The sequence below is a fragment of the Kitasatospora sp. NPDC052868 genome, from assembly GCF_044547105.1.
Lineage (GTDB): Bacteria > Actinomycetota > Actinomycetes > Streptomycetales > Streptomycetaceae > Kitasatospora.
Genome location: NZ_JBITZW010000033.1, coordinates 447 through 54734, shown reverse-complemented (window position 1 = coordinate 54734; position 54288 = coordinate 447). Strand labels below are relative to the sequence as shown.

At 73.1% G+C, this 54288-nt stretch carries 57 protein-coding genes (1 of these 57 cut by a window edge); 26 read left to right on the top strand and 31 right to left on the bottom strand.

Features of this window, described 5'->3' with window-relative positions; all coding sequences use genetic code 11:
• The 3 genes from sph to ACIGZJ_RS33890 all read right to left on the bottom strand — a co-directional run.
• On the bottom strand, positions 1-320 hold the 5' portion of the coding sequence (gene sph, locus ACIGZJ_RS33900; protein WP_396460886.1) for a sphingomyelin phosphodiesterase. Its footprint begins 730 nt before the window's first position; only the first 320 of its 1050 coding nucleotides appear in the window; its start codon is at positions 318-320; its stop codon lies beyond the left edge, outside the window.
• Between the two features lie 72 nt (positions 321-392).
• Positions 393-2489 (bottom strand): MMPL family transporter, encoded by a 2097-nt coding sequence (locus ACIGZJ_RS33895; protein ID WP_396460885.1) that lies wholly within the window; start codon positions 2487-2489, stop codon positions 393-395.
• A gap of 129 nt (positions 2490-2618) precedes the next feature.
• Complete coding sequence (locus ACIGZJ_RS33890) at positions 2619-3596, bottom strand: deoxyribonuclease IV (RefSeq protein ID WP_396460884.1); 978 nt, start codon at positions 3594-3596, stop codon at positions 2619-2621.
• 165 nt (positions 3597-3761) lie between these two features.
• On the opposite strand from ACIGZJ_RS33890, the gene ACIGZJ_RS33885 reads away from it, so the two are divergent.
• The 3 genes from ACIGZJ_RS33885 to ACIGZJ_RS33875 all read left to right on the top strand — a co-directional run bounded on the left by ACIGZJ_RS33885 (position 3762) and on the right by ACIGZJ_RS33875 (position 6824).
• A complete protein-coding gene (locus tag ACIGZJ_RS33885; protein WP_396460883.1) occupies positions 3762-4064 on the top strand; it encodes a hypothetical protein in 303 nt (100 codons plus the stop codon).
• A gap of 492 nt (positions 4065-4556) precedes the next feature.
• Positions 4557-5639, top strand: coding sequence for a nitrous oxide reductase family maturation protein NosD (locus ACIGZJ_RS33880; protein WP_396460882.1), 1083 nt, complete (start codon positions 4557-4559; stop codon positions 5637-5639).
• A gap of 153 nt (positions 5640-5792) precedes the next feature.
• Positions 5793-6824 carry a methyltransferase gene (locus tag ACIGZJ_RS33875; RefSeq protein ID WP_396460881.1) on the top strand — a complete coding sequence of 344 codons (1032 nt, stop codon included), beginning with the start codon at positions 5793-5795 and terminating at the stop codon, positions 6822-6824.
• A gap of 83 nt (positions 6825-6907) precedes the next feature.
• Here the strand turns inward: ACIGZJ_RS33875 and ACIGZJ_RS33870 are convergent, their stop codons facing one another.
• The 4 genes from ACIGZJ_RS33870 to ACIGZJ_RS33855 all read right to left on the bottom strand — a co-directional run bounded on the left by ACIGZJ_RS33870 (position 6908) and on the right by ACIGZJ_RS33855 (position 10313).
• Positions 6908-7606 carry a class F sortase gene (locus ACIGZJ_RS33870; RefSeq protein WP_396460880.1) on the bottom strand — a complete coding sequence of 233 codons (699 nt, stop codon included), beginning with the start codon at positions 7604-7606 and terminating at the stop codon, positions 6908-6910.
• A gap of 105 nt (positions 7607-7711) precedes the next feature.
• Entirely contained in the window at positions 7712-8146 is a 435-nt protein-coding gene (locus ACIGZJ_RS33865) for a hypothetical protein (protein ID WP_396460879.1), read from the bottom strand.
• Positions 8147-8464: 318 nt separating this feature from the next.
• Positions 8465-8968 (bottom strand): hypothetical protein, encoded by a 504-nt coding sequence (locus ACIGZJ_RS33860; protein ID WP_396460878.1) that lies wholly within the window; start codon positions 8966-8968, stop codon positions 8465-8467.
• Position 8969: 1 nt separating this feature from the next.
• Positions 8970-10313 (bottom strand): tyrosinase family protein, encoded by a 1344-nt coding sequence (locus ACIGZJ_RS33855; protein ID WP_396460877.1) that lies wholly within the window; start codon positions 10311-10313, stop codon positions 8970-8972.
• Positions 10314-10586: 273 nt separating this feature from the next.
• Here ACIGZJ_RS33855 and ACIGZJ_RS33850 point away from each other — a divergent pair, with 273 nt between their 5' ends.
• The gene (locus ACIGZJ_RS33850) at positions 10587-11234 is read left to right on the top strand and encodes a DUF4360 domain-containing protein (RefSeq protein ID WP_396460899.1); all 648 of its coding nucleotides are present in this window, start codon (positions 10587-10589) and stop codon (positions 11232-11234) included.
• A gap of 68 nt (positions 11235-11302) precedes the next feature.
• Here ACIGZJ_RS33850 and ACIGZJ_RS33845 read toward each other — a convergent pair whose 3' ends face one another.
• The 7 genes from ACIGZJ_RS33845 to ACIGZJ_RS33815 form a co-directional block, all read right to left on the bottom strand.
• Positions 11303-11638 (bottom strand): TcmI family type II polyketide cyclase, encoded by a 336-nt coding sequence (locus ACIGZJ_RS33845; protein WP_396460876.1) that lies wholly within the window; start codon positions 11636-11638, stop codon positions 11303-11305.
• A 5-nt stretch (positions 11639-11643) separates the two neighbouring features.
• Positions 11644-12099, bottom strand: a complete 456-nt coding sequence (locus tag ACIGZJ_RS33840; protein WP_392940197.1) for an SRPBCC family protein — start codon at positions 12097-12099, stop codon at positions 11644-11646.
• A 1-nt stretch (position 12100) separates the two neighbouring features.
• Positions 12101-12361: an acyl carrier protein gene (locus tag ACIGZJ_RS33835; protein ID WP_392940195.1), complete on the bottom strand. Its 261-nt coding sequence runs from the start codon at positions 12359-12361 to the stop codon at positions 12101-12103.
• 67 nt (positions 12362-12428) lie between these two features.
• A complete protein-coding gene (locus ACIGZJ_RS33830; protein WP_396460875.1) occupies positions 12429-13670 on the bottom strand; it encodes a beta-ketoacyl synthase N-terminal-like domain-containing protein in 1242 nt (413 codons plus the stop codon).
• Between the two features lie 5 nt (positions 13671-13675).
• Positions 13676-14932 carry a beta-ketoacyl-[acyl-carrier-protein] synthase family protein gene (locus ACIGZJ_RS33825; RefSeq protein ID WP_396460874.1) on the bottom strand — a complete coding sequence of 419 codons (1257 nt, stop codon included), beginning with the start codon at positions 14930-14932 and terminating at the stop codon, positions 13676-13678.
• A complete protein-coding gene (locus tag ACIGZJ_RS33820) occupies positions 14929-15354 on the bottom strand; it encodes a cupin domain-containing protein (protein WP_392940190.1) in 426 nt (141 codons plus the stop codon). Before ACIGZJ_RS33820 ends, ACIGZJ_RS33825 begins: the two co-directional genes overlap by 4 nt.
• A 46-nt stretch (positions 15355-15400) precedes the next feature.
• Positions 15401-16564, bottom strand: coding sequence for a SchA/CurD-like domain-containing protein (locus ACIGZJ_RS33815; RefSeq protein ID WP_392940188.1), 1164 nt, complete (start codon positions 16562-16564; stop codon positions 15401-15403).
• 304 nt (positions 16565-16868) lie between these two features.
• Here ACIGZJ_RS33815 and ACIGZJ_RS33810 point away from each other — a divergent pair, with 304 nt between their 5' ends.
• Positions 16869-18494: an FAD-dependent oxidoreductase gene (locus tag ACIGZJ_RS33810; protein ID WP_396460873.1), complete on the top strand. Its 1626-nt coding sequence runs from the start codon at positions 16869-16871 to the stop codon at positions 18492-18494.
• Between the two features lie 84 nt (positions 18495-18578).
• Here the strand turns inward: ACIGZJ_RS33810 and ACIGZJ_RS33805 are convergent, their stop codons facing one another.
• Positions 18579-20240 (bottom strand): APC family permease, encoded by a 1662-nt coding sequence (locus ACIGZJ_RS33805; protein WP_396460872.1) that lies wholly within the window; start codon positions 20238-20240, stop codon positions 18579-18581.
• Positions 20241-20626: 386 nt separating this feature from the next.
• On the opposite strand from ACIGZJ_RS33805, the gene ACIGZJ_RS33800 reads away from it, so the two are divergent.
• The 6 genes from ACIGZJ_RS33800 to ACIGZJ_RS33775 are packed head-to-tail and all read left to right on the top strand — an operon-like array spanning position 20627 to position 25082.
• The gene (locus tag ACIGZJ_RS33800; protein WP_396460871.1) at positions 20627-20929 is read left to right on the top strand and encodes an urease subunit gamma; all 303 of its coding nucleotides are present in this window, start codon (positions 20627-20629) and stop codon (positions 20927-20929) included.
• A 14-nt stretch (positions 20930-20943) separates the two neighbouring features.
• The gene (locus ACIGZJ_RS33795) at positions 20944-21255 is read left to right on the top strand and encodes an urease subunit beta (protein ID WP_396460898.1); all 312 of its coding nucleotides are present in this window, start codon (positions 20944-20946) and stop codon (positions 21253-21255) included.
• Positions 21248-22984 (top strand): urease subunit alpha, encoded by a 1737-nt coding sequence (locus ACIGZJ_RS33790; protein WP_396460870.1) that lies wholly within the window; start codon positions 21248-21250, stop codon positions 22982-22984. Before ACIGZJ_RS33795 ends, ACIGZJ_RS33790 begins: the two co-directional genes overlap by 8 nt.
• 13 nt (positions 22985-22997) lie before the next feature.
• Entirely contained in the window at positions 22998-23666 is a 669-nt protein-coding gene (locus ACIGZJ_RS33785; protein ID WP_396460869.1) for an urease accessory protein UreF, read from the top strand.
• Positions 23656-24336, top strand: coding sequence for an urease accessory protein UreG (gene ureG, locus ACIGZJ_RS33780; protein ID WP_396460868.1), 681 nt, complete (start codon positions 23656-23658; stop codon positions 24334-24336). The genes ACIGZJ_RS33785 and ureG overlap by 11 nt, the downstream gene beginning before the upstream one ends.
• Entirely contained in the window at positions 24333-25082 is a 750-nt protein-coding gene (locus ACIGZJ_RS33775; protein ID WP_396460867.1) for an urease accessory protein UreD, read from the top strand. The genes ureG and ACIGZJ_RS33775 overlap by 4 nt, the downstream gene beginning before the upstream one ends.
• A 20-nt stretch (positions 25083-25102) precedes the next feature.
• Here ACIGZJ_RS33775 and ACIGZJ_RS33770 read toward each other — a convergent pair whose 3' ends face one another.
• Together ACIGZJ_RS33770 and ACIGZJ_RS33765 are read right to left on the bottom strand one after the other, a co-directional pair.
• Positions 25103-26182, bottom strand: coding sequence for a CopD family protein (locus tag ACIGZJ_RS33770; protein WP_396460866.1), 1080 nt, complete (start codon positions 26180-26182; stop codon positions 25103-25105).
• 190 nt (positions 26183-26372) lie between these two features.
• Positions 26373-26870, bottom strand: coding sequence for a MarR family winged helix-turn-helix transcriptional regulator (locus ACIGZJ_RS33765; RefSeq protein ID WP_396460865.1), 498 nt, complete (start codon positions 26868-26870; stop codon positions 26373-26375).
• Positions 26871-27212: 342 nt separating this feature from the next.
• Here ACIGZJ_RS33765 and ACIGZJ_RS33760 point away from each other — a divergent pair, with 342 nt between their 5' ends.
• On the top strand, positions 27213-27938 hold the full coding sequence (locus ACIGZJ_RS33760) for a phosphatase PAP2 family protein (protein ID WP_396460864.1): 726 nt from the start codon (positions 27213-27215) through the stop codon (positions 27936-27938).
• A 19-nt stretch (positions 27939-27957) separates the two neighbouring features.
• Here ACIGZJ_RS33760 and ACIGZJ_RS33755 read toward each other — a convergent pair whose 3' ends face one another.
• Both ACIGZJ_RS33755 and ACIGZJ_RS33750 read right to left on the bottom strand, forming a co-directional pair.
• Positions 27958-28911, bottom strand: a complete 954-nt coding sequence (locus ACIGZJ_RS33755) for a M48 family metalloprotease (protein ID WP_396460863.1) — start codon at positions 28909-28911, stop codon at positions 27958-27960.
• A complete protein-coding gene (locus tag ACIGZJ_RS33750) occupies positions 28908-29288 on the bottom strand; it encodes a BlaI/MecI/CopY family transcriptional regulator (RefSeq protein WP_396460862.1) in 381 nt (126 codons plus the stop codon). The genes ACIGZJ_RS33755 and ACIGZJ_RS33750 overlap by 4 nt, the downstream gene beginning before the upstream one ends.
• A 178-nt stretch (positions 29289-29466) precedes the next feature.
• Between ACIGZJ_RS33750 and efeO the strand changes: the two genes are divergently transcribed.
• The 5 genes from efeO to ACIGZJ_RS33725 all read left to right on the top strand — a co-directional run bounded on the left by efeO (position 29467) and on the right by ACIGZJ_RS33725 (position 34632).
• On the top strand, positions 29467-30609 hold the full coding sequence (gene efeO / locus ACIGZJ_RS33745) for an iron uptake system protein EfeO (RefSeq protein ID WP_396460861.1): 1143 nt from the start codon (positions 29467-29469) through the stop codon (positions 30607-30609).
• A gap of 93 nt (positions 30610-30702) precedes the next feature.
• Positions 30703-32016 (top strand): iron uptake transporter deferrochelatase/peroxidase subunit, encoded by a 1314-nt coding sequence (gene efeB, locus ACIGZJ_RS33740; protein ID WP_396460860.1) that lies wholly within the window; start codon positions 30703-30705, stop codon positions 32014-32016.
• 61 nt (positions 32017-32077) lie between these two features.
• The gene (gene efeU, locus ACIGZJ_RS33735) at positions 32078-32935 is read left to right on the top strand and encodes an iron uptake transporter permease EfeU (protein ID WP_396460859.1); all 858 of its coding nucleotides are present in this window, start codon (positions 32078-32080) and stop codon (positions 32933-32935) included.
• Between the two features lie 105 nt (positions 32936-33040).
• Positions 33041-33271 (top strand): MerR family transcriptional regulator, encoded by a 231-nt coding sequence (locus ACIGZJ_RS33730; RefSeq protein WP_396460858.1) that lies wholly within the window; start codon positions 33041-33043, stop codon positions 33269-33271.
• A gap of 38 nt (positions 33272-33309) precedes the next feature.
• Positions 33310-34632: a DUF2254 domain-containing protein gene (locus tag ACIGZJ_RS33725; RefSeq protein ID WP_396460857.1), complete on the top strand. Its 1323-nt coding sequence runs from the start codon at positions 33310-33312 to the stop codon at positions 34630-34632.
• Positions 34633-34640: 8 nt separating this feature from the next.
• Here ACIGZJ_RS33725 and ACIGZJ_RS33720 read toward each other — a convergent pair whose 3' ends face one another.
• Positions 34641-35615 carry a serine/threonine dehydratase gene (locus tag ACIGZJ_RS33720; protein ID WP_396460856.1) on the bottom strand — a complete coding sequence of 325 codons (975 nt, stop codon included), beginning with the start codon at positions 35613-35615 and terminating at the stop codon, positions 34641-34643.
• A gap of 71 nt (positions 35616-35686) precedes the next feature.
• Here ACIGZJ_RS33720 and ACIGZJ_RS33715 point away from each other — a divergent pair, with 71 nt between their 5' ends.
• Positions 35687-35938, top strand: a complete 252-nt coding sequence (locus tag ACIGZJ_RS33715; protein WP_392942096.1) for a hypothetical protein — start codon at positions 35687-35689, stop codon at positions 35936-35938.
• Positions 35939-36068: 130 nt separating this feature from the next.
• Here ACIGZJ_RS33715 and ACIGZJ_RS33710 read toward each other — a convergent pair whose 3' ends face one another.
• A complete protein-coding gene (locus ACIGZJ_RS33710) occupies positions 36069-36383 on the bottom strand; it encodes a hypothetical protein (protein WP_396460855.1) in 315 nt (104 codons plus the stop codon).
• The gene (locus tag ACIGZJ_RS33705) at positions 36380-36679 is read right to left on the bottom strand and encodes an SAV_915 family protein (protein ID WP_396460854.1); all 300 of its coding nucleotides are present in this window, start codon (positions 36677-36679) and stop codon (positions 36380-36382) included. Before ACIGZJ_RS33705 ends, ACIGZJ_RS33710 begins: the two co-directional genes overlap by 4 nt.
• Before the next feature lie 236 nt (positions 36680-36915).
• Between ACIGZJ_RS33705 and ACIGZJ_RS33700 the strand changes: the two genes are divergently transcribed.
• From ACIGZJ_RS33700 to ACIGZJ_RS33690, 3 genes are all read left to right on the top strand, one after another.
• Positions 36916-37350 (top strand): helix-turn-helix domain-containing protein, encoded by a 435-nt coding sequence (locus tag ACIGZJ_RS33700; RefSeq protein WP_392942104.1) that lies wholly within the window; start codon positions 36916-36918, stop codon positions 37348-37350.
• The gene (locus ACIGZJ_RS33695; RefSeq protein ID WP_396460853.1) at positions 37343-37711 is read left to right on the top strand and encodes a DUF4180 domain-containing protein; all 369 of its coding nucleotides are present in this window, start codon (positions 37343-37345) and stop codon (positions 37709-37711) included. Before ACIGZJ_RS33700 ends, ACIGZJ_RS33695 begins: the two co-directional genes overlap by 8 nt.
• Positions 37712-37886: 175 nt before the next feature.
• A complete protein-coding gene (locus tag ACIGZJ_RS33690; RefSeq protein ID WP_396460852.1) occupies positions 37887-40106 on the top strand; it encodes an NADP-dependent isocitrate dehydrogenase in 2220 nt (739 codons plus the stop codon).
• Positions 40107-40246: 140 nt separating this feature from the next.
• On the opposite strand, the gene ACIGZJ_RS33685 is transcribed toward ACIGZJ_RS33690, so the two are convergent.
• Together ACIGZJ_RS33685 and ACIGZJ_RS33680 are read right to left on the bottom strand one after the other, a co-directional pair.
• A complete protein-coding gene (locus ACIGZJ_RS33685) occupies positions 40247-41245 on the bottom strand; it encodes a YdcF family protein (RefSeq protein ID WP_396460851.1) in 999 nt (332 codons plus the stop codon).
• A gap of 120 nt (positions 41246-41365) precedes the next feature.
• Positions 41366-42886, bottom strand: a complete 1521-nt coding sequence (locus ACIGZJ_RS33680) for an MFS transporter (RefSeq protein ID WP_396460850.1) — start codon at positions 42884-42886, stop codon at positions 41366-41368.
• 141 nt (positions 42887-43027) lie between these two features.
• Here ACIGZJ_RS33680 and ACIGZJ_RS33675 point away from each other — a divergent pair, with 141 nt between their 5' ends.
• Positions 43028-43729, top strand: a complete 702-nt coding sequence (locus tag ACIGZJ_RS33675; protein ID WP_396460849.1) for a TetR/AcrR family transcriptional regulator — start codon at positions 43028-43030, stop codon at positions 43727-43729.
• A 69-nt stretch (positions 43730-43798) separates the two neighbouring features.
• Here the strand turns inward: ACIGZJ_RS33675 and ACIGZJ_RS33670 are convergent, their stop codons facing one another.
• Positions 43799-44773 carry a cytochrome c oxidase assembly protein gene (locus tag ACIGZJ_RS33670; protein WP_396460897.1) on the bottom strand — a complete coding sequence of 325 codons (975 nt, stop codon included), beginning with the start codon at positions 44771-44773 and terminating at the stop codon, positions 43799-43801.
• A 105-nt stretch (positions 44774-44878) separates the two neighbouring features.
• Positions 44879-45886: a ScbA/BarX family gamma-butyrolactone biosynthesis protein gene (locus ACIGZJ_RS33665; protein WP_396460848.1), complete on the bottom strand. Its 1008-nt coding sequence runs from the start codon at positions 45884-45886 to the stop codon at positions 44879-44881.
• A 129-nt stretch (positions 45887-46015) separates the two neighbouring features.
• Between ACIGZJ_RS33665 and ACIGZJ_RS33660 the strand changes: the two genes are divergently transcribed.
• Both ACIGZJ_RS33660 and ACIGZJ_RS33655 read left to right on the top strand, forming a co-directional pair.
• Positions 46016-46648 (top strand): ScbR family autoregulator-binding transcription factor, encoded by a 633-nt coding sequence (locus ACIGZJ_RS33660; RefSeq protein ID WP_396460847.1) that lies wholly within the window; start codon positions 46016-46018, stop codon positions 46646-46648.
• The gene (locus ACIGZJ_RS33655) at positions 46645-47577 is read left to right on the top strand and encodes an NAD-dependent epimerase/dehydratase family protein (RefSeq protein ID WP_396460846.1); all 933 of its coding nucleotides are present in this window, start codon (positions 46645-46647) and stop codon (positions 47575-47577) included. Before ACIGZJ_RS33660 ends, ACIGZJ_RS33655 begins: the two co-directional genes overlap by 4 nt.
• Before the next feature lie 75 nt (positions 47578-47652).
• Here ACIGZJ_RS33655 and ACIGZJ_RS33650 read toward each other — a convergent pair whose 3' ends face one another.
• From ACIGZJ_RS33650 to ACIGZJ_RS33635, 4 genes are all read right to left on the bottom strand, one after another.
• Entirely contained in the window at positions 47653-48903 is a 1251-nt protein-coding gene (locus tag ACIGZJ_RS33650; RefSeq protein WP_396460845.1) for a GNAT family N-acetyltransferase, read from the bottom strand.
• 121 nt (positions 48904-49024) lie between these two features.
• Complete coding sequence (locus tag ACIGZJ_RS33645) at positions 49025-49465, bottom strand: VOC family protein (RefSeq protein ID WP_396460844.1); 441 nt, start codon at positions 49463-49465, stop codon at positions 49025-49027.
• Between the two features lie 414 nt (positions 49466-49879).
• On the bottom strand, positions 49880-50239 hold the full coding sequence (locus ACIGZJ_RS33640; RefSeq protein WP_396460843.1) for a DoxX family protein: 360 nt from the start codon (positions 50237-50239) through the stop codon (positions 49880-49882).
• A gap of 166 nt (positions 50240-50405) precedes the next feature.
• A complete protein-coding gene (locus ACIGZJ_RS33635; protein ID WP_396460842.1) occupies positions 50406-50900 on the bottom strand; it encodes a cupin domain-containing protein in 495 nt (164 codons plus the stop codon).
• A gap of 81 nt (positions 50901-50981) precedes the next feature.
• Here ACIGZJ_RS33635 and ACIGZJ_RS33630 point away from each other — a divergent pair, with 81 nt between their 5' ends.
• Positions 50982-51833 carry a LysR family transcriptional regulator gene (locus tag ACIGZJ_RS33630; protein ID WP_396460841.1) on the top strand — a complete coding sequence of 284 codons (852 nt, stop codon included), beginning with the start codon at positions 50982-50984 and terminating at the stop codon, positions 51831-51833.
• 234 nt (positions 51834-52067) lie between these two features.
• Here the strand turns inward: ACIGZJ_RS33630 and ACIGZJ_RS33625 are convergent, their stop codons facing one another.
• Positions 52068-53066: a winged helix-turn-helix domain-containing protein gene (locus tag ACIGZJ_RS33625; protein ID WP_396460840.1), complete on the bottom strand. Its 999-nt coding sequence runs from the start codon at positions 53064-53066 to the stop codon at positions 52068-52070.
• A 739-nt stretch (positions 53067-53805) separates the two neighbouring features.
• Between ACIGZJ_RS33625 and ACIGZJ_RS33620 the strand changes: the two genes are divergently transcribed.
• Complete coding sequence (locus tag ACIGZJ_RS33620; RefSeq protein WP_396460839.1) at positions 53806-54069, top strand: hypothetical protein; 264 nt, start codon at positions 53806-53808, stop codon at positions 54067-54069.
• Positions 54070-54288 lie beyond the last annotated feature (219 nt).

The following is a 54288-nucleotide window of genomic DNA, read 5'->3' as shown; positions in this document are numbered from 1 at the left end:
GCCTCCTGGAGCACGACCACGTCGTGGCCCTGGAAGACGTCGGCGGCGGCGATCGCCTTGGCCCGGTAGTCCTGGCCCCAGTTGGGGTACAGGTTCTTGCTCATCAGGAAGACGTTGTACGTCAGGACGTTGAGTGCCGGCACAGCGCCGAGAGCACCAGCGGCGGGCGTACCGGCACCAGCGGCGGGCGTACCGGCAGCGGACGCGACGGGAGCGGCCGAGGCGCCCGGTGCGGCGGCCAGCGGGGCGAGCAGGGCGGCGGCGGCCGCGCACGCGGCGGCGAGTCGCGGACCGCGACGGAGGGTGGCGGGAGTTGGCATGTGCGCAGTCAACGCGTCGTCGACCACGCCCGGCAAGACATCTGACGAGAACCGTGTGAACTCATCGGTAACTCAGAGATGTTTGGCCAACTCCCCTTCCTCTCGATCGACTTGCCTGGACAACTTGCCCGGCCACCACATGTGCCGGTCCAGGTCCATGGTCAGCGCCGTCACCAGTACCGAGCGCACCACCAGGGTGTCCAGCAGCACCCCGAGCGCCACCGCGAAGCCGATCTCGGCGAACCCCACCACCGGCAGCGTCCCCAGCACCGCGAAGGTGCTGGCCAGGATCAGCCCGGCCGAGGTGATCACCCCGCCGGTCGCGGCCAGCCCGGTCACCGCGCCCTTCCTGGTCCCGTGCTGGGCGGACTCCTCCCGCACCCGGGTCATCAGGAAGATGTTGTAGTCGATCCCGAGCGCGACCAGGAAGACGAAGACGAACAGCGGGAAGGCGTTGTCCTCGCCCTCGAAGTGGAAGACGTGCTCGAAGAAGAAGGCACTGATGCCGAGCGCCGCCGCGTAGCTCAGCACCACCGTCGCGATCAGCACCAGCGGTGCGGTGACCGCCCGCAGCAGCAGCGCCAGGATCACCAGCACCACGCCCAGGACCAGCGGGATGATCGCCCGGTTGTCGTTCGAGGCGGCCCGCCCGGCGTCCAGGATCACCGCCGTGCTGCCGCCCACCTTGGCGTCCGCGCCGGGGACGGCGTGCACGTTCGCCCGGACCCGGTCCACGGTGTCCTTGGCGGCCTGGCTGTCCGGCGGATCGGCCAGTGTCGCCTGGAACAGCGCCTGCCCCTCGTGCGTCACGGGCGCCGAGGTGCCCGCCACGCCCGGCGTCGCCTGCGCCACGGCCCGCACGGTGCCCGCGGTGTCCGCCGTGCCGATGATGGTCAGCGGGGCGCCCGTCCCGCCGGGGAAGTGCTGCTCCAGCACCTGCTGGCCGACCACCGAGTCCGGTGTGCCGGTGAAGGAGCCCGCCGTGCTCAGTCCGGTGGCGTTCAGCGACACCAGCCCGACGCAGCAGGCCGCCAGTGCCAGCGCGGTGCCCACCCACACCTTGCGCGGCCGGGCGCCGATCCACCCGCCGATGTGCGCCCAGCGGCCGGACCTGGTCGGCTCCGGCGTCCCGTAGCCGGGCTTGACCGGCCAGAACACCCAGCGGCCCAGGATCACCAGCAGGGCCGGCAGCAGCGTCGTCATGGCCGCGAGGGCCACCACGACACCGATCGCGCAGACCGGGCCGAGGCCGCGGGTCGAGTTCATCTCGGCGACCAGCAGACAGAGCATCGAGGCGATCACCGTCGCCGAGGAGGCCAGGATCGCCGGACCGGCCCGGTGCAGGGCGAAGGCCATCGCCTCGTGCCGGTCCTCGTGGCGTCTGAGCTCCTCGCGGTAGCGCGCGGTGAGCAGCAGCGCGTAGTCCGTCCCCGCGCCGAGGACCAGCACGATCAGGATGCCGGCGCTCTGCGCGTTGACGGTGAGCCCGCTGTGCTTGGCCAGCAGGTAGATGACGGCCTGCGCTACCACCAGCGCCCCGGCCGCGGAGACCAGCGGCAGGGTCCACAGCACCGGGCTGCGGTAGGTCAGCAGCAGCAGGACGATCACGACGCTGACGGTGGCGAACAGCAGGGTGCCGTCGATGCCCGCGAACGCCTCAGCCTGGTCGGCGCCCACCCCGGCGGGGCCGGTGACGTGGGTGGCCATGCCGTTGCCGTCGGTGTCGGCGGTCGCGCGCAGGCTGTCCACCGCCGGCCGCAGGTCCTGCCAGCCGCCGGTGCCGATGTCGATCGGCACGATGGTCTGCATCGCCTGGCCGTCCGTCGACACCACGGGGCCGATCACCGGGCCCACCACGTGCGGGGCGGTGGTGAAGGCCGCCGCGTCCCGGGCGGCCTCGGCCCGGTCGGCGATCGTGATCCCGCTGTCGCGCTGGTACACGACCACCGCCTGTGCGGTGTCCACCGGCTGGAAGGCGCGCTGCTCGTTGAGGACCTGGGTGGACTCGGCGTTGCCGGGCAGCCAGCTGGACGCCTGGTTGTCCTCCGCGTCGGTGAGTTTGCCGGCCAGCGGGCCCGCCACCACCAGCAGGACCAGCCACAGGGCCAGCACCACCCACTTGCTGCGCCGCCCGCACGGCAGTGCGGCCAGTCTCCGGATCGGGCTCATCGGGAAACCCCCAGGGCCTCGGGCATCACTCGTTCCAGACTCCCACCGCCCCGGCGACCCGGCAGCCCGGGGAGGCCGGCCCAGGGGTACGGCCGGGCCGACCTCCCGGCGTGATCCGAGGATGAGCGCCTAGACCAGGACGGCGGCCCGCTCGCGCAACTCCTTGAGCAGCGCGATGTCCAGCGCGTGGCCGGCGCCGTCGCCGCCGTGCTTGCGGTCCGGGGTCTCGACGATCAGCGGGACTCCGGCCGTCTCCGGGTGCTCGAACAGCTCCCGGAACGGCTCCGCGCCGATCCGCCCGGCACCGATGTTGGCGTGGCGGTCCTTGCGCGCACCGACCACGTCCTCCGAGTCGTTGGCGTGGATCAGCCGCAGCCGCCCCGGCCCGGCGGCCGCGACCAGCGCGTCCAGCGCCTCCCGGACGCCGCCGGGGGCGGCCAGGTCGTGGCCGGCCGCGAAGGCGTGGCAGGTGTCCAGGCAGACCCCGACCCTCGGATGGCCGTCGAGCGCGTCCACGTACCCGGCGAGGTCCTCCATCCGTGAGCAGAGCGAGCTGCCCTGGCCGGCCGTCGGCTCCAGCAGCAGCCAGGGGGCCGACTCGCCGAGCGCGTCCAGCTCCTCCAGCAGCGGGCGGACGTCCGCGCGGACCTGCGCCATCGCCTCCGCCCGCCGCGAGCCGCCGCCGGGCGCCGAGCCGACCGCCGAACCGGTGTGCACCACCACGCCCAGCGCGCCGATCGCATGCCCGCGCAGCAGCGAGTGCCGCAGCGAGGCGACCGAGTGCTCCCGGGTCGCCGTGCTGTCCGAGCCGAAGTTGATCAGGTACGGCGCGTGCACGTACGCGGGGATGCCCTGCTCGGCGCAGGCGGTCCGGAACTCCTCGTCCTGCGCCGGGTTGCCCGGGGGAGTGGCCCAGCCGCGCGGGTTCGCCACGAACACCTGGACCGACTCGGCCCCCACCCGCCGCGCGTACGCCAGCCCCGTCCCGGCCAGGCCCCGGGCCGCCACCGGCACATGGGCGCCGATCGGGTTGCGGACGGTCACCACGGACGGCGAGGCGGACGGCGGAGCGGTCGGCGGGGCGGCGGGCGGAGCGACGGCGTTCATGGCCCCGAGCATGCCACGCCGGCCGGACCCTGCCGGCACCGGGCGGCGGTGCCACCACCTGGGCCTCCTCTGTACCCGATCGAGTGAAACGGACCCCGACGTTAGGCCGGGAGGCCCCCGGGTAGTCACCAACCGTGACCGATCCATGACCTGAAGGAGCCATCCATGGCCACGGCCGAGCCCGTCGAGACGGTGAACCTGCGCGCCGCCCAGCTGGTGGAGGACCCGTTCGCCGCCTTCTCCCGGATCCGCGAGCGCGCCCCGCTCGCCCGCGGCACCATCCCCGGGGTCGAGCCGGTCTGGATCGCCACCCGCTACGAGGACGTCCGCGCCGTGCTCACCGACCCGCGCTTCGTCAATGACGCCGCCAACGTGCCCGGCACCGCGCCCACCCACCGCACCGCGCAGGTCTGGCGGGCCCGCGGCCTGCCGCCGGACCGGGGCTGGACGGTGCGCTGCGCGCGATGATCGAGGCCGCTCCGCCTGCGCCTGCTCCTCCCCGCTTCTGACCCTCCGCCATCTCCGCCACCGCCGTCGCCCCGCCCGACCCCCGCCCGACCCCCGCCCGACCGCTCCAGCGCCCGACCCCCCGCCCGACCGCCCCCGCGCCCGACCCCCGCCCGACCGCTCCAGCGCCCGACCCCCCGCCCGACCGCCCCCGCGGCCGGGCGCTTCGCCATGCCCGCCGCCGATGCCGCCCGCCGGGCCGCGTGCACCGCGCCACCGCCACGCCTGCCCCGTTCGGCCCCACACCCGCAGGCCCGTTTTCACCCGCTCGCCCGCCGGGCTACCACCACTGGCCGACGCCCCGTCAGTCCCGCAGCCCAGCCCTGGTGGCGGGCCCACCGGTGCACCCATAGCGTCGATTCGGCCGACAGTCCCACCGGCCGTCATCCTCCGCTCACATCGCGTCACCGCGCCGGCGTCCCCGCGAGCGCGTAAGAAAGCAGGTCACCACTCATGCCCACGCGACGGGTCCACCACCTCGCCGCGGCCACCGCCGCCGCCCTGACCACCGCCCTGACCACCTCGCTCGTCACCCTCGGCACCGCGCCCCCGGCCCACGCCGACGCCCTGCACCTCGTCCAGCCGGGCGAATCGATTCAGCAGGCCGTCGACGCGGCCCAGCCCGGCGACACCGTCCAGCTGCTGCCCGGCACCTACCGCGGCAGCGTCCGGATCACCACCGCGGGCCTCACCCTGCGCGGCGCGGGCGGGGGGAGCGTGATCACCCCGGGTGACACCGCCGACGGCAACGCCTGCGCCGCCGCCGGCCACGGCCTCTGTGTCGTCGGTACCGAGGGCCACCCCCTCGCCGACGTCCGGATCGAGGCGCTGGCCGTCACCGGCTTCCGCAAGAACGGCATCGACGCCAGCGGGACCACCGGTATGACCGTCCGCGCCGTCCAGGTGCACGACAACGGCCAGCAGGGCATCAGCCAGGAGCGGTCCACCCGGGGCGTGATCGTCGGCAACGAGTCGACCCGCAACGGCCAGTCCGGCGTCTTCCTCGCCAACAGCGTGGACAGTGAGGGCGGCGCCCTCAGCACGGACGGCACCGTGGTCAGCGGCAACCTGCTCGCCGACAACCGGATCGGCGTCACCGTCCGGCGCCTGCGCGACCTGAGCGTCGAGCAGAACGAGATCCACGGCAACTGCGGCGGCGTCTTCATCGTCGGCGACGAGGGCGTGCCGCGCGCGGGCGCGCTGACGGTCACCCGTAACCGGGTGGTCGCCAACAACAGGTACTGCCCGCCCAACCCCCGGCTGGACTACATCCAGGGCACCGGCATCCTGCTCACCGGCGCCGAGCAGACCACGGTGACGGACAACCAGGTCCGCGACAACGTCGGCGCCTCGCCGATGTCCGGCGGCATCGTGCTCTTCCGCAGCGTCGTCGGCGTGGCCAACGCCGACAACACCATCACCGGCAACCTCGTCCTCGGCAACGGCCCAGCGGACCTCGCCGACCGCGACACCGGGACCAGCAACTCCTTCGCGCGCAACCACTGCGTGGTCTCCGAGCCGGCCGGCCACTGCTGACCCGACCTCACCCGGACCCGCCCGGCCCGACCAGGCCCGACCAGGCCCGCCCGGCCCGACCAGGCCGGACCTCCCGCCCCGAGTCCACCGCCGAGTCGGCCACCGCACCCCGATACCCCCAGCCCTGCCCAGCCCCCAACCGAAAGACGGCACATGACCACCGCACCCGCCACCACCCCGCAGGCAGCGATGCGCCTGCGGGAGCTCGTCTTCGGCGCCGCCTGCGCCGCCGCCGTCCGCGCGGCCGCCCGGCTCGGCGTCGCCGACGAGCTCGGCGACACCCCGACCACCGTCACCGACCTCGCGGCCGCGCTCGACACCGAGCCCAAGCCGCTGCGCCGCCTGATGCGCGCCCTGACCTGCTACGGCATCTTCACCGAGGTCGGCGACGACCGCTTCGAGCACACCGAGATGTCCCGCCTGCTGCGCGAGGACGCGCCCAACAGCCTGCGCTACATCTCGCTCTGGTGCACCGAGCCGTGGACCTGGGAGGCGTGGCCGAAGCTGGACGAGGCCGTCCGCTCCGGCCGCAACGTCTTCCCCGAGCTGTTCGGCAAGGAGTTCTTCGACTACCTGCACAGCGAGGGGGGTGACTCGGCCAAGGTCTTCGACAAGGCGATGACCACCTCCAGCCGCCAGTCCGCCGCCGACTTCGCCGACTACCTCGACCTCACCGGGATCGACTCGGTGGTCGACATCGGCGGCGGCCAGGGCCATGTGCTGGCCAGCCTGTTGGAGAAGCACCCGTCGCTGCACGGCACCCTGCTCGACCTGCCCAAGGTGGTGGCCGGCGCCGACTCGCGACTCCAGGACGGCGGCGCGTTCTCCGCCCGGGCCCGGCTGGTGCCCGGCGACTGCCGGGTGGACATCCCGGTCCGCGCCGACCTCTACATCATCAAGAACATCCTGGAGTGGGACGACGCCAGCACCCGGCGCACCCTCGCCAACGTCGTCGCGGCGGCCCGCCCGGGCGCCCGGGTCGTGGTGGTCGAGAACCTGGTCGACGACAGCCCCTCGATGCGCTTCACCACCGCCATGGACCTGATGCTGCTGCTCAACGTCGGCGGCGCCAAGCACTCCAAGGAGAGCATGGTCCGGCTGATGGAGGAGGCCGGCCTGGCCATCTCCGAGGTCCGCCCGGTCAACCCGTACCTGCACGCCTTCGAGGCCACCGTGCGCGGCTGACACCCGCCGCACGGGAGGACGCGACAAACGGACCGCCCGCACCGATCCGGTGCGGGCGGTCCGTTGTCACCACCCCTGGTGGCTCAGGCCTTGTGCGAGGACTCCAGGTGGGCGAAGACCACCACGTTGTCCAGGTAGTCCTTGCGCTTCTTGTCGTAGGTGCCGCCGCAGGTGATCAGCCGCAGCTGGGAGTCCGGGGTCTTCCCGTACACCTTCTGGTCGGGGAACGCGGACTTGGCGAAGGTCTCCACGGAGTCCACCGAGAAGACGGCGACCGTGCCGTCCGCGCGCGACACCTCGACCTTGTTGCCGGGCAGCAGCAGGCTCAGCAGCAGGAAGACGGCCGGGCCCTTCGCGGTGTCCACGTGCCCGGCCACCACGGCGCTGCCGCGCTCGCCGGGGGTGGCACCGCCGCGGTACCAGCCCACCAGGTTCTTGTCGTCCGGCGGCGGCGCGTTGAGCTGTCCGGCGGGGTTCAGCGTCAGTTCGGTGAACGGCGCGTCGACGCCGATCTGCGGGATCCGCAGCCGGGTCGGCTTGGCCGCCTTCAGCACCGGGGCCGCAGGCGCGGCGGGCGTCGCCTTCGGGGCGGCCGCCGCCGCGGCAGCCGGGCCCGCGCCCGGCACGGCGGGGGCCGAGGCCGCCGGGGGAGCGGCCTGGACCGGCTCCGGGGCGGACGCGGGCGCGGTGTCCACCGAGTTGTACATCACCAGCAGACCGACCGCCGCCGCGCCCACCCCCGCGCGCAGCAGCCGGGACGCCCCGGGGACCACACCGGCCATCACTCACTCCTCCCGTCCGGTGCGTGCACCGCCCCCGGCGCCCCCGCCGTGGCCGACGCGGTGAGGCGGCGGCCACGACGGGGAGGCACGGGGAACGGCGCCGGGTCAGATCGCGGCGCCCGCGGTCCGGCGTCCGCGGCGCAGCGCGATGGCGCCGGCCCCGAGACCGCCGAGCAGCAGCACGGCGCCCGAGGCGAGGCCGCCGCCGGACAGCGCGAGGCCGCCACCGCCGGTGTGCACGCCGCCGTGCGGGGCCTTGTACTCCTCGCCCTTGGACTCCTCGCCCTTGGCCTCGCTCTTGGAGTCGCTCTTCGAGTCGGACTTGGAGTCGGCCTTGTGCTCCTCGCCCGAGGAACCGCTCTGCTTCTCCTCCCAGGTCTTCTGGCCCTCAGGGCTGGCGGCCTTCTCCTGCTTCTCCTGCCAGGTGAGGTTCGCGCCCTGGTCGGGGGTGCCGTCCGCGAAGGCGAGGGGGGAGCCGACGGCCAGGACGGCGGCGACGGCCGCTCCGGCGAGCAGCGTGCGAGTACGTGCAGAACGCATGAGGGTGATCCTTTTCCGGCGCCGGTCGCGACTGCCGACAGGTCGTCGGGCAAGGGGACTCGCGGAGGTGCGCCTGATCCACCGTCAACCACCGTGGTGGCCGCTGCCACCCGAGGGAGGCGGCGGCGGGCGCCGACGTGCGCCCTTCGAGTGGACTCCGGGGCATGTTCACCCGGCTGGCCCGGCGATCCGGGTGATTCCCGCCGGGGGAGGTCTGATCGGGTGCCCGGCCGGCCGGTGACGGGCGCGTACCCCTTCCGGTACGACGCGGGCGGCGGCGGCCCCGAGGCCGGCAAAGCCCGAGGCCGCCGACCGGGCTCAGTGCAGCTGCTGCACGCCCGAGCTGTCATGGGCGAAGACGATGCGGGTGTCGGCGGGGAGGTAGCGCTCCTTCAGGGTGAAGGCGGCGGGCGTCCCGGCGACCGGGGCGTCCGGCGGCTCCAGGTGGAGGACGTACGTCTTTGCGCTGTCCGTCTCGCTCTCCAGCTGGAGCCAGCCCGTGAAACCGGCGGCGGGGAAGGTGCCGGTCGCGGTGACGGTCACGGCGGAGGCCGTCCGGGTGAGGGTGAAGGCCGCGGTCCCCGTCTGCAGGCGCTTGTGCCCGCTCTCGTGCCAGCGGCGGAAGAGCGCGATCCACTCGTCGGGCCAGGGCCCGCCGTCGGCGTCCGGCGGCATTCCGGCGCCGTCGATCCGGGCGAGGATGTCGTCGGCGTTCTCGACGACGGAGTCGAAGTCCCAGAGGTCGACCGCGAAGGCCATGTGCTCGCGGTCGGTGGCCCGGAACATGGGTCGGATGTGGAGCTCGAAGACGGGAGTGCGCATATCAGCTGTAGACCTCCATCATGACGTCCTTCAGGGCCACTTCCCCGACCAGGCCGGGCGGGTGCTGGGGCACCCCGGTGGAGGTGGGGGAGGGGAGGTACTGAAGGGTGAGTACGTGGGTTTCGGGGGCGGAGGGCGACCCCGCGAGGACCGCGGTGACGTCGAAGCGGGCCGTGCAGGCGGTCGGGTGGTGGGGGTGGGCGTCGCCGGGGTGGTCGGGGTGTCCCGGGTGGTCGGGGTGTCCGTCCCCGTGGCCTCCGGGCCCGCCGCCGTGGCCGTGCTCGACGGCGCCGTGGTGGGCCTTCCACAGCGCGGCGTAGCCGACGCCGTAGCGCTCCGCGAACTCCTCGTCCCCGGCGCGGAACGCGACGTCGGCGGGGTGGACGAAGCCGCGCAGCACGTAGCTGCCGGTCACCGGGATCCTCAGTTCGTCGAGCCGGACGACCACCCGCCGCCCGCGGGCGGGCGGCGCCGGGAGGCCGAACCGGGCCCGGGAGGTCTCCCGCAGCTCGGTGGTGAGGTCGGTCGGGGACTCCAGGTCCAGCGGCCGGGTCGCGAGCAGCGTGCTCGTGGCGGCCGGCGGGGTCGGCACGCCGAAGGCCGCCGCGAGCTGCCCGGTGTACTCGTAGGAGTAGCCCAGCGCCACGGTGTCCGCGAAGTCCGCCACCTTGTGCCGCGGCTGGGAGAGGAAGCCGCGCAGGTCGCGGGTGGGCGAGGTGGGGGCGGGAGACCCGTTGCGCCGCTGCCACTCGGCCCAGAGCAGGTCGACGAAGCTGTGGAAGCTGAAGTAGATCGGGTCCAGCGCCGCCGTCTCCGGGTCCGCCATCGGGCCGCCGATGAAGTCGGAGTGCATGAAGTTGTGCGGCCCGAGTTCCAGCCGGCCGTAGTCGCCGCCCGGGTGGGCCTTCGGGTAGCCGCCGAACGCGCCCTGGTCGGTCTCGGTGGTCACGATCCCCAGGGTGTCGGGCGGCAGCGCCACCGCGGCCGCGCTGCGCCCGTCGGCGAACAGCCCTGGCCTGGAGAACGCGGGCGGGAACTTCCCGCCCGGCTGCGGGTGCAGCCAGTCCCAGTACGGCACCGTGACGTTCGCCGTCCGGGGCGGGTCGGACTCCTGCAGCAGCCGCTCGAAGTAGTGGAGGTGCGCGCGGTGCCAGGGCAGGAAGAGGTCACTGCCGTGCTCGCACGGGCCCACCAGCTGGTCGTTGTGCAGCGCGGCCTGGTGGTCGTACCCGCCCGGGTCGGCCGGGTCCGCCGCGGACCGCGCACGCAGGACCCCGAGCGCGTGGATGTAGTCGTCCAGTTCGCTCGGGGAGAGGGAGTTGATGTCGCGTCGGCTCCTGGCCATGGTGGCACCTCCGTCGCGGAACAACGTATGCGAACCGGAAGGCCGCCCCCGGTAGCCGGTCCGGTACGGCGTGTTCACCGCGGCGACCGCCCCGGTTCACCCGTCAGCGCTCCCGCGTCCGCCCCGGCGCTCTGGGATGCGCCGCGCTGCGCCCCTGTCGGCGGCGGGATCCAGGTGGTGACATGTACGCGACAACCCATCGGCGGTCCGCACGTGGGGGTGCGTGGCCCCGGGCCGGTGGGCGAGCGGAAGGAAACGCCCGTGACTGTACGCATGCTGGCCGTCGGCGGTGCAGCGGCTGCACTGCTCGGCTCCTCGGTCCTCGGCGGTGGAGGCGGCGCCGCCACCACCGGCTGGAGCACGCCTCCGCCGGACAAGATCGTCATCGACGTGGCCACCGTCAACGGGTCCGGCTGCCCGACCGGCACGGCCGCCGTGGCCGTCTCCCCGGACAACACGGCCTTCACGGTCACGTACAGCCAGTACATCGCCCAGGTCGGTGTCGGCTCCAAGCCCACCGACTTCCGGAAGAACTGTCAGCTCAACCTGAACGTCCACGTCCCGCAGGGCTTCACCTACGCCATCGCGTCCGCCGACTACCGGGGCTTCGCGCACCTGGAGAAGGGGGCGAGCGCCGTGCAGAAGGCCAACTACTACTTCCAGGGCTCGCCCCAGACCGCCTCGCTCAGCCACCAGTTCACCGGGAGGCTCGACGACAGCTGGCAGGCGACCGACAGCGTTGCCGTCGCCGCCCTGGTCTGGGCGCCCTGCGGAGAGCTGCGCAACTTCAACATCAACACCGAGCTGCGGGTCGGCGCCGGTACCTCGGACCCGACCCGGACCACCAGCTTCATGACGATGGACTCCACCGACGGCAGCATCAACACCACCTACCACCTCGCCTGGCGGCAGTGCCCCTGAGCGCGACCGAGGACGCCCGAGGGGACCGCCCCGGCCGCTGCCGGGTTGGTCCCCTCGGGGAGGCGGGGTCAGTTGAGCCCGGCGCCGCGCTCCCAGCGGTAGAACTCGCGGGCCATGGCGTCCTTGGGCTCGCGCCAGGTCAGCGGGTCGAACGCCTGGACGTAGGCGGTGAGGCGGTCGCTGACGTCCCGGAACTCCGGGTGCCCGGCCACCTTGGCCACGGCCGGGCCCGGCGGGCGGTCGGCCTCGATCAGGTGCAGGTAGACATCGCCGAACTGGAACAGGCTCCGGCCGGTGACGCCGATCAGGTGCGGCAGCTCGCCCCGGTCGGACTCGGCGAAGACGTCGGCGATGCCCTGGGCGGCGTCCGGCTTCATCCGGGCGACGATGAGAGCGCGGTGCATCGGGCTCACGCCTCCCCGGCCTTCTTCTCGACCTTCTCGCGGATCAGCTGCAGCTGGATCCGCGAGTTGCGGTTGATGTGGTTGACCATGCCGTCGTCGTCGACGGGCGCGGTCGGCTTCATCGCGAAGTCCTGGATCCAGCGCATCCTGGTGCCGGCCGGGACCTCCGCGTACTCCCAGCGGATGTCCATGAACTCGAACGGGCCGGGCTCGACCCGGCGGGCACGCACCGCGAGCGAGGAGCGGTCGGTGGTGCGCTCGGAGACCCAGCTCCACACCTGGCCGTTCTCGTCGGGGTGCATGGTGAGCCGGAAGCGGACGCTGTCGCCCTCGCGCTCCAGCACCTCGACCGAGGCGTACTCGCTGAAGAGCTGCGGCCAGTTCTCCAGGTCGTTGGTGATCTCCCAGACCAGGTCGAGCGGCGCGGCGATGACGATCTCGTTGTCGGTGTGTCCGGGCATCTCAGGCACCCGCCTTCGTGGCGAGCGAGGAGTTGACCAGCTCCAGGAACTCGGCCGGGGTCTTGGCCGACTCCGCGCCGTTGGTGACCTTCAGGCCGTGCCGGTTCTCCAACTCGCCGACCACACCGAGCAGTCCGAGGGAGTCGACGCCGAACTCGTCGAAGTCGGAGCCCGGGCGCTCCAGGTCGAGCGGGTCGATCACGACGCCGGCCCGGGCCTGGATCAGCGCGGCCAGTTCGGGATAGCTGAGGGTGTTGCTCACGGGGTGTTCCCTTCGGGTCAAAAGTGGATCACGGGCGGATCGGGGCGGGACGAGGGGGCGGCAGGGCTCAGCCCTGCCCGTCGCGCCGGACCACCAGTGCTGCGTTGGAGCCCATCAGCCCGCGGCTGAGCACCAGGGCGGTGCGCAGTTCGGCCGGTCGGGCGCGGTTGGTCACCAGGGCGAGGTCGTGGCAGACCTCGGTGACGTTGGGGGTGGGCGGCAGGATGCCGTCCTCCATGGCGAGTACGGCGGCGGCCACGTCGAGCATCGGCGCGCCGCAGTACGCCCGTCCGGTGCCGGCCTTGGGCGCGGTGACCGGGACGCGTTCGGCGTACGGGCCGAGGGCGTCGGCCAGGGCGAGGGCCTCGGCCCGGTCGGCGGCGGGGACGCCCAGGGCGTCGGCGAAGACCACGTCGATCTCCTCGGGGGAGATCCGGGCCTCGTCCAGGGCGATCCGGATGGCGTTGGCCAGGCCCGCCCGGGACTCCTCCCAGCGCGATGCGCCGGTGAAGGTGGCGCCGTGCCCGGCCAGTTGGGCCCGGACCTTGGCGCCGCGAGCGCGGGCCGTCCGCTCGTCCTCCAGCAGCAGCATCGCGCCGCCCTCGGCGGGTGCGAAGCCGGCGGCCGCCGGCGAGAACGGCAGATAGGCCCGCTCCGGGTCCTCGACGAGGCTGAGCTCGGGGTAGCCGAGCTGGCAGACCATCGAGTACGGCGCCAGCGGGGCCTCGGCCGCGCCGACCACCACCGCGTCGGTGCCGCGCCGGATGGCCCGGGCGGCGTGGGCGAGGGCGTCCAGGCCGCCGGCCTCGTCGCTGGCGACCACCCCGCACGGGCCCTTGTAGCCGCCGCGGATCGAGATCTGGCCGGTGCTGGCCGCGTAGAACCAGGCGATGGACTGGTAGGGGCCGACGAACTGAGGCCCCTGGCCCCAGAGTTGCTGGAGCTCGCGCTGGCCGAACTCGCCTCCCCCGGAGCCGGCCGCGGTCACCACGCCCACTCCGAACGGATCCTGGGGGTCGGGCACGAAGCCGGCGTCCGCCACCGCGAGGTCGGCGGCGGCCATCGCGTAGTGCGTGAACCGGTCGGTCTGGACCAGGAAGCGGCTGTCGATCGCGTCCTGCGGGGTGAAGTCCCGCACCTGGCCCGCGATGCGCAGCGGGAAGTCCGCGCACCCGTCGCGCGATATCCGGTCGAGGACGCTCACGCCCTGCCTGGTGGCCTTCCAGAAGGCGTCTGCTCCGACACCGTTCGGCGCCACCACCCCGAGGCCGGTGACCACGGCCCGGCGGCCCTGCTGACGTGACGTCATGGATCTCACCCCGTTCTGTTGAGCACGACGGCGGACTGGAATCCGCCGAATCCGCTGCCGACCGACAGGATGTGACGGAGCGGCAGCTCGCGCGCGGTGCGCGGCACGTAGTCGAGGTCGCACTCCGGGTCCGGAGTGTCGTAGTTGGCCGTCGGCGGAACGACGCCGTGGGCCAGCGCCAGGGTGCAGGCGACCAGTTCGATCGCCCCGATCGCGCCGAGCGAGTGCCCGACCATCGACTTGATCGAGCTCATCGGCGTCTCGTAGGCGTGCGGGCCCAGCGAGCGCTTGACCGCGGCGGTCTCGTGCCGGTCGTTCTGCTTGGTGCCCGAGCCGTGCGCGTTGACGTAGTCGACGTCGGTGCGGTCCACCCGGGCGTGGGCGAGCGCACTGTCGATCGCCCGGGACATCTCCAACCCCTCCTGGGTGAGGCCGGTCATGTGGTAGGCGTTACCGAAGGTGGCGAAGCCGCCGATCTCGCCGTAGATCCGGGCGCCCCGGCGGCGGGCGTGCTCCAGCTCCTCCAGCACCAGGACGGCGCCGCCCTCGCCGAGGACGAAGCCGTCCCGGTGGGCGTCGAAGGGGCGGGAGGCGTGCTCCGGGTCGTCGTTGCGTTCGCTGGTCGCCTTGATGGCGTCGAAGCAGGCGACGGTGATCGGCGAGATCGGCGAGTCGGAGGCGCCGGCGATGCAGATGTCGGCGCGCCCCTCCTCGACGGCCTGGAAGGCGTAGCCGATCGCGTCCAGACCGGAGGTGCAGCCGGTGGAGACGGTCTGCACCGGGCCGTGGGCACCGGTGCGCTCGGCGACGGCCGAGGCCAGCGTGCTGGGCGCGAAGGCCCGGTGCAGCTGGGGCTCGGCCCGCCGGTGGTCGACGTCCCAGCGGGCGCCGCCGGCGCTGACCAGAGCGTAGTCGTGCTCCAGCCGGGTGGTGCCGCCGACCGCGGTGCCGAGCGAGACGCCGATCCGCCACGGGTCCTCCGCGGCCAGGTCCAGGCCCGCGTCGGCGACCGCCTCGTCCGCCGCCACCATCGCGAACTGCACGTAGCGGTCGGCCCGTTGGACGTCGTCCGGGCTGAGCCCGTGCGCCGCCGGGTCGAAGTCGCACTCGGCGGCGATCCGGGAGCGGAACCCGGTGGGATCGAAGAGCGTGATGCCCCTGGTCGCCGTCCGGCCGGAGGTGAGCAGCCGCCAGAAGGCCGGCACGCCCACCCCGCCGGGGGCGACCACACCGATCCCGGTGACGGCGACCCGCCTGGTCACGAAGCCACCTTGGCGTGTTCCGGCGGGCCGGAGGCGACGGTCTCCTCGGTGTCGACGTGGCCGAGTTCGGGGCGGGGCGCCAGCGGGCCGAGGTGGAAGACCATCCGGGCCTCGGTGTCGCCGACGTTGCGGAAGCGGTGGCGCATGTTGAGCGGGATCATCAGGCCCTGGTTGGGCTTCAGCGGGTGGGCGACCCCGTCCAGGTCCACCTCCAGGTCACCGCACACCACGAACACGAACTCCTCGGAGTACGGGTGGTAGTGCTCGCCGATCCGCTCGCCGGGCCGGACGATCGCCAGGCCCATGAACCCGCTGGTGGCACCACAGGTGGCCGGGGTGAGCATGGCGCGCAGATCGCCGCCGCGCCGGCGGTTCTCCGGTGCCTCGTCGACGTTCACGATCCGTGGGTACTGCGTGGACATGGTTACTTCCTCCGGGCTGGATCTGGACTGTGGATGTGTCGCTCGGTCAGTTGTCCTGCGAACTGCGGTCGGTGACCGGGCTCATGGAGCGCGCGGCGAGGAAGGCGCCGAGTCCGGCGACGGTCCGCAGGTCGCCCTCGGCACCGAGGTCGAGCAGCCGGCCGAGGACGGTGGCCTCGCGTTCGCCCGCCACGCCGAGGGCGGCCGCGGGGTCGGCCTCGGCGGGCACCCGCAGGTCCACCAGGCGGACGACGGTGTCCTCGCGGTGGAAGACGGTGCTCCCCGCGACCGGGCCGGTCGGGTCGGCGGTGGCGAGGTCGTCGTGCTCGGCCAGCAGCGCGGCCACGGCCTCGCCGTTGCCGGGCTTCACCGGGTAGAGCACGGCGTGCCGGTGCAGGCGCCCGGCCGGCGCGGTGGCGATCGCCTGGTGCTTGGCGGGCAGCGCGGCGCGGGCGAAGAAGGCGCGCGCGGCCTGCGGGTCGCCGAGCTGTCGGTCCTCCTCCAGGAACGGGTTGATCGCCTCCTCGACGGCCCGCACCTCGGGCTGCATCGCGACGTGGCGCAGCGCGTCGCCGAGGCTGCCGATCACCTCGACGGCCCGGACCACCCGGTTGCCGTGCATGAACAGCGAGGTGCGGCGCAGCCGGGTCTCCTCGTCGACCTCGGCCTTGGGGGAGGCGTAGCCGGACAGGATCCGGGCCACCTGGTGCTCGCTGCCGGGCTTCACGGTGAAGGTCAGGGCGTGCCGGACCACTCCGTCCGGGCCGGGCTCGGCCTGCGGCGGGCCGACGTGTCCGGCCGGCACGGTGCGCGGCAGACCGGGCGGCACCTCGACCGGCTTGCGGGTGCCGGTGGCGCCGGCCGCCGAGGTCTCCCGCAGGATCGAGTAGCGCAGCGAGCGGAAGGTGTCGCTGACGCAGCCGTGCATGGGCTTGACCATCTCGCGGTGCGCCGGGCTGTCCACCCACTCCAGGAAGGTCTCCTGGTCCTTCCACTCGCTGGTGATCAGCCACTGCCGGGGGTCGTTGATCGACTGGCAGAGCTGGTCGCTGACATGGCCGGGGACCGAGGCCACCTGGTGGCGCAGCTTCTCGTACACGTCGAGGAAGCGCTGCTGGGCGCCGTCCTTGATCTCCAGCATCAGCATCACGCGGAGCCGGGTGTGGGACTCGGCGTGCTGGTGCGCCTGCGGTTCGGACAGAGTTGTCATGATCCACTTTCTGCTCTGGGCCGCACGCGTCGGACCGCGCGGTGGGCGCGGCATCCGGCGAGGGTCCCCGACGGGCGGAGGGTGCGGTGGTCGGTCGGCCCGGGCGGCGGCGCCAGGCCTGAGGTCGATCGTGCGCGGCGGGCCCGGGCCGCGCGAGATATGCGGGCCATCCGAGCGAAGAGGCGGCACAAGACCCCCGGCGCGGGGGATGGAAGGACGGGGCCGCCGTGTGTGCGGGCCCCGCCGAGGGCGGCGCCGAGCCCCGTAGCCGGGCCGCGGATCCCCGTACAGGCTGGAGCAATTGATGAATCCGAAGGTTGACGACCGGGTGCCGGTCCTGATCGTGGGCGGCTCGCTGGTCGGGCTGTCCGCGTCGCTCTTCCTGGGCCGACTGGGTGTCAGGCACCTGCTGGTCGAGAAGCACGCGGACACCTCGCATCACCCGCGTGGCCGAGGCAACAACGTCCGAACGATGGAGCTCTACCGGGGGGCCGGGATCGAGCAGTCGATCCGCGAGGCGGCCTCGGTGCTCGCCGCGAACCACGGCATCCTGCAGGCCCCCTCACTGACCGGGCCGGAGCAGGAGTGGCTGTTCCGGGAGATCGACCCGGGCGGCCGGCTGGCCCGCTTCAGCCCCAGCTCGTGGTGCCTGTGCAGCCAGAACGACCTGGAGCCGGTGCTGCTGCGGGCGGCGCGGGAGCTGGGCGGCGAGCTGCGGTTCAGCACCGAGCTGCTCTCCTTCGAGCAGGACGCCGAGGGGGTGACGGCGCTGCTGCGCAGCCGGGAGACGGGCGAGGAGCGGACGATCCGGGCGCAGTACCTGATCGCGGCGGACGGCCCGCGCAGCCCGGTCCGGGAGCGGCTCGGGATCGGCCAGAGCGGCAAGGGCGAGCTGTTCCACAACGTCAGCATCACCTTCCGCGCCAAGCGGCTGGCCGAGGTGGTGGGCGACCGGCACTTCATCGCCTGCTACCTGACCAACCCGGAGGCCGACGGCGCCCTGCTGCCGGTGGACAACCACGAGGAGTGGGTGTTCCACGCGCCCTGGCACCCGGAGCACGGCGAGCCGCTGGAGGCGTTCACCGACGAGCGGTGCGTGCGGCACATCCGGACCGCCGTCGGGATGCCCGACCTCGACGTGGAGGTCACCGGGAAGGCGCCCTGGCACGCGGCGGAGCGGGTGGCCGACAGCTACTCGACCGGGCGGGTGTTCCTGGCCGGCGACTCGGCGCACGAGATGTCGCCGACCGGTGCGTTCGGCTCCAACACCGGTATCCAGGACGCGCACAACCTGGCCTGGAAGCTGGCCGCGGTGCTCTGCGGCTGGGCCGGTCCGAGGCTGCTGGAGAGCTACGGCGAGGAGCGCCGGCCGGTCGCGCAGGTGACCGGCGAGCGGGCCTCGGCGCGCTCGGCGGAGCACAGCCACCCGGGGTACGCGGTGGTGCCTGGCGTGGGCCGGCAGGCCGGGGTGCTGGCGGTGGCGCTCGGCTACCGCTACCCGGCGGGCGCGGTGGCCGGGACGGACCGCGACGGCCCGGTGGTGCCGGAGGCGTTCGAGTCGGCGGGCGAGCCCGGTAGCCGGGCGCCGCACCAGTGGCTGCTGCGGGCGGGTGTGCGGCTGTCCTCGCTCGATCTGTACGAGCAGGCGATGGTGCTGCTGACCGGTCCCGAGGGCGCGGCCTGGCACGAGGGCGCCCGGCGGGCGGCCGACCGGCTGGCCGTCCCGCTGGACGCTTACCGGATCGGCACCGGAGCGGAGGACGACCTGGCGCCCGAGCCCGGCGCGGACTTCGCCGAGCTGCACGGCGTGCGGCCGGACGGCGCGGTGCTCGTCCGCCCCGACGGCTTCGTCGCCTGGCGTTCGCCGGGTGCGGCGGACGACCCGGAGGCGTCGGTGGAGGAGGCGCTGCGCACGGTGTTGAGGACGTAGCACCCGCCGCAACGGGACGGGCCCGCCGGTGTGAACCGGCGGGCCCGCCGTGCTGTCTGACGGTTGGTCAGCGGTGGCCGGGGGTCAGTGGCCGCCCGCGTCGACCACCTCGATGTCCTCGATGTTCTGCTCGATCGCGTCGGCGGGCAGGGCCACCCGGATCGCCCAGAAGTAGACGGCGAGGGCGAAGGCGGCGACGGCGCCCATGTCCCACCACATCGGGATGTTGCCGCGGCCGTCGCCGAAGCCGCCCTGCCAGGAGATCAGGCCCAGGCCGACGAGGTAGACCGGCAGCCACTGGGCGGCGCGCCAGTCCAGGCGCGGCGCGTTCGGCAGGCCCTTGCGGATCGCGTAGGCGGCGTAGCTGCCGAGCAGGACGTAGCCGAGGACGATCGCGATGCCCAGGCGGGACAGGGTGTGCCAGCCGGCCCAGTAGATGATCAGGCTGGCGACCACGAAGGCCAGCGGGGAGATCACCCCGCCGAACGGCAGCCGGTAGGACCGGTCGCGCTCGGGCAGGCGGCGGCGCAGCGCGCCGAAGGCGAGCGGGGCGCCGGCGTACATCAGCACGCTGGCGGAGGTGATGAAGCCGACCAGCTCCTGCCAGCTCGGGAAGGGCAGGAAGCAGATCACGCCGGTGACGAAGGAGAGGATCAGGCCGAACCACGGCACGCCGCGCTTGTCGAGCTCCTCGAACTTCTGCGGCGCGTAGCCGTTCTTGCTCAGGCCGTAGGAGATGCGCGAGGTGGAGGTGGTGTAGATCAGGCCGGTGCCGCCGGGGGAGACGATGGCGTCGAAGTACAGCACCCAGGCGAGCCAGCCGAGGCCGACCAGGGTGGCGAGGCCGGCGAACGGGCCCTCGATGCCGGGGAAGTCGAGCTTGTCCCAGCCGGCCGCGAAGGAGCTGGCCGGCAGCGCGCCGATGAAGACGACCTGCAGCAGGACGTAGATCAGGGTGCCGATGGCCACCGAGCCGAGCACGGCGCGCGGGATGTCGCGCTTGGGGTTGCGGCTCTCACCGGAGATCTGGATGGCCTGTTCGAAGCCGAGCAGCGCGAAGATGATGCCGCTGGAGCTGATCGCGGCGAGCACGCCCTTGATGCCGAACGGGGCGAAGCCGTGCGAGGTGAAGTTCGAACCGTGGAAGTTGGTCAGCGCGAGCACGAAGATCGCGAGCAGCGGCACGAAGATCTTCAGCCAGGTGGCGACCGAGTTGGTCCGGGCGAGCACCCGCACACCGAGGAAGTTGACCGCGACGAAGACGCCCATCAGCAGCACGGCGACGATGAAGCCGCTGGTGGTGAGGGTGCCGTTGTCGTTGAGGAAGTTCTTCGCGAACTCCCAGTGGCCCGCGTAGCCGATCATCGCCTCGACCTCGATCGGGGCGACGGTCGCGGCCTGCAGCCAGGAGAACCAGCCGAACGACATGCCCGCCAGGCCGCCGAACGCGTAGTGCGGGTAGCGCGCGGTGCCACCGGCGACGGGGAAGAGCCCGCCGAGCTCGGCGTGCACCAGGGCGAGCAGCACGATCGCCACGGCGCCGATGCCCCAGGAGATGAGCGCCGCCGGACCGGCCACGATGACGGCGTTCTTGGCGCCGAACAGCCAGCCGGAGCCGATGATCGAGCCCACCGAGGCCCAGAGGAGGCCGATCAGGCCGACCTCGCGGCGCAGCGAGCGGTGGGCGGGGGCCCCGGTGCCGGTGGTGTCGGTACCCGGCGGGGACAGCTGGTTGAGGGATGCCATGCGAAATCTCTCTGTGGTGTGGGGGCCCCGCAGTCGGAGCGCGGAGAGTTGCCACACAGTAGGCGTATTCATAGGCCTATGCACAGATTTCATTACTGAATGTTTACCTACTTTGCGGGATATCCTCGCAGGTAGGGGGCCACCTGTTCATGCGTGTGTTACGTGACTGACGAGTAGTTTCAGTATTTGAGCATGAATTGAGCTTCGGCTCGGCGTAGGGCATTCTTAACGGCCCATAGAGTTATAGAAATAGTGGCCGCCGCATAGTGATACCGGCGTGGTCGGCGCGATGCCCTGCCCCCACGGGTCGTTCGTCGGCTACGGTATGCGTCACATCGCGGCACAGCGTCGTGTCCGCGCGCTCTTACCCCCTCAAAGGTGCGCGCATGAAACTCACCCCGCACGAGCAGGAGCGCCTGCTCGTCCACGTCGCCGCCGACGTCGCCCGCTCGCGCCGGGCCCGCGGCCTGCGGCTGAACCACCCCGAGTCCGTCGCACTGATCACCTCGCACGTGCTGGAGGGCGCCCGGGACGGCCGCACCGTGGCCGAGCTGATGCAGTCCGGCCGCAAGGTCCTCACCCGGGCCGACGTGATGGACGGGATCGCCGAGATGATCCCGGACGTCCAGGTCGAGGCGACCTTCCCCGACGGCACCAAACTGGTCACCGTCCACGAGCCGATCCTGTGACGGCCGGCGAAGGCCTGATCCCCGGTCAGATCCTGTACGGCGAGGGCGACATCCGGCTCAACGCCGGTCTTCCGGTCACCCGTCTGGTCGTCGTCAACGCCGCCGACCGGCCCGTCCAGATCGGCTCGCACTACCACTTCGCCGAGGCCAACCCGGGCCTGGACTTCGACCGCGCGGCCGCCCGCGGCCTGCGCCTCAACGTCCCCGCCGGTACCGCGGTCCGCTTCGAACCGGGCATCCCCGCGGAGGTCGAACTCGTCCCGATCGGAGGCCGCCGCGAGGTCGCGGGCCTGCGCGGGGAGACCGGCGGGCCGCTCGATGGCTGACCGGCCCGCCCTGATCCTGACCCGCGAGCGCTACGCCGCCCTGTACGGACCGACCGCCGGCGACCGGATCCGGCTCGGTGACACCAACCTGCTGATCGAGATCGAGGAGGACCGCAGCCGCGGCGGCGACGAGGCCGTCTTCGGCGGCGGCAAGGTGATCCGCGAGTCGATGGGCCAGGCGCGCACCAGCCGCGCCGAGGGCGCCGCCGACACCGTGATCACCGGCGCCGTGGTGCTCGACCACTGGGGCGTGGTCAAGGCGGACATCGGCATCCGGGACGGCCGGATCACCGCCCTCGGCAAGGCCGGCAACCCCGAGACCATGGACGGCGTCCACCCCGCACTGGTGATCGGCCCGGAGACCGAGGTGATCTCCGGCAACGGCCGGATCGTCACCGCCGGAGCCGTCGACGCCCACGTCCACCTGATCTGCCCGCAACTGGTCGACGAGGCGCTCTCCTCCGGGGTCACCACCCTGGTCGGCGGCGGTACCGGCCCCGCCGAGGGAACCAAGGCCACCACCATCACCCCGGGGGCCTGGCACCTGAGCCGGATCTTCGCCGCGATGGACGACCTACCGGTCAACATCGGCCTGCTCGGCAAGGGCAACACCGTCAACCAGGTGGCGATGCACGACCAGCTGCGGGCCGGCGCCCTCGGCTTCAAGATCCACGAGGACTGGGGCGCCACCCCGGCCGCGATCGACGCCTGCCTGCGGGTCTGCGACCGGACGGGCGCCCAACTCGCCATCCACACCGACACCCTGAACGAGGCCGGGTTCGTCGGCGACACCCTGGCCGCGATCGCCGGCCGGGGCATCCACGCCTACCACACCGAGGGCGCCGGCGGCGGACACGCCCCCGACATCATCACCGTGGTGAGCGAGTCCAACGTGCTGCCCAGCTCCACCAACCCGACCAGGCCGCACACCGTCAACACCGTCGACGAACACCTCGACATGCTGATGGTCTGCCACCACCTCAGCCCGCACGTGCCGGAGGACCTCGCGTTCGCCGAATCCCGGATCCGGCCCGCCACCATCGCCGCCGAGGACGTCCTGCACGACCTCGGCGCGATCTCCATCATCAGCTCCGACTCCCAGGCGATGGGCCGGATCGGCGAGGTGGTGCTGCGCACCTGGCAGACCGCCCACGTGATGAAGGCCCGGCGCGGTGCGCTGCCCGGCGACGGCCGCGCCGACAACCACCGGGCCCGGCGCTACGTCGCCAAGTACACCATCAACCCGGCCGTCGCCCAGGGCCTCGACGGCGAGATCGGCTCGGTCGAACCCGGCAAGCTCGCCGACCTGGTCCTCTGGACGCCCGCCTTCTTCGGCGCCAAGCCGGACCTGGTGATCAAGGGCGGCCAGATCGCCCGGGCCCAGACGGGCGACGCCAACGCCTCCATCCCCACGCCCCAACCCGTCCTGCCCCGACCGATGTTCGGTGCCATCGGACGCTCGGCGGCCGGCAACTCGGTCAACTTCACGGCACCGGCCGCGATCGAGGACGGCCTGCCCGGTCGGCTCGCCGAACAGCTCGGCGTGGCCAAGGAGTTCACCGCGATCCGGAACACCCGCGGGGTCACCAAGGACCACATGGTCAACAACGACGCCCGGCCGGACGTCCGGGTCGATCCCGACACCTTCACCGTCACCGTCGACGGCGAGGTCGTCACCCCCCAGCCCGCCACCGAACTACCGCTCGCCCAGCGGTACTTCCTCTTCTGACCGGCGCGCCGCGATGGCCTCCACCGCTGCGCTCCTGCTGCTCGCCGACGGACGCTTCCCAGCCGGCGGCCACGCCCACTCGGGCGGCGCCGAGGCGGCCGTCAAAGCCGGCCGGGTGCACGACACCGCCACCATGACGGCCTTCCTCACCGGACGGCTGCACACCACCGGCCTCACCACGGCCGCGCTCGCCGCCGCGGCCGCCACCGGGCAGGACACCCTCCTGCTCGACGCGGCCGCGGACGCCCGCACCCCCTCGCCCGCCCTGCGCCACACCAGTCGGCGCCTCGGCCGCCAGCTGCTGCGCGCGGCCCGCGCCGCCTGGCCGCACCACCGCCTCGACCGGCTCGCCGAGCGGTTCCCGCGCGGCGCGCACCAGCCGGTGGCCCTGGGCAGCGCCGCCCTCGCCGCCGGACTCACCCCCGAACAGACCGCGTCCATCGCCGCCTACGAGAGCGTCAACGGCCCCGCCACCGCCTGCGTCCGACTGCTCGGCCTCGACCCGTACGAGGTCGCCGCCGCGCTCGCCCGCCTCGCGCCGCAGCTCGACGCCGTGGCCGCGGCCGCCGTGGCGGCGGCCCTGCTCGGCGACCCGGACGCGCTGCCCGCCGCCTCCGCCCCGCTGCTCGACGTCTACGCCGAACAGCACAGCTCCTGGAAGGTCCGCCTCTTTGCATCGTGACCACGTCGACCACGTCGACGCACCGATCCGGCACACCTACTCCGCCGACGGCGCCCGCCGCGCCCTGCGGATCGGCCTCGGCGGCCCGGTCGGGTCCGGCAAGACCGCCACCGTCGCCGCACTCTGCCGACTGCTGCGCGAGGAGCTCTCGCTGGCCGTCGTCACCAACGACATCTACACCACCGAGGACGCCGAGTTCCTGCTCCGCAACGCCGTCCTGCCGCCCGAGCGGATCACCGCCGTCGAGACCGGCTGCTGCCCGCACACCGCCATCCGCGACGACATCTCCGCCAACCTGGAGGCCGTCGAGGACCTGGAGGAGGCGGTCGGGCCGCTCGACCTCGTCCTGGTGGAGTCCGGTGGCGACAACCTCACCGCCACCTTCAGCCGGGGTCTGGTCGACCACCAGATCTTCGTCATCGACGTCTCCGGCGGCGACAAGATCCCGCGCAAGGGCGGCCCCGGTGTGTCCACCTCCGACCTGCTGGTGATCAACAAGACCGACCTGGCCCCCCTGGTCGGCGCCGACCTGGAGGTGATGGCGCGCGACGCCGCCGCCCAGCGCGGCGCGCTGCCGACCGTCTTCTGCTCGCTCACCTCCGCCGAGGGCGTGCAGCCCGTCGCCGCCTGGCTCCGGGACCGGCTCGCCGACTGGCGCGGGGCGCGGTGACGGCGGCCACAGCCGCCCCGGCCCGGATCGTGGCCGAGCCCGACGGGCGGGGCGGCACCGCCCTGCCCGTCCTGGCCGGCGCCGGACCCCTCGCCCCGCGCCGCACCATGGGCGCCGCGCCGGGCGCCCATGTCGTGCTCGTCGGCTCGATGGCCGCGCCGCTCGGCGGGGACCGGCTCGCACTGGCCGTCGAGGTGGCACCCGGCGCGGCCCTCACGGTGACCGGCGCGGCTGCCACCCTCAGCCTCCCCGGGCGGCCTGGCGCCGGGCCCGCCCGCTACGACGTCGAACTGACGGTGGGGGAGGGCGGCCGGCTCGACTGGCGGCCCGAACCGGTGATCGCCGCCGCCGGCAGCCACCTCCTCCTGCACACCCGGATCACCCTCGCCCCCGGCGCCCGGCTGTACTACCGCGAGGAGCAGGTGCTCGGCCGCCACCACGACTGGGCGCGGAAGGCTCCGCCCGGGCGGATCACCTCCCGGCTGACCGTCCGCCGGGCCGGCCGGACGCTGCTCGACCAGCAGACCGACCTGGGCTCCGGCGCCCCGGGCTGGGACGGCCCCGCCGTCCTCGGCGGCCACCGCGCCACCGGGCAGCTGCTGACCGTCGGCTGCCCACCGCCCGGGGCGCCCGACGCCGGCGACGCCGTCCTGCTCGCACTGCCCGGCCCGGACGCCGCGCTGCTCACCGCGGCCGCCCCCGATGCGCTGGCGCTGCGCAGGCTCCTGGGGCTGTTCGGGCCTTAGGCCCCCGGCCCGAGTCGCCGTCAGGCGGTGGCGGCGGTCCCGCGCCGGGCGAGGGCGTCGGAGACCCGCGCGGTGATCAGGAACGAGGCCGCGAGGGTGAGGACGAGCGCGGCGCCCGCGGCGAAGACGCTGCCGCTCGAAACGGCCGGCGGGCTGCCGGCCTCGGTGCGGGCGGACCCGGCCAGGAAGGGCATGACGCCCAGGACGGCGACGCCGAGGGCGACCTCGGCCCAGACGACCTTCGGGAAGTGCCGGAGCGTGAGGTGCAGCAGGGAGCCGGCGGAGTCGGCCTGCCGGGCCCGGACGATCCGCGGCATCAGCCAGAGCTGGTTGAAGCCGCCCGCCACGATCATGGCGAGGACCAGGAGGATCTTGATCAGCAGGGCGAAGCCGTAGCCGGTGGTCCAGAGCTGGCCGAGGCCGCCGACGTGCTTCCAGCTGAGCCACAGGCCGGAGACGAGGACCGCGCCGACGCACACCAGGGCGACCAGGCTGAAACGGCGCCAGAGGTCGGCCCACAGCACCCCGGCGCCGGCGCCGAGCGCGCGGCGGGCGCCGGCGAGCGCCACCAGCAGGGCGAGGCCGCCGATCCACACCACGCCGCTGACGATGTGCAGCTGGTCGAAGACGGGATTGAGGGCGGCGTCCGTGTCCTTCGGCTTGACCGCCGGTATCCCGGCGATCAGCGTCACCAGCAGCGACAGCGGAAGGGCGGTCAGCGCGAGGGCGTCCAGGTGCCGTCGGGCCTGCGGGAGGAACAGCGCGAGCAGGGCGGCGGAGGCCAGCACCAGGACGGCGTTCTGCACCAGGAAGAGCGTGCCCTGGGCCACCCAGGCGCCCTTGCCCGCCGGTGCCCGCAGGTAGTCCCAGATGCTTCCCGGCGCGAGGGCGTCGCCGAAGGCCATGCCCTTGCCGGCCCTGGCCACCCGGGCGGCCAGCTGGAAGTACCCGGCGACCAGCAGGACGAGCCCGGACCAGGCCAGGTAGGACGCCGTTCTTCGGCGCAGCACCGGGATGTCGGCGGCCTCTGCGGCCTGCGAGCGCAGGGCGGGGCGGATCACCGAGGCGTACGTGACCGTGGCGCCGATGGCCCCGGACAATCCGACAAAATAGCCTGATTTGGTGAGGATTCGATAGATCGGAGGCATGGCGTAGCCGGCCGAAGCGGCCAGGTGGGCGGAATTCATGGAGGGTAGGCTAACCTAAATTTAGGGGCGCCTGTCTGCAGTGGTGTCGTCAGATGGCCTCCCCGGCCGGCGGCGCGGGCCCGCCGGTGCGCGCGACGGTGCGTCAGTTCTGCGGCCCGGGGGCCGGATCCGTCGCGGTGCGGCCGCTCGGCGCGGTACGGTTCGCGGCGTCGCAAACCCGGCGCAGCAGGGCGTTCAGCTGGATGCGCTCGCCCTTGGTGAGCGGGCGCAGCAGGTCGTCCTGGGCCGCGGCGGCGTCGGCGTGCATCCGCTCGAGCGCCTCCCGCCCGGCGGAGTTCACCATCACCACTTCATGGCGGCGGTCGAGGTGGACGTGGAAGGACTCGACGAACCGGTGGGCCAGGAGGTCCGCCACGATCGGCAGCGTCTGCGCGAGGGGGAGACCTATTCGCGCGGCCAGGTCGGCCTTCCCGTGCGGCCCGTGCTCGGCGAGCGTCGCGAGGACGTCCAGGTGCGGGCGGCTCATGCCCCGCTCGGCGAGGCGCTCGGCCAGTCGGAGCTCGGCGGCCCGGCCTGCCAGGGGCAGGAGGTGAATGGCCTGGTGCAGCGGGCTCGAGGATCCCTTCCGGCCGTCGTACATCTGCGCTCCATCCGCACGGCCGCCCTGGGGCGCGCCTCGCCGGGGTACGGCCGGACCGCTGTGCCGTCTGCTCCGCCGCCATGGTCGCGGTGCCCGTGACCCGTTGGTCGGGATGGCTGCACCTGGGGGCAGCCGAACAGCACCGTCTACGGAAGTGTAGACGAATCGGGCCGCGCCGGGATGCCGGAGCGGGAAGGCCTGCACCGGGCTCGGGAGGGGCGCGCCGCGGCCGCCGTTGTGGCAGTCGTCGAGGCCGCCGTCGGCGGCTTAGGCGCCGGAATGTCTACAGTAATGTAGACGAAAATGGATGTGGAGGCATCCCCCGACGAGAGGTGCCGACCCATGCCGCGTCCCCCGGGGCGGTCGGCCGCGGCCGCCGGGATCCCCCTGCTGCTCTTCGGCCTGCTCACCGCTCTGCTCGCCGTCCACGGCTGGGGCCCGTACCCGGTGGAGTCGGCCCTGCACTCCTGGGCGGTCGCCCACCGCCCCGCGTGGGCGGTGCACATCGCCGACGCGGTCACGGACCTGGGTACCGGACTCCCGCCCTACCTCGCAGCCGTCGCGGCGGGCGTCCTGCTCGCCCGGCGGGCGGCGCGCCCGGAGGGCCGGGCCGCCTGGGTCGCGTGGATCGCCCGGGCCTTGGCACCCCTGGCGGTGCTGGCCCTGGGGCAGTTGGTCCGGCACGGGCTCATGAGTGCCTTCGGCCGCCCGCGGCCGCCGATGGCGGACTGGGTGGCCGCCTCGCCCAGCGGCTACGCCTACCCGTCCGGCCACAGCTTCACCGCCGCCGTCGCCGCCGGAGTGCTGGCCTGGGCGATCCTCCGCGGCGCCCGGCGGCCCTGGACGGTGCCGGTCGCGGGGGTGCTCGGCCTGGCCGCGGTCGCGGTCGGCCTGACCCGCGTCTACCTCGGCGTGCACTGGCCCTTCGACGTGGTCGGTGGCTGGCTCCTCGCCGCGTTCTGGCTGGGCCTGACCCTGCCGATGGCAGCGCTGATCGGCCGGCCCCCGTCCGTCGGGCGTACGGGTGGGGCGCCGGTGGAGCCGGACTCCGGAGGTCCGCGCCGATGAACGCGGTCTCAGGCGCGGCCTACGGCCGGACGATCTCCCGGACGTGCTCGATGTACTCGTGCAGGCCGTAGGCGGAGCCGACGCTCAGGGTGAGCGAGAGGGCGACGACGCCGAACAGTGCGATGGCCGCCGTCCGCAGGGCCCGTCCGCGCGGGGGTGCGGGCGGGGGATCGAGCAGGGCGCTGACCCGGCGCGGCACCGGGCCGGTCCCCATGGCGGGGAGCAGGCTGGGGCGCCGCCCGGAGGAGGCCGAGGCCAGGGCCGCGCGGGCGACCGCCGCGGCCGCCACCCTCCGGTTCCCCGCCGCGGCGGCCGCGTCCTCGTCCGCCCACCGCTCCAACTGGAACGAGGTCGCGGACGCCAGACCGCGGACGGCCGGGTGCGCGGCCGAGGAGAGCTGGACCGTCCGCGCGAGCAGGTGGTGGCGCCCGGCGAGGTGGGACCGCTCGTGGGCGAGCAGTACGTCGCGCCCATGGGTGTCCAGGGTGCGCAGCATGGCCGCGGTCACCACGATCCGGCCCGTCCGCCCGCCGTGGCCGGGAAGTGCGAAGGCGTCCGCGGACTCCCCCGGGACCACCACGAGTTCACCGCCGTCCGGGTGCCCGTCGACGGTCAGCCAGGTCCGGGCGAGAAGCTGTCGCTGCCGGTGCCACAGGCGTGCCATCAGGGCCGCGACGACCAGCAGGGCGGCTGCGCCGACCCCGGCGGCCGAGAGGGCGGCGGAGGACTCCCCGTCGGCCCAGGAGCGCGCCAGGCTGCCGTCGGAGGCGAGCAGTTGGAGGTCGAGCAGGCCGCCGGCGACGAGCCCGCCCAGCGCCCACACCGTGCTGCCGGCCAGGGCCACGGCCGAGCCGACGAGGGTGAGGGCGGCGGCCTTCGGCGGGAGGAGGCCGGCCAGGCGGCGGGCCGCGGGGACGGCCGCCCACGGCCAGACGAGGGCCAGGAGCACCAGGACGACGACGAGGAGGTTCACTCGCCACCCTCCTCGGCGGTGTGCAGCAGGCGGCGCAGCACGTCCTCGTCGTCCGGGGAGAGCGCGGAGACGAAGCGCTCCAGGACGAGCGCCCGGTGCGGGTCGTTGTGCAGCTCGCGGTGCATCCGGCTGGCGGTCAGACCGGGGGCGTCGTGCACGGGGGAGTAGACGAACCCGCGGCCGTCGCGTTCGCGCCTCAGCGTCCCCTTCTCGTGCAGGCGGGTGAGGATGGTCGTCACGGTGGTCCTGGCCAGCCGGTTGCCGAGGGCATCCCTGACCTGGCCGGCCGTGAGTGGCCCCGACGCCGCCCAGAGGGCGGCGAGCACATCGGCCACGAGCTCGCCGTGCGGCCGCCTGGGGTCGCTCCCGTCCGACATGTACGCCGCTCCCGTCCTCGATGGTCCTCGCGCCAGCGCCCGCGGCCGTCCGTGACGGCGACTACGGCGATGTAGACGACCAGGTCCTCTTTCATTAAGGTACGCCTAAGCTAACTGTACGGGGCTGTCCGCCCGGGCGGTTGGCCGATCCTGTCTTCCCCCTGCTTGGAGCCCCCACATGTCGTCCCGTCGTTCCACCGCCGCCACGCTGCTCGTCCTTGCCGTGGCGAGTGCCGCGTTGGTCGGCTGCTCGCAGAAGAAGGACGACAAGGGGTCGTCGGACGCGGTGAAGGTGACGGCGTCTGACACGGCGTGTGAGGTGTCGAGGACGACGTTCCCGGCGGGGCACGTGGCGATCGAGATCGCGAACAAGGGGTCGAAGACGACCGAGGTGTATGTCTACGCGGCCGGTGACAAGATCGTCACGGAGCGGGAGAACATCGGTCCGGGGACGAAGGCGACGCTGAGCGCGGAGATCAAGGCCGGGTCGTACGAGGTGGCGTGCAAGCCGGGCATGGTGGGTGACGGTATCCGTCAGAAGATCACCGTGACCGGTGACGGCGGTTCGGCGGCCCCGGCGGACCCGCGGCTGACGGCTGCGGTGGACGCGTACCGGAAGTACGCGCAGGAGCAGGCGGATGCGACGGTGCCGGCGGTGGAGGCGTTCGCGGCGGCGATCCGGGGCGGGGATCTGGAGAAGGCGAAGTCGCTGTACGCGCCGTCGCGGACCGGGTGGGAGCGCACCGAGCCGGTGGCGGAGAGCTTCGGTGATGTGGACCCGAAGACGGACACGCGTGAGGACGGTCTGGAGCCGGGTCAGGAGTGGACGGGCTGGCACCGGCTGGAGAAGTCGCTGTTCGCCGACGCGAGGATCGGCGACGACGACAAGAAGCTCGCCGACCAGCTGGTGGCGGACCTGAAGGACTGGCAGAAGCGGATCCCGGAGGCGGAGATCACCGCGACGAGCATGGCCAACGGTGCGAAGGAGCTGTTGGACGAGGTCGCGACGGGGAAGATCACCGGTGAGGAGGACCGCTACAGCCACACCGACCTGGCGGACTTCGTCGCCAACGTCGAGGGTGCGCAGAAGGCGTACGAGCTGTTGAAGCCGGTGGCGTCGGAGCGGGATGCGGAGCTGGCGAAGACGCTGGATGCGGAGTTCGCGGCGATCCGGGTGCTGCTGGCCAAGTACAAGCAGGCGGATGGTTCCTACACCTCGTACGACAAGGTGACGGAGGCGGAGCGCAAGGCGTTCTCGGACGCGGTGAACTCGCTGGGCGAGCCGCTGTCGAAGCTGGCCGCCGCGGTGGTCGTCAAGTAGGGCGCGGTACCGCCCCTCGTCAGTAGTACGCCGTGGCGGCCTTTGTGGCCGCCACGGCTTCCGTGAGTCAGTACAGGGAAGGGCCTGTCCGCGATGGATGCCGGGAACGAGCAGCAGCAGGGGGCGCCGGTCGGCGCCGATGGCACCGAGGTCGCCAGCGCGTCTGGTGGGGTGAGTCGTCGTGCGGTGATGGGTTGGGCGGGGGCGGGGGTTGCGTTGGGGGCGGCCGCGGTGGGGTCGGTGGCGGCGGCGACGCGTCAGGACGGTCCGGCGCCTGTTCCGGCTCCGGGGGCGGGGTCGGAGGTGGCGTTCTACGGGGAGCACCAGGCGGGTATTGCGACGCCGGTGCAGGACCGTTTGCATTTTGCGGCGTTCGATGTGGCGGCGGGTGCGTCGCGTGAGTCGCTGGTGCGGGTGTTGAAGGAGTGGACGCGGGCGGCGGCGGCGATGACGGCGGGGCGGGAGGTGGGGTCGGGGGCGGCCAGTGGTCTTCCCGAGGCGCCGCCGGATGACACGGGGGAGGCGTTGGGGCTGCCGGCGTCGCGGTTGACGTTGACGGTGGGGTTCGGGCCGTCGTTGTTCGTGAAGGACGGGGTGGACCGGTTCGGGTTGGCGTCGCGGCGTCCGGAGGCGTTGGTGGACCTGCCGCGGTTCAAGGGGGACAGCCTGGATCCGCAGCGCAGTGGCGGGGATCTGTGTGTGCAGGCGTGTGCGGATGATCCGCAGGTGGCGGTGCACGCGATTCGCAATCTGGCGCGGATCGGGATGGGGACGGTGAACATCCGGTGGTCGCAGCTGGGGTTCGGGAAGACGTCGTCGACGACGCCGGATGCGCAGACGCCGCGGAACATGATGGGGTTCAAGGACGGGACGCACAACATCGCGGGTTCGGATGCGGCGGGGCTGGCGGAGCATGTGTGGGCGGGTCCGGGGGAGGGTCCGGAGTGGATGACGGGGGGGTCGTACCTGGTGGCGCGGCGGATCCGGATGCACATCGAGACGTGGGACCGGACGCCGTTGAAGGAGCAGGAGGAGATCTTCGGGCGGACGAAGGGGGAGGGTGCGCCGCTGGGTCGGGTGCGGGAGCACGATGCGCCGGATCTGGGGGCGATGCCCGAGGATGCGCATGTGCGGTTGGCGCATCCGGATTCCAACGGGGGGTTGATGATCCTGCGCCGGGGGTTCTCGTTCACGGACGGGACGGACGGGTTGGGGCGTTTGGATGCGGGGTTGTTCTTTCTGGCGTATCAGCGTGATACGCGGAAGGCGTTCGTGCCGTTGCAGCAGCGGTTGGCGGCGTCGGATGCGTTGAACGAGTACATCCAGCATGTGGGGTCGGCGCATTTCGCGTGTCCGGGGGGTGTCCGCAAGCCGGGTGAGTGGTGGGGTCAGGCGCTGTTCGGCTGACCCGGCTCCGTCCCGCTGCTGTGCTTGTTTCGTTGTGTGTGATTTCCCCGAGGAGGGCGCCGTGTTCGGCAACTACCTGATCGGCCTGCGTGAGGGCCTTGAGGCGAGTCTGGTCGTCTGCATTCTGATCGCGTATCTGGTGAAGACGGGTCGCAGGGACCGGTTGGTGCCGGTGTGGGCGGGTGTGGTGTCGGCGGTGGTGCTGAGCATGGTGTTCGGTGCGGTGCTGCAGTACGGGTCGGCGCAGTTGACGTTCGAGGCGCAGGAGGCGCTGGGCGGGTCGCTGTCGGTGGTGGCGGTGGGCCTGGTGACGTGGATGGTGTTCTGGATGCGGCGCACGGCGCGGTATCTGAAGGCGGAGCTGCACGGCCGGTTGGACGCGGCGCTGGCGATGGGGACGGTGGCGCTGGTGGTGACGTCGTTCCTGGCGGTGGGCCGGGAGGGGCTGGAGACGGCGCTGTTCATCTGGTCGGCGGTGCAGGCCACCGGCGACGGGTACAGCCCGGTGGTGGGTGCGGCGATGGGGCTGCTGACGTCGGGGGTGCTGGGCTGGCTGTTCTACCGGGGTGCGGTGCGCATCGATCTGGGGCGGTTCTTCACCTGGACGGGGGCGATGCTGGTGGTGGTCGCGGCGGGGGTGCTGGCCTACGGGGTGCACGACCTGCAGGAGGCGGGCTGGATCGGGGGCCTGCACGACGTGGCGTTCGACGTCAGTGCGACCGTCCCGAAGGACAGCTGGTACGGGACGCTGTTGAAGGGCGTGTTCAACTTCCAGCCCGATCCGACGGTGCTGCAGCTGGTGGTCTGGGCGCTGTATCTGGTGCCGACGCTGGCGGTCTTCCTCGGGCTCTTCGGCGGCGGCCGCACCACCACCCCCGCCAAGGCCACCGCACCGACCGAGGCGGCCTCGCAGGGCTAGGACCTGGCAACCCCGCTCGGTCCGGCAGGGCCGGCGGGGGGCGCAGTAGCGTGGATCCCTCACGTTGACGTGAAGGTCAACCGGACGCGTTGCGGGGTGGATCACATGAAGATCGGGGAGCTCTCCCGGCTGACCGGGGTCAGCGTGCGGGCGCTGCGCTACTACGAGGAGGAGGGGCCGATCCGGCCCACGCGCGGCGGCAACGGCTACCGCGACTACTGCGAGGGCGCGGACGAGGTGGTCCGCCAGATCCGCGGGCTGATCGAATGCGGGCTGCCCACCCGGATCGTCCGCGACATCCTGCCGTACCCGAAGGCCGGGGGAGCCGCGCGCTGATCCGACCTGATCCATAAGAGAGGCCCTAGCCTGGGGCGATGACCGACCGCAAGTCCGCGCCGCCCCGAGCGGTCCGCTATCGTCCGCTCTCCCCGCTGCGCGAGCACCTGCGGGAGTCGTTCTGGTTCGCGCCGCTGGTCACCTGTATCGGGGCGGTGCTGCTGGCCGGGTTCACCGCCTGGCTGGACGAGGCCAGTGTCGCCGCGAGCGTCGCCGAGACCGGTTCGGCGGACGAGCTGATGCGGTTCACCGGCGCGGCCAAGAGCGTGGTGTCGACCGTCACTTCGGCGATGCTGACCTTCATCGCCGTGGTCTTCTCGATCTCGCTGGTGGCCGTGCAGATGGCCGCCAGCCAGTTCTCGCCGCGGGTGCTGAGGCTCTATGTGCGCAGTCGGCTGACCAAGGCGACCTTCTCGGTCTGCCTGGCCACCTTCCTGTTCGGGCTGCTCGTCCAGCTCAGCTACGACGACTCCACCGACCCGGCGAAGGTCACCTCCGTCCCGGTCTTCTCCGGTCTGGTCGCGGTGCTGCTGGTGCTGCTCAGCCTGGGGCTGTTCGTGCTGTACGTGCAGGCCACCCTGCGGCTGCTGCGCGTGCCGCACGTGATCGACCGGGTCGCCAACGAGTCGGTGGCCGTCATCGTCCAGTACCGCGCGATGCCACCCGAGTCGCAGCCGCCGGTGGTGCCCGAGGGGGCGCTCACGCTGTTGCACGAGGGCCGCTCGGGCGTCCTGCGGGACGTCAACATCCGTCGGTTGGTGCGGATCGCCCGCAAGCACGACGCGGTGCTGTACCTCGTCCCCCGGATCGGCGACTTCATCACGCCCGGCACCCCGATCGTGCGGGTGGCGGGCGCGGCCCGGCCGCCGCGGCCGCGCCGGATCGCCTGGGCGCTCAACGTCGGTGTCGACCGCACCATGCACCAGGACCTCAGTTTCGGATTCCGGCAGCTGGTCGACATCGCGATCCGGGCGCTCTCGCCCGCCGTCAACGACCCGACCACGGCCGTCCAGGCGATCGACCGGATCCACCAACTGCTCGGCATGCTCGTCCACGAGAGCTTCGGAGACCTCCGGTTCCGGGACCGGGCGGGCGCGGTCCGGCTGGTCGAGCCGGTGCCGGACTGGAGCAGCATGGTCGATCTGGCCTTCACCGAGATCCGGCTCTGCGGGGCCGGCCACCCCCAGGTGACCCGCCGGCTGGCCGCCGCCCTGGACGACCTGCTGCGGATCACCCCGGACGGGCGCCGCCCCGAACTCCTGGAGCAGCGCCGTCTGTTGGACCGGGCGGTGGCCGAGCAGCTGGCGGATCCGGAGGTCCGCACCTTCGCGCTCGTGCCGGACCGCCAAGGGATTGGGTAGGGCGGAGCCTACGGCGCCGCCACCAGGTCGGACGGGTCGGTGTTGGCGCCGCAGAGCAGGACGGCGATGCGCTCCCCGTCCAGGGCGTCCGCCGTCTCGGCCGCCGCCTCTGCCGCCTCTGCCGCCTCCGCCGCCTCGACCGCGGCGAGGGCGGTGGCGGCCGCGTGCTCGACGGCGATCCGGCGCTCGTCCCAAAGCCCCTGCCGGGCCCGGATGATGGCCTCGTCCGAGACCAACACCGAACGCACACCCGGATCCTGGGCGGCGTGCACGGCAAGTGCCGTGGCCCGGCGGGCTCCCAGCGCGTCGGCCGCGACCGAGTCCACCGTGACGTCCACCGGCCGGCCCTCCGCCAGTGCCGCGTTGAGCGCCCGGCTGTGCACGGGCTCCACCGCGACCACCCGGACGCCGTGCTCGCGGGCCGCGGCGGCCACCCCCGCGAACAGTCCGCCGCCGCCGACCGACACCACCACCGTGTCCAGGCCGGGCAGTTGGGCGCGGATCTCCTCCAGCACGGTGCCCGCACCGGCGGCGATCAGCGGATTGTCGTAGGCGTGCGAGGCCAGCGCGCCGCTCTGCGCCGCGAACTCCTCACAGGCGGCCAGTGCCTCGGCGTACTGCGTACCGGCCAGCCGCACGTCGGTGCCGTAGGAGCGCAGCCGGGCCACCTTCACCTGCGGCGCCGTCTGCGGGAGGAACACCGTTGCCCGGACGCCCAGTTCACGCGCCGCCCAGGCGCAGGCCAGTCCGGCGTTCCCGCCCGAGGCGATGGTCACCCCGGCCTCCGGGAGCGTGCCCGCCTCGGCGTGCGCCAGCAGGAAGTTCTGCGCCCCGCGCGCCTTGAAGCTCCCCGTGTGCTGCAGGAACTCCAGGGCCAGCCAGACCCGTCCGGTGTCGTCCCCGGGTGCCACCGCGACGGGCCGTACCCGCCCGGCGATCCGCTCCCGGGCCGCCTTGACCTCGGCATACGTCAGCTGGTCCATGCTGCTGCTCTCCTCCGCTCGCGGCGGAGACCGGGCTCCACCATGTGACAGCACGACGGTACGTTGAGCCGATGGACGATGAGAAGATCACGATCACCCTGACCCCCGACGAGGCCCTGGTGCTCTCCGACTGGTTCCACCGCCTGCAGATGACCGAGCTGGGCCGGGTCGTCGACGACCCGGCCGTCTGGGTGCCGGTCCAGCGGATCGCCGGGACGCTCGACGGGACGCTCACCGCCGTGTTCGCGCCCGACTACGTCGACCGGCTGGCGGCCGCCCGTGCCCGGCTCCGCGCGGAACTCGGCGACCCCCGCGAGATCTGACCGGCCGGGGCGGCCGTCGTGCGTCCGGTGGTCCTGCCGCCGCCCTGACCCGCGGGCCGGCCAGGGCGCGCCCGTGGCCCCTCCCCCTCGGCAGGGAAGCCGGAAGCGGGAGGGGCGCGGGCGGTGCGGGTCAGGGGACGGGGTGGAGGGCGGGCCGGCCGCGGGTCAGGGCGCGCAGGACCAGGTCCACCTGGAGGTGGGCCGCGCCGGCCCGCAGCAGGGCGGTGGAGATGGCGCGTAACTCGTCGGGGCCGGTGCAGGCGAGGCGGAGTTCGAGGTCGACGTCCCCGGCCAGGGCGAGGCCGCTCTGGACGGCGGGGAACTCGGCGGCGAGCCGGTCGAAGTCGAGCGGTACCGGACCGAAGCCGATCCGGACCACCGCGTGCAGGGGCCGCTCCTCGGCGGGTGCGGCCGGCGGGCCGGGGAGCAGCCGCAGGCGGGTCACCGGCGCTGGAGCTGGGCGTGGGCGGCGGCGGCCGGGTGGTCGGCCGGGCCGGTGACGGGTGGTGCGACCAGTTTCGGGTCCAGGACCAGGGCGTCGACGCCCAGCGGTTCGGTGAGCGCGCGCAGGGCGGGCTCGCCGAGTTCGGTGTGGGCCTGGCCGGGCCCGAGGAGGGCGGCCAGCGCCCCGGCGGAGCTGAAGCCGACCGCACAGCGGCGGCCGTCGCGCAGGCGGAAGAGGCGGAGGACGGTGGTGCGTCCGGTGACGGTGACCGGGACGTGCCAGGCGACGCGGGCCATGCGGGTGCTCCCGAGTGATGGAGGGGCCTGCCGGAACTACTCCCTTGACGCTAGGCCCGGCCCGCCCCGCCGGAGACCGCCCTGACGCGGCGTTGACCGAATGACGCGGTGCGTTGACGGACTCCTGACGGTCGGCCGAGCCGTCCGGTCGGTCGGTTGTGACTATCCTTCCCTATCCTGCACCGTTAGCTGGTAGGTTGCGTAATAATAGGGAATCCCCGAAAGGAGTGACGCCGGTGCCGCAGTACTACTCGGTGGAACAGGTGGCGGAACTGCTGGGTCTGCACGTGCGCACCGTGCGCGGCTACGTCCGGGACGGCCGGCTGAAGGCGACCAGGATCGGCAAGCAGTACCGGATCGCCCGCCAGGACCTGGAGGAGTTCACCGGAGCCCCCGCCGCACCGCCCGAGCCGGCCCCCGAACCGCGCCGGGCCGACGCGTCCACGATCGTCCAGATCGACGCCATCGGGACGCGGGAGGCCGCCCGGCTGGCCAACACCCTGATGGCGGCGATCGCCGGCCCCAGGGACGGCGGCGGCCTGCTGCGGGTCGAGACCGTCCACCACGAGGAGCGGTCCACGCTCAAGGTGATCATCCTGGGGGACCTCGCCGACACGGCCGAGCTGCTCGTCATCATCAACGCACTGATCAGGGAGAACAGTCATGTCTGAGTACGACGCCACCGTCCTGCGGCTCACCTCCGACGGCCCGGCGATCCGCAGCGAGCGCGACGCGACCGACGTGATCGGGGACGCGTTCGGACAGGGCGCCACCTGGGTCCTCGTCCCGGCGGCCAGGCTCGACGGCGACTTCTTCCGGCTGAGCACCCGGGTCGCCGGCGGGATCGTCCAGAAGTTCGTCACCTACCGGATCGGCCTCGCCGTCCTCGGCGACATCTCCGCGCACATCGCCGCCAGCGACGCCCTGCGCGACTTCGTGGTGGAGAGCAACCGCGGTACCCAGCTCTGGTTCCTCGCCGACGAGGAGGCGTTCGGCACCCGCCTCGCCGAGCGGCGGCAGATCGCGCCGTAGGCCGTGACCCGGCGGTCTCCACTTGCCCCGCACCCACCCGGGGACCACCGTGGACGTGACCGCCGGGGCCCGCCCGAGGCGCCCGGCGCACACCCGGGGCGGGGGGAGGTGGAGTAAAGGCGCGGTCACGAGATATCTTGACATCAAGACGTTGGAGACGTGAAGCGGAGTACCGATGACTGACTCGACCATCATCTATACGCACACCGACGAGGCGCCTGCCCTGGCAACGTACTCGTTCCTGCCCGTGGTGCAGGCCTACGCCTCGACGGCCGGTGTGCGCGTGGAGACGCGCGACATCTCCCTCGCCGGGCGGATCATCGCGAGCTTCCCGGAGCGTCTCGAGGAGGGCCAGCGGATCGAGGACGCCCTCGCCGAGCTGGGCGAGCTCGCCAAGACCCCGGGCGCCAACATCATCAAGCTGCCGAACATCTCGGCGTCCATCCCGCAGCTCAAGGCGGCCATCGCCGAGCTGCAGGCGCAGGGCTACGCGCTGCCGGACTACCCGGACGACCCGCAGAGCGACGAGGACAAGGACGTCCGCGCCCGCTACGACAAGGTCAAGGGCAGCGCCGTCAACCCGGTGCTGCGCGAGGGCAACTCCGACCGCCGCGCCCCCGCCTCGGTCAAGAACTACGCCAAGACCCACCCGCACCGCATGGGCGCCTGGTCGGCCGACTCCAAGACCAACGTCGCCACCATGGGCGTGAACGACTTCCGTTCCACCGAGAAGTCCACGGTGATCACCGAGCCCGGTTCGCTGCGCATCGAGCTGGTGGCCGCCGACGGCTCCACCACCGTGCTCCGCGAGTCGGTACCGGTCCTCGCCGGTGAGGTCGTCGACGCCTCCGTGCTGCGCGTAGCCGCCCTGCGCGAGTTCCTCACCGCCCAGGTGGCCCGCGCCAAGGCCGAGGACGTGCTGTTCTCGGTGCACCTCAAGGCCACCATGATGAAGGTCTCCGACCCGATCATCTTCGGCCACGTGGTCCGCGCCTTCTTCCCGAAGACCTTCGCCCAGTACGGTGAGGCGCTCGCCGCCGCCGGCCTGCGCCCGAACGACGGCCTCGGTGGCATCCTGGGCGGCCTGGACGCGCTGGCGAACGGCGCCGAGATCAAGGCCTCCTTCGACGCCGAGCTGGCCGAGGGCCCGGCCCTGGCCATGGTCGACTCCGACAAGGGCATCACCAACCTGCACGTGCCGAGCGACGTCATCGTCGACGCCTCGATGCCGGCCATGATCCGCACCTCCGGCCACATGTGGGGCCCGGACGGCAAGGAGGCCGACACCCTGGCCGTGCTGCCGGACAGCAGCTACTCCGGCGTGTACCAGGCCGTCCTCGACGACTGCCGCGCCCACGGCGCCCTCGACCCGGCCACCATCGGCTCGGTGCCGAACGTCGGCCTGATGGCCCAGGCGGCCGAGGAGTACGGCAGCCACGACAAGACCTTCGAGATCGGCACCGCCGGCACCGTCCGCCTGGTCGGCGCCGACGGCGAGGTCGTTCTGGAGCAGGCCGTCGAGGCCGGCGACATCTTCCGCGCCTGCCAGACCAAGGACCTGCCGATCCGCGACTGGGTGAAGCTGGCCGTCACCCGCGCCCGTGCCACCGGCGACCCGGCCGTGTTCTGGCTGGACGCGGAGCGCGCGCACGACGCCGTCCTGATCGAGAAGGTCAAGGCGTACCTGCCGGAGCACGACACCGAGGGCCTGCAGATCGAGATCAAGACGCCGGTCGAGGCGACCCTGTTCTCGCTGGAGCGCATCCGCCGCGGCGAGAACACCATCTCCGTCACCGGCAACGTGCTGCGCGACTACCTGACCGACCTCTTCCCGATCCTGGAGCTGGGCACCAGCGCCAAGATGCTGTCGGTCGTCCCGCTGATGAACGGCGGCGGCCTGTTCGAGACCGGCGCCGGCGGCTCCGCCCCGAAGCACGTCCAGCAGCTGGTGAAGGAGAACTACCTGCGCTGGGACAGCCTGGGCGAGTTCTTCGCGCTGGCCGCCAGCTTCGAGCACCTGGCGCAGACCGCGGACAACGCCCGGGCCCAGGTCCTGGCCGACACGCTGGACCGCGCCACCGGCACCTTCCTCAACGAGGACAAGTCGCCGAGCCGCCGCCTCGGTGGCATCGACAACCGCGGCAGCCACTTCTACCTGGCCATGTACTGGGCCCAGGAGCTGGCGCAGCAGACCGCCGACGCCGAGCTGGCGCAGGCGTTCACCGGTCTCGCCAAGACGCTGGCCGAGCAGGAGCAGGCCATCGTCGAGGAGCTGATCGCGGTCCAGGGCTCGCCGGTCGACATCGGCGGCTACTACCAGCCGGACGCCGCCAAGGCGGCGGCCGCGATGCGTCCGTCGAAGACCTTCAACGAGGCGCTGGCCAACCTCGGCTGACCGTAGCCGAAGCAGGTCGAAGCAGGGTTTGAAGCAGGGGTGAAGCAGCCGGCGCCGAGCCGGCCGCGAGCCCTACCGGGAGGCCCCCGGGTCCGCCATCCGCGACCCGGGGGCCTCCCTGCGTCCGTGCGGCCCCCGCGTCACCACCGGAAGCCCGCCACCGCCCCCGCGGCCGCGAGCAGCAGGAGGGCGGCGGCGTTCGCCCGCGGGTAGAGCAGCGCCGTCGCGACCACCTCGCGCAGCACGGCGCTGGGCCAGTAGTACCCGGCCGTCGGCGCGCCGACGACCTGCCCCGGCACACCCGCGCGGCGGGTCGTGATAGCGGACCGGAGCACATGGAAGCTGCTGGTCACCACGGTGCAGTGGTAGCCGGGGCGCTCCCGCTCCATCAGCTCCCGGCTGAAGGAGAGGTTCTCGGTGGTGCTGGTGGCCTTCTCCTCCAGCCGGATCCGCTCGCGCGGGCAGCCGTGGGCGACCAGGTGCTCCGCCATCGCCGAGGCCTCGGTGCAGCCCTCGTCCGGGCCCTTGCCGCCGGTCACCAGCAGCAGCGGTGCGTGCCCGGCCGCCTCCTCGGTCCGGTAGAGCGCCAGCGCCCGGTCCAGCCGGGCCGCCAGCAGCGGGGGTACCTCGGAGCCGTCCAGCCCGGCGCCCAGCACCACCACGAAGTCCGCGCCCGGCCGGACGGCGAGCCGCCGGTACAGCAGGGTGTACCCGAGGAAGCAGAGCAGCAGGAACGCGCCGTAGCCGCCGATCAGCACGGCGGCGCCGGCCGCCGCCCGCAGCTCCCGGACGCCGAGGTAGGTGGCCGAGAGCAGCAGCGCCAGCAGCGCGAGCAGCCCGGCGCCGGTGAGCAGCGCGAGCAGACTGGCCGGCCGGGTGCCCTCCCGCCGGACCATGGTGACCCCGTTGGCCACCAGCAGGGCGGCCGCCACCAGGCCGCTCAGCCAGACCGAGCCCGCCACCGCGGCCGTGACGGCGTCGGCGGCCGGCGCCGAGAAGTGGCCGACCGCGCTCACCGTGCCGAGCACCGCGCAGACGGCGATCAGGCCGAGCAGGACCCCGTTGCCGAAACGTCTCGGCTCCTGGATCCGGGAGAGCAGCACCACGGCGAGCAGGGCGGCCATCAGAAGGGCTTGCATCCTCGGATCCTAGGGGCCGGGTTCGCCTTCGCCGGGAGCGGCTTTTACGCCGCGAGCCGCCGCCCGCCGGGTGGGACCGGGCGGGCGGCGGCTCGGGGTGCGGATACCGGAGGCCGGGGGTCACCCCTCCTCGTGCGGGCGGGCCTGGCGGGGGAGGAGGTAGGCGACCAGGAAGGTCAGGGCGAGCAGGCCGCCGGTGAGCCTGAGGGTCCAGCCCGCACCGCGCTCGAAGCCGTCGGAGGCGGCCCATCCGAAGAAGGCCGTGCCGAGGACCGCGACCCCCAGCGAACCGCCCAGCTGCTGGACGGCGTTGAGGACGCCGGCGGCCGAGCCGGTCTCGCGGTCGTCCACCCCGGCCAGGGCGATGTCGAAGAACGGCGCCATGATCAGGCCGAGGCCGAGGCCGGTGACGACCAGCGCGGGGCTCAGCTCCCAGCTGGTGAGGCCGGCGGACCAGTGCGCCAGGCTGGCCCACATGCCGAGCGCGCCCAGCGCGGCGACCGCCATCCCGGCGTGCAGGACGCGCCGTCCGAACCGGGGGCCCAGCACCGCGCCGGAGAGCACCGCGCCGGCGACGATGCCGAGCGAGAGCGGGATCATCGTGAGGCCGCCGTGCAGCGGACTCCAGTCGAGGCCGAGCTGCAGGTAGAGGGTGAAGGTCAGCATCAGGCCGGACACCGCGGCGAAGAACAGCAGCCCGGTGGCCAGGGCCGAGGTGAAGGCCCGCTTGCGCAGCAGCGTGGGCTCGATCAGCGGGGTGCCGCCGCGCCGCACCACCCGGCGCTGGTGGGCCGAGAAGAGCCAGAGCACCGGCAGGGCGCCGACCATCGCGGCGTACGTCCAGAGCGGCCAGCCCAGCTCGCGGCCCTGGACCAGCGGATAGACCAGCAGCAGGACGGCCCAGCTCAGCAGCAGGACGCCGAGCGGGTCGATCCGGCCGGCCGAGGCCGAGCGGGTGGTGTGGTTGGCGGGCAGCAGCCGGATGGCGGCGAGCACCGCGACCGCGCCGAGCGGCAGGTTGATCAGGAAGATCATGCGCCAGCCGGTGCCGAACCAGTCGGCGTCGGTGAGGTAGCCGCCGAGGATCGGGCCGATCACCGAGGAGAGCCCGAGCACCGGGCCGAACAGTCCGAACGCGGCGCCGGTCTCCTTCGGCGGGAACATCGCCTTGATCAGGCCGAGCCCCTGGGGGAGCAGCAGCGCGCCGCACAGGCCCTGTGCGGTCCGGGCCGCGATCAGGGTGGCCGGGCCGGTGGAGGCGGCACAGAGCACCGAGGCGAGGGTGAAGCCGGCCGCGCCGAGGACGAACAGGCGCTTGCGGCCGAAGAGGTCGCCGAGCCGCCCGCCGGTGATCAGCAGGACGGCGAAGGCGAGCGTGTACGCGGCGGAGATCCACTGGATCTGCGACCCGTTGCCGCCGAACTCGCGCTGGATGGCGGGGGAGGCGACGCCGACGATCGTGGTGTCGAGCAGCTCCATCACCTCGGCGAGCAGGATCACGGCGAGGCCGGCCCAGCGCAGCCGGTAGCCGGCCGACTCCGGTCCGCCCTCCGTGGCGGGGGACGGAGTGACGTGGGTGCGGGTGGCGGCGGGATCTACGGGGTCATGGGTGGCGGGCGGAGGGGCGGTCTGGCGGGTCATGGGCGGGCTCCGTAATCGAGGGCTTGAACGAACGGCGTTCGCCTCAACGAACACTGTTTTTCGCGACGAACAGTGTTCTCCCATGGAACGGCGTTCGTGTCAAGTAGTCTGGGACCCGTCGCCGACCACGAAGGAGCCCCGATGACCAGCGCCGCCCCGCGCCCGAGCTGGCCAGCGCACTGGCAGGAGAAGGGGAAGCCGGCGGCCAGGCGCCAGCCGCTGAGCCGGGAGCGGATCGTCGAGGCCGCACTGCGGATCGTCGACGCCGAGGGCATGGACGCGCTGAGCATGCGGCGGGTCGGCCAGGAGCTCGGCACCGGCGCCGCGAGCCTCTACGCCCACATCGGGAGCAAGGAGGAGCTGGTCGAGCAGGTCCTCGACCTGGCCTACTCCGAGATCGAGCTGGAACAGCCCGACGCGGCGGACTGGCAGGAGCAGATCAAGCGACTGATGCGCCGCTCACGGGACGTCCTGCTCGGGCACCGGGACCTCGCCCGGGCCGCGGTGGTGGCCAATGTGCCCGTCACCCCGCACGCCATGGACGTCGCCGAGACCATGCTCGGCATCCTGCGCGCGGGCGGCCTCGACGACCAGACCGCCGCGTACGGCGTGGACCTGCTCGGGCTCTACACCACGGCGACCACGTTCGAGGTGTCCATGCGCGGCGGCGGGAACCCGCAGGAGTACACCGACCAGGTGCGGGACTACTTCGGGACGATCCCGGTCGACCGCTATCCGATGATCACCTCGATGGCCGCCGCGCTCACCCGCAACGTCGGGGACGAGCGCTTCGAGTTCGGCCTGGACATCCTGGTGAGCGGCCTGGCCCGGCAGCGGACCTAGGGCGCCGGGAACGACGAGACCCCCGCCGGGGCGGGGGTCTCGTGGTGTTGGCGGGCGGCGGGCGGCGGGTCAGCCGGCGTCGGCCGCCGGGGCCGGTCGCTGGTTGCGCTTGTCCAGCGAGGCCAGGTAGGCGTTGTACGCCGCCAGCTCGGCGTCGCCGTTGCGGTCCTCGGCGCGGTCCCGGCGCCGCGACACCCGCTGCTCGGAGCGCATCCACTGGTACACCAGCGCGATCAGCACGATCGCGGTCGGGATCTCGCCGAACGCCCAGGTGATGCCGCCGGCCAGCTTCTGGTCCGCCAGCAGGTCGGTGCCGGGCGGTGCGCCCGCCTCGGTGAAGGTGGTCACCAGCTCGTGGGTGGCCATCATGACCGCCACGCCGAAGAAGGCGTGGAACGGCATGCCCATGAACAGCTCGATGATCCGCATCACGTGGCTCGGCCGGTGCGGGCCCGGGTCCACGCCCATGATCGGCCAGAAGAACGCCAGCCCGGCGGCCAGGAAGTGCACCATCATGGCGATGTGCCCCAGCCGGTACTGCATCAGGAAGTCGAACAGCGGGGTGAAGTAGACCCCGTAGAGGCTGGCGATGAACAGCGGGATGGTGAACGCCGGGTGCGAGACCACCTTGACGTACCTGCTGTGCAGCAGCGCCACCAGCAGCTCGCGCGGCCCGCGCGGGCGGCCCTTGCCGGCCGGGCGCAGCGCGCGCAGCGCCAGCGTGATCGGCGCGCCGAGCAGCAGCAGGATGGGCGACAGCATGGACAGCACCATGTGCTGCATCATGTGCGCGCTGAACAGGACCATGCCGTAGTCGTTCAGCCCGGTGCAGGTGACCAGGATCACCGAGCCGATGCCCGCCGCCCAGCCGACCGTCCGGCCGATCGGCCAGCGGTCGCCGCGCCGGTGGAGCCGGACCACGCCGGCGCCGTACAGCGCCAACGCGGCCAGGCTGCCGATCAGGAACACCCAGTCGGGCGACCACGTCCAGACGTTGGAGAAGGAGAACGGGCCCAGCTGTGTCATCCCGCCGTGGTGGTGCATTCCTGACATTCCGTCGCCCATCGGCGGGTCCTGCTTTCCGTCCTCGCGGCCCCGGGGTGGGTCCGGTTCGCCCGTTTTGCTGTGCGTCCACAGCCTAGGCGGGCCTTACCCGGGCTCGTCCGCCGCCCCCGCCGTACCCGCGGTCGCGGCCAGCACCGGCCGGTCGGCGGTGCCGACCGCGGCGGTGAAGCAGAGCTGTCCGTGCTGCTCGGCGGTCACCCGGACCAGGCCGTCCGGGAGCACCCGGGCCTCGATCCGGCAGGGCGCGTCGAGCTCCACGTACCGGTGGAACCCGGCCTCCATGGTGACGGGGAGCACCGGCCGGGGGTGCAGCACGGCCTGGGCGGCCTGCCGGGCGGCCTCCAGCAGCAGCATGCCGGGGGCGTGGTCGACCGGGTGGTCGAAGTACTTCCGGTGGGTGGTGTCGACCCGCAGCCACCAGCCGTCGGGCCGGGCGCCGTGGAATTCCCCCGGGAATTCGGATATCGATATACCGGCGGCCGCGGATTCCGCGAGGACGACGTCGGCCGGGTCGGGCCGGCCCGAATAACGGGCCGATATGGGGGCGGCGGCGGGCGGGGCGGCGGCCATGGCGCCCGCGCTGTCCGCATTCGCACCACGCAGCCGGGAGTAGACCGCGGGAGCCTGGACGGTGAAACGGGAGTGCGCTCTGGCCACGGGCATTCCGTCGCGCAGTACGTCCACGTCCATGGTGAGGGCGGCGAGCTGCGATCTGCGGTGGACGATGTCGGAGCAGACCACCCGCAGCTCCAGCATGACCGGGCCGTCGCGGCCGCTCAGCGCGCGCGGTGCCAGCTCGTAGTGGTAGCCCTCCCAGACCAGGTGATGGCCGAAGGGCGTGCCGTACCCGACGTGGCAGAGCAAGGGGAAGAGTTGACGCACTGTCTCGGTGACGAGGAGCGGCTCGTACTCGCCGTCGGCGGCTCGGTAGAATGGCTGGTCGGCGGGCCACCGGGCGGCCACCGTGAAGGAGTCGGGTCCGGTGCGGCGCCAGTTCGTGAGAAAGACCTCTTCTGGATCCAGCTTGTGGACAAGTTCCTGCGTGATGGTGTAATCGCCGGTCGGGTCGGTGATTGTCCCGATTTTGGACATAAGGGTACGCTTTCCTTGAATCGGTGTCGGTGTGGCGGCAGACCTGATAGGGCAGACGGTGCAGCATCATATGCGCACCGTTTCGTCACGGAGCACGTCTGATTTCTTTATCGGTGGACATGGGGTGAGGTGACTGTGCAGGTCAGGCAGGAACGGGCGGTTCGTACCAGGGAGCTCATCCTGGAGGCGGCGGCCGCGGTCTTCGACGAAGCGGGCTATGCCGGGGCTTCCATCATGAAGATCGTGGAACGCGCCTCGACGACCCAGGGGGCGATGTACTTCCACTTCAAGTCCAAGCAGGACCTCGCCCGCGCGGTGATCATGCACCAGGCCGACGGCCTCCGGGACCTCCCGGAGGAGCCCAAGGGCCTCCAGCAGCTGATCGACCTCACCTACTACCTGGCCCACGAGCTGCAGCACAACGTGCTGCTCCGGGGCGGGGTACGACTGGCGGTCGAGCAGGACGAGTCCGGGCTGGCCGAGTACTCGATCTACGAGGAGTGGATCGAGCGCTTCCGCGGCGAGCTCGCCGCCGCGCGCGACCAGGGCCATCTGCTGCCCGAGGCGGACGAGCGCGGCTTCGCCACCGTCCTGGTGGCCAGCTTCACCGGCTCGCAGATCATGGCGCAGATCGCCACCGGCCGGGCCGACCTGCCGCAGCGGATCGCCGAGCTGTGGCGCTACCTGCTGCCCGGGCTGGCCTCGGCGGAGGCCCGCGCGGGCCTGTTCCTGGAGACCGACCGCCGCCCGGAGCGGGCGTGACGACCAGGGTCGCGCTGACCGGGTCGACCGGGTTCATCGGTGCGGCCGCCCTGCGGGCGCTGACCGACCAGGGGGTGCGGGTGCGCGCGCTGGTCCGCACGCCGCAGCGTGACGGCGGGCCGGTCGAGTGGCTGGTCGGGGACCTCACGGACGCCGACTCGTCGGCCCGGCTGTGCGAGGGCGCGGACGTGCTGGTCCACCTCGCCTCCAGGGTCGGCGGCAGCGAGGAGGAGTGCGAGGCGGTCAACGACCGGGGGACGGAGGCGCTGATGGGCGCGGCGGTCCGGGCCGGGGTCGGCCGGATCGTGCACCTGTCCACGGCGGCCGTCTACGGCGCGGGGCCGCACCGGGGCATCGCCGTCGACGGGGTGCCCGCGGTACCCGTCTCCGCGGCCAGCCGGACCAGGCTGGCGGGGGAGCGCCACGCCCGGGAGGCGGGGGCCGTGGTGCTCCGACCCGGCCTGGTGACCGGCGCCGGGGACCGCTGGGTGGTGCCCGCCCTGGAGGAACTGGTCCGCCGGGTCCCGGTCCTCTGGGACGGCGGCCAGGGCCGGCTGTCCATGGTGGACGTCGGGGACCTGGCCCGGCTGGTCGCCGCCCTGGCCACGGCCGCGGAGGCCGTCGCCCCGGGCGTCCACCACGCGAGCCACCCCGAGCCGGTCCGCGTCGGGGACCTGCTGACGGCCCTCGCCGGGTACGGCGTGCTGCCCGCACTGCCGGGGCCGGGCCTGCCCTGGGCCGAGTGCCTGCGCCTGCTCGACGAGCACCCCGGGCGGATCTCCGAGCGGCAGTTCGCGCTGGTGGGCCAGGACCACTGGTACCGCAGCGAGGAGATCTGGCGGCTCGCGCAGTGCCCGCCGGGCCCCGGCCCGCTGGCCCGGCTGGCCGACGCGGCCGACTGGTACCGCAGGCGGTCGGCGCAGGACTGAGCCGCTCGCCGGGGTACCCCGACCCGCCCGCGCCGCCGGATGCGGCCTCGACGCGGCGGGTCGGCGCGTGCGGGGTCAGAACCAGTGCAGGCAGTGCGGGGGCTGCTCGGAGCGGAAGAGGGCGTCGGCGAGGGCCGCCGCGCCCGGGCGGTGGGCGCGGATGTGCCCGGCGCGCACGAGCGTGCTCGGGGCGGTGCCGCCGAGGTAGACCGAGCCCAGGTCGCTCACGTCCAGGGAGAGGTCGGGCTCCCGCCCGGTCGGGACGCACTCGGCCCTGCCGTCCCGGACGGTCAGCAGGTAGCGGCCGTGCTCGCCGAGGAACGGGTCGTCGACGTCGAGGACGAGCTCGCCGTCCAGGGACCAGCCGCGCGCGGTGAGCGCGCGCGGGATGTCGAGCAGCCGCACCCAGAGCCAGTCGGTGTCGTTGCCCACCTGGCCGGCGCGGAAGTCCGCAAGCTGCCAGCGCAGCGGGTGATCGGTCGGGAGGTGCTTGAACACGACCTGCGAGACCAGGTCGTGTCCGAGCACGAACCGGGCCAGGGCCGTGGTGGCGGTGTCGTTGGTGGCGATGATCTCGTCGACCGTCAGGGTGTGGTCGGGATCGCCGATCGAGTAGCTGGCGTACCCGTCCGGGACGCCGTCGGCGTCGCGGTGGACGATGATGTGGCGCGGCGCCGGGGAGATCGGGGGCTGCCCCGCGCGCAGGGCCCACCAGCGGTGCGGCCGGGACACCGCGCCGGTCTGGGCGCGGCGGTACCGGTCGTAGACCTCCTCCAGGATCGTGCCGCGGTCGGCACGCCGCAGCAGCTCGACCGAGCCGGTGTCCGATCCGGTGTCCGCGTCGGCCGCCGGGGCGACGGCCGCTGCGCGCGCCCGGGGGAGGGCGAGGCCGGCCTGGCGGCGAGGCACCGTCAGCCGCGCCGTGTAGGTCGCCGGCCCGTAGCCGAACCTGCGGTAGATCACGGCCTCGGAGGCCAGCAGTACGGAGAGGAACTCCCCGCGGGCCCGCAGATCGGCGAGCTGGTGCCGCATCATCGCGCTGAGCACGCCCTGGCGCCGGTGCGAGGGCAGCACACCGACGGCGGTGACCCCGGAGGTCGGGGCCAGGGCCCCGCCGGGCAGGGTGAGCTCGAAGGAGTAGGCGCCGGCGGTGCCGACGGGCCGTCCGTCCGCCGTCACGGCGAGCAGGTTGCGGTCCATCTCGAGCGCCGACCACCAGCGCCCGCCGCCGCCCTCGGCCGGGCTCTCCGGGAACCACCCGAACGCGGTGAGGAGCGTCTCGACGAAGACGTCGAAGTCCTGGTCGGTCGTGGGACGGATCTCCACTGCTGCACTGCCTCCCCTGGAACAGCGGCACCACCAGTCGTGGCACCCGCCGCAGTGCAGCGTTGCCGCTGCCGCGGCGCCGGGTCAAACGAATTACCCGCGGAGTGCGTCCCGGGGGTCGTCAGCCCAGTTGCTCGGCCAGGCCGACGATGATGCCCTCCGGGCCGCGGACGTAGCAGAGCAGATAGCTGTCCTCGAACCGGGCGATCTCGCCGACGAGTTCGGCGCCGTGCGGGCGCAGCCGGGCGACGGTGTCCTCGATGTCGTCGACGGCGAACATGACGCGGTGCGTGCCCGTGATGTTGTGCGGCCGGTTGCGCGGCCCGGCGCTGATCGCCGCGGGGCTGCGGTACTTCGCCAGCTCCAGCCGGCTGTGGCCGTCCGGGGTGCGGACCATCGCGATGTCACAGTGGACACCGTCGAGCCCGGTGCACTGGTCGGCGAAGCGGCCCTGGACCTCCCCCCTGCCCTCCAGTTCCATACCGAGCTCCACGAAGAACGCGATGGCGGCGTCCATGTCCTCGACGACGATGCCGACGTTGTCCATCCGCTGAATCGCCATGCGGGCTCTCCTTCTTCCTCGTGCGGCTTCCTCGGGGGGCTTCCTCGTGCGGCCGGTGGTGGCCGCCGGTGCCCCGGGGCCGGAGCCGGTGGCACGGTCCCGACATCCGCACGGTATCGACATCCGCAGACAGTCGCCCTCCAGGACAACGAGGTCTCCAGCATCACCCGCGTGCAGACGGTCGCGGAGGCGAGTCCCCGGAAGCGTCAGTGCTCCGGCGCTCCGGGTGGTGACCTCGCGGCCGGGGGGGCGGGGTCCAGCCGAAGGGCAGGGTGTGCGGGTTCGAACACGCCGACCCGCAGATCATCCGCTCCGTCATCGAGGACGGCAGCCGGACCCGGCCCCCTCCTGCCCCTGCTGGCCCAGGTGACGGCGCCGCTCCTCCTCCTGCGAGCCGACCCCCGGCGTGTCCGATCAGAGCCCGGTGGCCAGCCAGCTGGTCAGGGCCGCGGTGGCGAGGAGCCCGGTGTTGAGTGCGATCCGGCGGTCTCCGCCGGTCAGGTGGACGGCGATCGCGCCGGTCTGCAGGAGCACGAAGCCGATCGCCGCGGCCGGTGCCGGCGAGGGGACGATGCCGGTCAGCGGCGGCAGGATCAGGCCGGTCGCGCCGAGGACTTCGACCGCCCCCAGCGCCCTGAGGGCAGGCAGGGATATGCGGTCGACCCAGGCCATCATCGGTCGGAGCTGATCGCGGCTGCGGGTCACCTTCAGCGTGCCCGCGTAGGAGTAGAAGAGCGCGAGTGGTCCCGCGGCGATCCAGTAGGCGATGTTCATGGTTCCCGTTCATGGGTCACCGGTCCACGGGGACCGGTCGATTGCGTCGTTGGTCAGAAGAGCCTTGGTGACGGCCCGGTCCGTCGTCCGAGGGGCGGGGCCGCCGAACGGCGGCAGCGCCACCGCCCTGCCGGTCGTCGGGCCAGGCCGTGCCGGACCACCGGCGTCACGCGGGGCCGGCGGCGGGCTCGGTCGCGTAGCGGCCCATCGCGTCGATGTTGGCCTGTGGCGTCAGCGGCCGGCCGGCGGCGAGCACCTCCTGGAGGTCCCGGAAGTACTGCACGTACAGGTCGGGGGTGAAGGTGCTGAGCATGACGGCGGGTTGGTCGGTCAGGTTGGCGAAGGTGTGCGGGGTGCCGGGCGGTACCATCACGAGCGTGCCGGCGACGGCCTCGTGCTCCTCGTCCCCGACGGTGAACCGCACGGTGCCGGAGAGGATGTAGAAGCCCTCGTCGTGTCGGCCGTGGCGGTGCTGCGGCGGTCCCTGGGTGTGCGGGGCGAGGACGGACTCGGCGATCGCGAGGCGGTGCCCGGTGTGGCTGCCGTCCTCCAGGACGCGCATCCGCGTGGTGCCCAGCACGATCGTCTCGCCGTCGCCGGGGCCCACCACCGATACGGCGGGGCCGGCCTGCGGCACGCTGGTCTTCGCTGCTTCGGTCATGCCCACCAGTGCACAACCGGGGGGCCGCCGGTGTCCAAGACCCGTCCAGCGGCGCCGATACCCCCCGGGTATGGTGACAGCGTGGAGCTACGAACCCTGCGCTACTTCGTGGCGGTCGCCGAGGAGCTTCACTTCGGCCGGGCCGCCACCCGACTGCACATGAGCCAGCCGCCGCTGAGCCGGGCGATCAAGCAGTTGGAGACCGAGGTCGGGGCCCTGTTGTTCGCCCGCTCGCCCAGGGGGGTCACGCTCACGGCGGTGGGATCGGTGCTGCTCGACGAGGCGCGGGCGCTACTCGACCATGCCGACCGGGTCCGGGTACGCGTGAGCGCGGCGGCCGGCGACGGGACCATCACCGTCGGCGTCCTGGGCGACGGCACCGATCCGGGAGCGGCCAGGCTGGCCGCCGCCTTCCGCCGAAGCCACCCCGGCATCGACATCCGCATCCGCGACACCGATCTGACCGACCCCACCTGCGGGCTTCGCGCCGGGCTGGTCGACGTCGCGCTGACCCGGGCGCCCTTCGACGAGACCGCCCTGACGGTGCGTGCGCTGCGCACCGACCCGGTCGGCGTGGTCCTGCGCTCCGACGATCCGCTGGCCCGCCGCGACGGGTTGCGCCTCGCCGAGCTGAGCGACCGCCGCTGGTTCCGGTTCCCACAGGGCACCGACCCGATCTGGCAGTCGTACTGGAACGGTGGCAGGCCGCGCGAGGGCTCGGTGGTGCGCGCCGTCCAGGAATGCCTGCAGACCGTGCTGTGGAACGGTACGGTCGGCCTGGCCCCGCTCGGACACGACCTGCCCGCGGAGCTGGCCGTGGTGCCGCTGACCGACATGCCGCCGAGCCGAGTGGTGGTGGTGTGGAACGCGGGCGACTCCAACCCGTTGATCCGATCCTTCGTCGAGATCGCGACAGCCGCCTACCGTCACTGAGCGCCGGCAGCCGGTGCTGCCGCGGCTCGTGCACGCCCGAGTCACCTCGGGGGATTCGGACCGAGCGGCACCGCCATGCCGGATGAGCGGTGCGCCGACCGTGGGAGGCGGGCGACTGCAGCCGCTGCGCCGTCGCAGGCCTGGTGCAGCGCGAGGATCCATGCCTGCCCCACCGCCGCATGGGCCGGAAACGCGAGGGAGACCGCCCCCGTCCGAGCCGCCACCGACCGGTGCTCAGGCCGGCTGCAGGGGTGGCGGATTGTCGAGGACGAGGTCGTGGCCGACGTCGGTGAGGCTGTGGCGGACCTGCTTGCCCTCGCGGCGGGTGGCGATCAGGCCGGCCGTGCGCAGGGCGGCGGCATGGGCGGAGGCGGAGGGCGGGGTGACACCGAGCCGCTGGGCCAGCTCGGTGGTGGAGCAGGCGCTGCCGGCGACGGCGCGCAGGGCGCGGGCGCGGGCGGGGCCGAGCGCGGCGGCGAGGCCGTCGGCAGCCGGTGTCCGGGCCGTGGGCTCGGCGGTCGGGGCGGCGATCGGGTGCAGCAGCAGGCTCTGGCGGTCCGGCTCGGCCAGCAGGCTGATGCTCCGCTGGACGAAGTAGTTGGGCCGCAGTTCCAGGCCCCGGCCGCCGAGTTCGAAGGAGCCCTCCAGTTCGCCGAGGGTGCACTCCAGCACCCCCTCGTCCCGCCAGACGGCCTTCGGGTGCAGCGAGTCGAGCATCTCGCCGATCCCGGCGCGGGCGGCGGTGCGGGCCCGGGCGGCGATGTCGGCCTCCAGCGCCCGGCGGATGTCGGGCCAGTCCGGGGCGAGGCAGGACCGGAACAGCGCCCAGGCGCCGTCGCTGACCTCGCGCAGGCCCCGGCTGCCGTCCTCGCGCAACCGGGCCAGGGCTGCCGGGACTTCCGGGCCGCTGCCGAACATCGCGACCCCCTCCTCCACGGCCTGCTGCGGGACGGAGAGGAGCGCGTCGAGCTCGTCGGTCAACTGCCGGCGGACGGCGTCGAGGTCCGCCACCATGAAGTCGGGGACGCCGACCGGGCTCGCGTTGACCACCTCGAGAAGCCGCACGGCCCGGTGGGGCACGTGGCGGCGGACGTCCCGCCACCAGCGCTCGCTTCGCGACCCGCTGCCCTGGTGAACGCCCAACCGGGCGGAGCCGGCCATCAGATGGTCGAGCGGGGATATGACGAACCGGGTCCTCGCGAGGTCCGTGACCCCGAACCTCAGCGCGATCACGGGCCTTCCCTCCGGTTCCCCACAGCCGTTCTGACCAGCCGTGATCTTGACTATTAGGCCCAGAGGCTAATGCATGGCCGTCCGGCCGCCCCCGTTGGCATGCTCCCTCTTGTCGCCGCGGCCCAGACCCGCTCCGGCCCCCACCACGAGGGGAGTGGGGGCCGGAGCACGCCCCTCGCCCGCGCGGTTCCCTGCCCCGACCACCCGGTGCCACCCGCCTATGCCAAGTTGGGAATCACGGGGCGGGGTCCAGGCGGTACTGATGGCCGCTCGCAGCTGAGGCCGTCCAGTCGTCGCGGCGGCATGGGCCGGAAGCAGCGGTCGGGGCTCCGGGAATGACCCTGGCCGACGTCGCGCGAGCCGCACGGCCCTTCGGCCGGGAAGCGGCCGGGTCGCAAGGGGGTCGAAGGCCGCCGCCGCCTTGCGGTGCCGGGCTGTTGACCCGGTGGAGTGGTCGTCGCGGGGCCGACGCGGGTTCTGTGTCGCTCCATCGGCCGCAGGGCGTCAGCCGTATCCCGGCAGTTCGCGCCGTCCGCCGCAAGGCCGAGGGGGCGGTCGCCCGGTCGGAGGCTTCGCCCGGTCAGGTCATTCCCGGTGGGGGCGGTTTGGCAGGCCGGGGGGTTCCCGGACGCCCACCCCCGGTGGCGGTCTGTATGCGAACGTGCGGTGATGGTGGCAGGCCTCCGCTGACGGAAGCCTGATGGACCATGAACACCGTTGCCTCGAAGGGGCTTTCCTCATGCGTATTGTGCACCGTGTCCTCGCCGCCTCCGCGATCGCGATCCCGCTCGTCATCGGCGGGGCGAGCATCGCCTCCGCCGACACCGGCGTCCCCCACGCGAACTTCGACCAGGGGGCGTTCTCGGTCGGCCCGAACGGGAGCGCTCTGCACATCACCGACGTGCAGTTCGGCCCCGACGGTGCCACCTTCCTCGACGCGATCCTGGTGATCGGCCCGACGGGCGTCGCCGGCACCTTCACCGAGACCGGCATCGGCCACTGACACACCCTGCTCCACGGCCGCCCCGCCCCGGATCTCCGGGTCGGGGCGGCTGTGCGCTGCCAGGTTCCCGCAGCGGTTCCCGATGCGAAGGCGGAGGGGGGGCCCGCGGGCGGGGGGGGGGGGGGCGGCCCCCCCCCCCGGGCCCGGGTGGGGGGTTTTCGGGGAACCGGGGGTTGGTTTGCCGGGGGGGGCCCCCGGCCCGGGGGGGGCGCGCGCCCC

Excerpts from the sequence above, each read along its gene's own strand:
- ACIGZJ_RS33895 (WP_396460885.1), bottom strand. The coding sequence starts at position 2,489 with ATGAGCCCGATCCGGAGACTGGCCGCACTGCCGTGCGGGCGGCGCAGC.
- ACIGZJ_RS33890 (WP_396460884.1), bottom strand. The coding sequence starts at position 3,596 with ATGAACGCCGTCGCTCCGCCCGCCGCCCCGCCGACCGCTCCGCCGTCC.
- ACIGZJ_RS33885 (WP_396460883.1), top strand. The coding sequence starts at position 3,762 with ATGGCCACGGCCGAGCCCGTCGAGACGGTGAACCTGCGCGCCGCCCAG.
- ACIGZJ_RS33880 (WP_396460882.1), top strand. The coding sequence starts at position 4,557 with ATGCCCACGCGACGGGTCCACCACCTCGCCGCGGCCACCGCCGCCGCC.
- ACIGZJ_RS33875 (WP_396460881.1), top strand. The coding sequence starts at position 5,793 with ATGACCACCGCACCCGCCACCACCCCGCAGGCAGCGATGCGCCTGCGG.
- ACIGZJ_RS33870 (WP_396460880.1), bottom strand. The coding sequence starts at position 7,606 with ATGGCCGGTGTGGTCCCCGGGGCGTCCCGGCTGCTGCGCGCGGGGGTG.
- ACIGZJ_RS33865 (WP_396460879.1), bottom strand. The coding sequence starts at position 8,146 with ATGCGTTCTGCACGTACTCGCACGCTGCTCGCCGGAGCGGCCGTCGCC.
- ACIGZJ_RS33860 (WP_396460878.1), bottom strand. The coding sequence starts at position 8,968 with ATGCGCACTCCCGTCTTCGAGCTCCACATCCGACCCATGTTCCGGGCC.
- ACIGZJ_RS33855 (WP_396460877.1), bottom strand. The coding sequence starts at position 10,313 with ATGGCCAGGAGCCGACGCGACATCAACTCCCTCTCCCCGAGCGAACTG.
- ACIGZJ_RS33850 (WP_396460899.1), top strand. The coding sequence starts at position 10,587 with ATGCTGGCCGTCGGCGGTGCAGCGGCTGCACTGCTCGGCTCCTCGGTC.
- ACIGZJ_RS33845 (WP_396460876.1), bottom strand. The coding sequence starts at position 11,638 with ATGCACCGCGCTCTCATCGTCGCCCGGATGAAGCCGGACGCCGCCCAG.
- ACIGZJ_RS33840 (WP_392940197.1), bottom strand. The coding sequence starts at position 12,099 with ATGCCCGGACACACCGACAACGAGATCGTCATCGCCGCGCCGCTCGAC.
- ACIGZJ_RS33830 (WP_396460875.1), bottom strand. The coding sequence starts at position 13,670 with ATGACGTCACGTCAGCAGGGCCGCCGGGCCGTGGTCACCGGCCTCGGG.
- ACIGZJ_RS33820 (WP_392940190.1), bottom strand. The coding sequence starts at position 15,354 with ATGTCCACGCAGTACCCACGGATCGTGAACGTCGACGAGGCACCGGAG.
- ACIGZJ_RS33815 (WP_392940188.1), bottom strand. The coding sequence starts at position 16,564 with ATGACAACTCTGTCCGAACCGCAGGCGCACCAGCACGCCGAGTCCCAC.
- ACIGZJ_RS33810 (WP_396460873.1), top strand. The coding sequence starts at position 16,869 with ATGAATCCGAAGGTTGACGACCGGGTGCCGGTCCTGATCGTGGGCGGC.
- ACIGZJ_RS33805 (WP_396460872.1), bottom strand. The coding sequence starts at position 20,240 with ATGGCATCCCTCAACCAGCTGTCCCCGCCGGGTACCGACACCACCGGC.
- ACIGZJ_RS33800 (WP_396460871.1), top strand. The coding sequence starts at position 20,627 with ATGAAACTCACCCCGCACGAGCAGGAGCGCCTGCTCGTCCACGTCGCC.
- ACIGZJ_RS33790 (WP_396460870.1), top strand. The coding sequence starts at position 21,248 with ATGGCTGACCGGCCCGCCCTGATCCTGACCCGCGAGCGCTACGCCGCC.
- ACIGZJ_RS33785 (WP_396460869.1), top strand. The coding sequence starts at position 22,998 with ATGGCCTCCACCGCTGCGCTCCTGCTGCTCGCCGACGGACGCTTCCCA.
- ACIGZJ_RS33765 (WP_396460865.1), bottom strand. The coding sequence starts at position 26,870 with ATGTACGACGGCCGGAAGGGATCCTCGAGCCCGCTGCACCAGGCCATT.
- ACIGZJ_RS33760 (WP_396460864.1), top strand. The coding sequence starts at position 27,213 with ATGCCGCGTCCCCCGGGGCGGTCGGCCGCGGCCGCCGGGATCCCCCTG.
- ACIGZJ_RS33750 (WP_396460862.1), bottom strand. The coding sequence starts at position 29,288 with ATGTCGGACGGGAGCGACCCCAGGCGGCCGCACGGCGAGCTCGTGGCC.
- efeO (WP_396460861.1), top strand. The coding sequence starts at position 29,467 with ATGTCGTCCCGTCGTTCCACCGCCGCCACGCTGCTCGTCCTTGCCGTG.
- efeB (WP_396460860.1), top strand. The coding sequence starts at position 30,703 with ATGGATGCCGGGAACGAGCAGCAGCAGGGGGCGCCGGTCGGCGCCGAT.
- ACIGZJ_RS33730 (WP_396460858.1), top strand. The coding sequence starts at position 33,041 with ATGAAGATCGGGGAGCTCTCCCGGCTGACCGGGGTCAGCGTGCGGGCG.
- ACIGZJ_RS33725 (WP_396460857.1), top strand. The coding sequence starts at position 33,310 with ATGACCGACCGCAAGTCCGCGCCGCCCCGAGCGGTCCGCTATCGTCCG.
- ACIGZJ_RS33720 (WP_396460856.1), bottom strand. The coding sequence starts at position 35,615 with ATGGACCAGCTGACGTATGCCGAGGTCAAGGCGGCCCGGGAGCGGATC.
- ACIGZJ_RS33715 (WP_392942096.1), top strand. The coding sequence starts at position 35,687 with ATGGACGATGAGAAGATCACGATCACCCTGACCCCCGACGAGGCCCTG.
- ACIGZJ_RS33705 (WP_396460854.1), bottom strand. The coding sequence starts at position 36,679 with ATGGCCCGCGTCGCCTGGCACGTCCCGGTCACCGTCACCGGACGCACC.
- ACIGZJ_RS33695 (WP_396460853.1), top strand. The coding sequence starts at position 37,343 with ATGTCTGAGTACGACGCCACCGTCCTGCGGCTCACCTCCGACGGCCCG.
- ACIGZJ_RS33690 (WP_396460852.1), top strand. The coding sequence starts at position 37,887 with ATGACTGACTCGACCATCATCTATACGCACACCGACGAGGCGCCTGCC.
- ACIGZJ_RS33685 (WP_396460851.1), bottom strand. The coding sequence starts at position 41,245 with ATGCAAGCCCTTCTGATGGCCGCCCTGCTCGCCGTGGTGCTGCTCTCC.
- ACIGZJ_RS33680 (WP_396460850.1), bottom strand. The coding sequence starts at position 42,886 with ATGACCCGCCAGACCGCCCCTCCGCCCGCCACCCATGACCCCGTAGAT.
- ACIGZJ_RS33675 (WP_396460849.1), top strand. The coding sequence starts at position 43,028 with ATGACCAGCGCCGCCCCGCGCCCGAGCTGGCCAGCGCACTGGCAGGAG.
- ACIGZJ_RS33670 (WP_396460897.1), bottom strand. The coding sequence starts at position 44,773 with ATGCACCACCACGGCGGGATGACACAGCTGGGCCCGTTCTCCTTCTCC.
- ACIGZJ_RS33665 (WP_396460848.1), bottom strand. The coding sequence starts at position 45,886 with ATGTCCAAAATCGGGACAATCACCGACCCGACCGGCGATTACACCATC.
- ACIGZJ_RS33645 (WP_396460844.1), bottom strand. The coding sequence starts at position 49,465 with ATGGCGATTCAGCGGATGGACAACGTCGGCATCGTCGTCGAGGACATG.
- ACIGZJ_RS33640 (WP_396460843.1), bottom strand. The coding sequence starts at position 50,239 with ATGAACATCGCCTACTGGATCGCCGCGGGACCACTCGCGCTCTTCTAC.
- ACIGZJ_RS33635 (WP_396460842.1), bottom strand. The coding sequence starts at position 50,900 with ATGACCGAAGCAGCGAAGACCAGCGTGCCGCAGGCCGGCCCCGCCGTA.
- ACIGZJ_RS33620 (WP_396460839.1), top strand. The coding sequence starts at position 53,806 with ATGCGTATTGTGCACCGTGTCCTCGCCGCCTCCGCGATCGCGATCCCG.